General features: G+C 65.5%; 54 protein-coding genes, 1 tRNA gene and 1 pseudogene (1 of these 56 running past the window's edge). 11 read left to right on the top strand and 45 right to left on the bottom strand.

The window, feature by feature from the left end:
* The 3 genes in view from AC1RL8_RS27905 to AC1RL8_RS27895 are tightly spaced (at most 4 nt apart) and all read left to right on the top strand, a layout consistent with a single transcriptional unit that may run on beyond the window.
* Positions 1-261 carry the final stretch of an acyl-CoA dehydrogenase family protein gene (locus AC1RL8_RS27905; protein WP_492686902.1) on the top strand. 933 nt of this gene lie to the left of the window's left edge, so the window shows 261 of its 1,194 coding nt (coding positions 934-1,194); the start codon falls outside the window, past its left edge; it ends in the stop codon at positions 259-261.
* Between the two features lie 4 nt (positions 262-265).
* Positions 266-1,894, top strand: a complete 1,629-nt coding sequence (locus tag AC1RL8_RS27900) for an AMP-binding protein (RefSeq protein ID WP_492686901.1) — start codon at positions 266-268, stop codon at positions 1,892-1,894.
* Complete coding sequence (locus tag AC1RL8_RS27895) at positions 1,891-2,289, top strand: RidA family protein (protein WP_056576966.1); 399 nt, start codon at positions 1,891-1,893, stop codon at positions 2,287-2,289. The genes AC1RL8_RS27900 and AC1RL8_RS27895 overlap by 4 nt, the downstream gene beginning before the upstream one ends.
* Before the next feature lie 204 nt (positions 2,290-2,493).
* On the opposite strand, the gene AC1RL8_RS27890 is transcribed toward AC1RL8_RS27895, so the two are convergent.
* The 18 genes from AC1RL8_RS27890 to rplN all read right to left on the bottom strand — a co-directional run bounded on the left by AC1RL8_RS27890 (position 2,494) and on the right by rplN (position 11,418).
* A tRNA-Met gene (locus tag AC1RL8_RS27890) sits at positions 2,494-2,570 on the bottom strand.
* A gap of 18 nt (positions 2,571-2,588) precedes the next feature.
* On the bottom strand, positions 2,589-2,987 hold the full coding sequence (gene rplQ, locus AC1RL8_RS27885) for a 50S ribosomal protein L17 (RefSeq protein ID WP_056576970.1): 399 nt from the start codon (positions 2,985-2,987) through the stop codon (positions 2,589-2,591).
* 87 nt (positions 2,988-3,074) lie between these two features.
* Positions 3,075-4,064 carry a DNA-directed RNA polymerase subunit alpha gene (locus tag AC1RL8_RS27880; RefSeq protein ID WP_056576973.1) on the bottom strand — a complete coding sequence of 330 codons (990 nt, stop codon included), beginning with the start codon at positions 4,062-4,064 and terminating at the stop codon, positions 3,075-3,077.
* A gap of 142 nt (positions 4,065-4,206) precedes the next feature.
* On the bottom strand, positions 4,207-4,830 hold the full coding sequence (gene rpsD, locus AC1RL8_RS27875; protein ID WP_056576976.1) for a 30S ribosomal protein S4: 624 nt from the start codon (positions 4,828-4,830) through the stop codon (positions 4,207-4,209).
* A 130-nt stretch (positions 4,831-4,960) separates the two neighbouring features.
* The gene (gene rpsK, locus AC1RL8_RS27870) at positions 4,961-5,365 is read right to left on the bottom strand and encodes a 30S ribosomal protein S11 (protein ID WP_009124825.1); all 405 of its coding nucleotides are present in this window, start codon (positions 5,363-5,365) and stop codon (positions 4,961-4,963) included.
* A gap of 12 nt (positions 5,366-5,377) precedes the next feature.
* Positions 5,378-5,743, bottom strand: a complete 366-nt coding sequence (gene rpsM / locus AC1RL8_RS27865; protein ID WP_013544105.1) for a 30S ribosomal protein S13 — start codon at positions 5,741-5,743, stop codon at positions 5,378-5,380.
* A 23-nt stretch (positions 5,744-5,766) separates the two neighbouring features.
* On the bottom strand, positions 5,767-5,880 hold the full coding sequence (gene rpmJ, locus AC1RL8_RS27860; protein ID WP_013544106.1) for a 50S ribosomal protein L36: 114 nt from the start codon (positions 5,878-5,880) through the stop codon (positions 5,767-5,769).
* 66 nt (positions 5,881-5,946) lie between these two features.
* A complete protein-coding gene (secY, locus tag AC1RL8_RS27855) occupies positions 5,947-7,260 on the bottom strand; it encodes a preprotein translocase subunit SecY (protein ID WP_056576979.1) in 1,314 nt (437 codons plus the stop codon).
* 27 nt (positions 7,261-7,287) lie between these two features.
* On the bottom strand, positions 7,288-7,719 hold the full coding sequence (gene rplO / locus AC1RL8_RS27850; RefSeq protein WP_056576982.1) for a 50S ribosomal protein L15: 432 nt from the start codon (positions 7,717-7,719) through the stop codon (positions 7,288-7,290).
* A gap of 11 nt (positions 7,720-7,730) precedes the next feature.
* Entirely contained in the window at positions 7,731-7,913 is a 183-nt protein-coding gene (gene rpmD, locus AC1RL8_RS27845) for a 50S ribosomal protein L30 (RefSeq protein WP_019653974.1), read from the bottom strand.
* Positions 7,914-7,948: 35 nt separating this feature from the next.
* Positions 7,949-8,467 (bottom strand): 30S ribosomal protein S5, encoded by a 519-nt coding sequence (rpsE, locus tag AC1RL8_RS27840; RefSeq protein WP_056576983.1) that lies wholly within the window; start codon positions 8,465-8,467, stop codon positions 7,949-7,951.
* Positions 8,468-8,485: 18 nt separating this feature from the next.
* Complete coding sequence (gene rplR, locus AC1RL8_RS27835; RefSeq protein WP_056577252.1) at positions 8,486-8,851, bottom strand: 50S ribosomal protein L18; 366 nt, start codon at positions 8,849-8,851, stop codon at positions 8,486-8,488.
* 14 nt (positions 8,852-8,865) lie between these two features.
* Entirely contained in the window at positions 8,866-9,399 is a 534-nt protein-coding gene (gene rplF / locus AC1RL8_RS27830) for a 50S ribosomal protein L6 (RefSeq protein ID WP_062474819.1), read from the bottom strand.
* Between the two features lie 24 nt (positions 9,400-9,423).
* Positions 9,424-9,819 (bottom strand): 30S ribosomal protein S8, encoded by a 396-nt coding sequence (gene rpsH / locus AC1RL8_RS27825; protein WP_062474816.1) that lies wholly within the window; start codon positions 9,817-9,819, stop codon positions 9,424-9,426.
* A 20-nt stretch (positions 9,820-9,839) separates the two neighbouring features.
* Positions 9,840-10,145 (bottom strand): 30S ribosomal protein S14, encoded by a 306-nt coding sequence (rpsN, locus tag AC1RL8_RS27820; protein ID WP_056576989.1) that lies wholly within the window; start codon positions 10,143-10,145, stop codon positions 9,840-9,842.
* Positions 10,146-10,153: 8 nt separating this feature from the next.
* Positions 10,154-10,693: a 50S ribosomal protein L5 gene (gene rplE, locus AC1RL8_RS27815; RefSeq protein WP_056576993.1), complete on the bottom strand. Its 540-nt coding sequence runs from the start codon at positions 10,691-10,693 to the stop codon at positions 10,154-10,156.
* Between the two features lie 11 nt (positions 10,694-10,704).
* Complete coding sequence (gene rplX / locus AC1RL8_RS27810) at positions 10,705-11,037, bottom strand: 50S ribosomal protein L24 (RefSeq protein ID WP_062474813.1); 333 nt, start codon at positions 11,035-11,037, stop codon at positions 10,705-10,707.
* 12 nt (positions 11,038-11,049) lie between these two features.
* Entirely contained in the window at positions 11,050-11,418 is a 369-nt protein-coding gene (rplN, locus tag AC1RL8_RS27805) for a 50S ribosomal protein L14 (RefSeq protein WP_009124801.1), read from the bottom strand.
* A 257-nt stretch (positions 11,419-11,675) separates the two neighbouring features.
* Between rplN and AC1RL8_RS27800 the strand changes: the two are divergent.
* Positions 11,676-12,813 (top strand): annotated as a pseudogene (locus AC1RL8_RS27800) (esterase-like activity of phytase family protein).
* Positions 12,810-13,667, top strand: coding sequence for a pyrroline-5-carboxylate reductase (proC, locus tag AC1RL8_RS27795; protein ID WP_492686900.1), 858 nt, complete (start codon positions 12,810-12,812; stop codon positions 13,665-13,667). The pseudogene AC1RL8_RS27800 and the gene proC overlap by 4 nt, the downstream one beginning before the upstream one ends.
* A 15-nt stretch (positions 13,668-13,682) precedes the next feature.
* On the opposite strand, the gene ubiA is transcribed toward proC, so the two are convergent.
* The 21 genes from ubiA to AC1RL8_RS27690 all read right to left on the bottom strand — a co-directional run bounded on the left by ubiA (position 13,683) and on the right by AC1RL8_RS27690 (position 42,102).
* Positions 13,683-14,543 carry a 4-hydroxybenzoate octaprenyltransferase gene (ubiA, locus tag AC1RL8_RS27790; protein ID WP_492686899.1) on the bottom strand — a complete coding sequence of 287 codons (861 nt, stop codon included), beginning with the start codon at positions 14,541-14,543 and terminating at the stop codon, positions 13,683-13,685.
* An 86-nt stretch (positions 14,544-14,629) separates the two neighbouring features.
* Positions 14,630-15,214, bottom strand: coding sequence for a Dps family protein (locus AC1RL8_RS27785; protein ID WP_062474805.1), 585 nt, complete (start codon positions 15,212-15,214; stop codon positions 14,630-14,632).
* Between the two features lie 136 nt (positions 15,215-15,350).
* Complete coding sequence (locus tag AC1RL8_RS27780; RefSeq protein WP_492686898.1) at positions 15,351-16,316, bottom strand: LysR substrate-binding domain-containing protein; 966 nt, start codon at positions 16,314-16,316, stop codon at positions 15,351-15,353.
* A 73-nt stretch (positions 16,317-16,389) separates the two neighbouring features.
* Positions 16,390-17,133: a hypothetical protein gene (locus AC1RL8_RS27775; protein ID WP_492686897.1), complete on the bottom strand. Its 744-nt coding sequence runs from the start codon at positions 17,131-17,133 to the stop codon at positions 16,390-16,392.
* Positions 17,134-17,149: 16 nt separating this feature from the next.
* Positions 17,150-18,028, bottom strand: a complete 879-nt coding sequence (locus AC1RL8_RS27770) for a PoNe immunity protein domain-containing protein (protein ID WP_492686896.1) — start codon at positions 18,026-18,028, stop codon at positions 17,150-17,152.
* A 36-nt stretch (positions 18,029-18,064) separates the two neighbouring features.
* Positions 18,065-19,069, bottom strand: coding sequence for a PoNe immunity protein domain-containing protein (locus tag AC1RL8_RS27765; protein WP_492686895.1), 1,005 nt, complete (start codon positions 19,067-19,069; stop codon positions 18,065-18,067).
* A gap of 3 nt (positions 19,070-19,072) precedes the next feature.
* Positions 19,073-20,650 carry a hypothetical protein gene (locus AC1RL8_RS27760; RefSeq protein ID WP_062474792.1) on the bottom strand — a complete coding sequence of 526 codons (1,578 nt, stop codon included), beginning with the start codon at positions 20,648-20,650 and terminating at the stop codon, positions 19,073-19,075.
* Positions 20,647-23,529 (bottom strand): type VI secretion system Vgr family protein, encoded by a 2,883-nt coding sequence (locus AC1RL8_RS27755; protein WP_492686894.1) that lies wholly within the window; start codon positions 23,527-23,529, stop codon positions 20,647-20,649. Before AC1RL8_RS27755 ends, AC1RL8_RS27760 begins: the two co-directional genes overlap by 4 nt.
* 153 nt (positions 23,530-23,682) lie before the next feature.
* The gene (locus AC1RL8_RS27750; RefSeq protein WP_492686893.1) at positions 23,683-24,279 is read right to left on the bottom strand and encodes a hypothetical protein; all 597 of its coding nucleotides are present in this window, start codon (positions 24,277-24,279) and stop codon (positions 23,683-23,685) included.
* 30 nt (positions 24,280-24,309) lie between these two features.
* Complete coding sequence (locus AC1RL8_RS27745) at positions 24,310-25,227, bottom strand: DUF6708 domain-containing protein (protein ID WP_492686892.1); 918 nt, start codon at positions 25,225-25,227, stop codon at positions 24,310-24,312.
* Positions 25,228-25,233: 6 nt separating this feature from the next.
* On the bottom strand, positions 25,234-28,542 hold the full coding sequence (locus AC1RL8_RS27740) for a T6SS effector BTH_I2691 family protein (protein WP_492686891.1): 3,309 nt from the start codon (positions 28,540-28,542) through the stop codon (positions 25,234-25,236).
* A gap of 4 nt (positions 28,543-28,546) precedes the next feature.
* Positions 28,547-29,491 (bottom strand): DUF4123 domain-containing protein, encoded by a 945-nt coding sequence (locus AC1RL8_RS27735; RefSeq protein WP_492686890.1) that lies wholly within the window; start codon positions 29,489-29,491, stop codon positions 28,547-28,549.
* A gap of 11 nt (positions 29,492-29,502) precedes the next feature.
* Positions 29,503-32,334: a type VI secretion system Vgr family protein gene (locus AC1RL8_RS27730; RefSeq protein ID WP_492686889.1), complete on the bottom strand. Its 2,832-nt coding sequence runs from the start codon at positions 32,332-32,334 to the stop codon at positions 29,503-29,505.
* Between the two features lie 38 nt (positions 32,335-32,372).
* Positions 32,373-35,099 carry a type VI secretion system ATPase TssH gene (gene tssH / locus AC1RL8_RS27725; RefSeq protein WP_492686888.1) on the bottom strand — a complete coding sequence of 909 codons (2,727 nt, stop codon included), beginning with the start codon at positions 35,097-35,099 and terminating at the stop codon, positions 32,373-32,375.
* 41 nt (positions 35,100-35,140) lie between these two features.
* Positions 35,141-36,262, bottom strand: a complete 1,122-nt coding sequence (gene tssG, locus AC1RL8_RS27720) for a type VI secretion system baseplate subunit TssG (RefSeq protein ID WP_159279609.1) — start codon at positions 36,260-36,262, stop codon at positions 35,141-35,143.
* Positions 36,226-38,076: a type VI secretion system baseplate subunit TssF gene (gene tssF / locus AC1RL8_RS27715; RefSeq protein ID WP_095950380.1), complete on the bottom strand. Its 1,851-nt coding sequence runs from the start codon at positions 38,074-38,076 to the stop codon at positions 36,226-36,228. The genes tssG and tssF overlap by 37 nt, the downstream gene beginning before the upstream one ends.
* A 29-nt stretch (positions 38,077-38,105) precedes the next feature.
* The gene (gene tssE / locus AC1RL8_RS27710) at positions 38,106-38,597 is read right to left on the bottom strand and encodes a type VI secretion system baseplate subunit TssE (RefSeq protein WP_062474770.1); all 492 of its coding nucleotides are present in this window, start codon (positions 38,595-38,597) and stop codon (positions 38,106-38,108) included.
* A 109-nt stretch (positions 38,598-38,706) separates the two neighbouring features.
* Positions 38,707-39,219 carry an Hcp family type VI secretion system effector gene (locus AC1RL8_RS27705; RefSeq protein ID WP_062474768.1) on the bottom strand — a complete coding sequence of 171 codons (513 nt, stop codon included), beginning with the start codon at positions 39,217-39,219 and terminating at the stop codon, positions 38,707-38,709.
* Between the two features lie 84 nt (positions 39,220-39,303).
* Positions 39,304-40,794 carry a type VI secretion system contractile sheath large subunit gene (tssC, locus tag AC1RL8_RS27700; RefSeq protein WP_139700650.1) on the bottom strand — a complete coding sequence of 497 codons (1,491 nt, stop codon included), beginning with the start codon at positions 40,792-40,794 and terminating at the stop codon, positions 39,304-39,306.
* Positions 40,795-40,796: 2 nt separating this feature from the next.
* Positions 40,797-41,312, bottom strand: a complete 516-nt coding sequence (gene tssB / locus AC1RL8_RS27695) for a type VI secretion system contractile sheath small subunit (protein WP_062474762.1) — start codon at positions 41,310-41,312, stop codon at positions 40,797-40,799.
* A gap of 121 nt (positions 41,313-41,433) precedes the next feature.
* Positions 41,434-42,102 carry a tetratricopeptide repeat protein gene (locus AC1RL8_RS27690; protein ID WP_307695158.1) on the bottom strand — a complete coding sequence of 223 codons (669 nt, stop codon included), beginning with the start codon at positions 42,100-42,102 and terminating at the stop codon, positions 41,434-41,436.
* Positions 42,103-42,319: 217 nt separating this feature from the next.
* Here AC1RL8_RS27690 and tssJ point away from each other — a divergent pair, with 217 nt between their 5' ends.
* The 4 genes from tssJ to tssA all read left to right on the top strand — a co-directional run bounded on the left by tssJ (position 42,320) and on the right by tssA (position 46,337).
* Positions 42,320-42,940, top strand: a complete 621-nt coding sequence (gene tssJ, locus AC1RL8_RS27685; protein WP_062481131.1) for a type VI secretion system lipoprotein TssJ — start codon at positions 42,320-42,322, stop codon at positions 42,938-42,940.
* Positions 42,941-43,019: 79 nt separating this feature from the next.
* Positions 43,020-44,366, top strand: a complete 1,347-nt coding sequence (gene tssK / locus AC1RL8_RS27680; protein WP_062481129.1) for a type VI secretion system baseplate subunit TssK — start codon at positions 43,020-43,022, stop codon at positions 44,364-44,366.
* A gap of 16 nt (positions 44,367-44,382) precedes the next feature.
* Entirely contained in the window at positions 44,383-45,180 is a 798-nt protein-coding gene (icmH, locus tag AC1RL8_RS27675; protein ID WP_062481127.1) for a type IVB secretion system protein IcmH/DotU, read from the top strand.
* Positions 45,177-46,337 (top strand): type VI secretion system protein TssA, encoded by a 1,161-nt coding sequence (gene tssA, locus AC1RL8_RS27670; RefSeq protein WP_492686887.1) that lies wholly within the window; start codon positions 45,177-45,179, stop codon positions 46,335-46,337. The genes icmH and tssA overlap by 4 nt, the downstream gene beginning before the upstream one ends.
* A 44-nt stretch (positions 46,338-46,381) precedes the next feature.
* Here tssA and AC1RL8_RS27665 read toward each other — a convergent pair whose 3' ends face one another.
* From AC1RL8_RS27665 to AC1RL8_RS27640, 6 genes are all read right to left on the bottom strand, one after another.
* Positions 46,382-47,224 (bottom strand): OmpA family protein, encoded by an 843-nt coding sequence (locus AC1RL8_RS27665; RefSeq protein WP_492686886.1) that lies wholly within the window; start codon positions 47,222-47,224, stop codon positions 46,382-46,384.
* A 7-nt stretch (positions 47,225-47,231) separates the two neighbouring features.
* On the bottom strand, positions 47,232-48,215 hold the full coding sequence (gene tagF / locus AC1RL8_RS27660; RefSeq protein ID WP_492686885.1) for a type VI secretion system-associated protein TagF: 984 nt from the start codon (positions 48,213-48,215) through the stop codon (positions 47,232-47,234).
* Positions 48,212-52,078, bottom strand: coding sequence for a type VI secretion system membrane subunit TssM (gene tssM, locus AC1RL8_RS27655; protein ID WP_492686884.1), 3,867 nt, complete (start codon positions 52,076-52,078; stop codon positions 48,212-48,214). Before tssM ends, tagF begins: the two co-directional genes overlap by 4 nt.
* A gap of 24 nt (positions 52,079-52,102) precedes the next feature.
* Positions 52,103-53,575, bottom strand: a complete 1,473-nt coding sequence (locus AC1RL8_RS27650; RefSeq protein ID WP_492686883.1) for a hypothetical protein — start codon at positions 53,573-53,575, stop codon at positions 52,103-52,105.
* 102 nt (positions 53,576-53,677) lie between these two features.
* Positions 53,678-53,971: a PAAR domain-containing protein gene (locus tag AC1RL8_RS27645; protein WP_062481115.1), complete on the bottom strand. Its 294-nt coding sequence runs from the start codon at positions 53,969-53,971 to the stop codon at positions 53,678-53,680.
* 60 nt (positions 53,972-54,031) lie between these two features.
* Complete coding sequence (locus AC1RL8_RS27640) at positions 54,032-54,874, bottom strand: M15 family metallopeptidase (RefSeq protein ID WP_370681903.1); 843 nt, start codon at positions 54,872-54,874, stop codon at positions 54,032-54,034.
* Positions 54,875-55,034: 160 nt separating this feature from the next.
* On the opposite strand from AC1RL8_RS27640, the gene AC1RL8_RS27635 reads away from it, so the two are divergent.
* Entirely contained in the window at positions 55,035-55,865 is an 831-nt protein-coding gene (locus AC1RL8_RS27635; RefSeq protein WP_492686882.1) for a hypothetical protein, read from the top strand.
* Between the two features lie 25 nt (positions 55,866-55,890).
* The coding region (locus AC1RL8_RS27630) for a contractile injection system protein, VgrG/Pvc8 family (RefSeq protein WP_492686881.1) at positions 55,891-56,396 on the top strand (506 nt) is incomplete at its 3' end.

Below are 56,396 nucleotides of genomic sequence, written 5' to 3'. Positions count from 1 at the left end.
GCCTGGATGCGCGACGACGCGGAGCGCCGCGGCGCGCCGGCGGTCGGCGACGTGTCGGCTGCCGCGGCCATGGCCAAGATGTGCGCCACCGAGAACGCGAGCCGCGTGATCGACATGGCATTGCAGATGCATGGGGGACTCGGCGTGAAGGTCGGCACCAAGATCGAAAGCCTGTACCGGGACATCCGCTCGCTGCGCATCTATGAAGGCGCGACGGAAGTCCAGCAACTGATCATCGGCAAATCCGTTTTGCGGGGGTGAAACCGTGTCTGCCCAAGTCGATCGCTTCGTTCATGACCGCCTGCCGCCTGCCGCGCAGCTGCCGGTCTTTCGCTACGACCTGCCCGAACTGCAGTTCCCCGACCAGCTGAACCTGGTCGAGGAACTGCTGGACAAGGCGGTCGCCAAGGGCTTCGGCGACCGGCCGATGCTGCGCTCGCCCGCCGGCGTGCTCACCTACGCCCAGGCGGGCGTCGAGGTGAACCGCATCGCCCAGGTGCTGGTCGAGGATCTCGGGCTCGTGCCCGGCAACCGCGTGCTGCTGCGCGGCGGCAACTCGGTGTGGATGGCGCTGTCGTGGCTGGCTGTGGTCAAGGCCGGGCTGATCGCGGTGGCGACGATGCCGCTGCTGCGCGCCAAGGAGCTCGGCGAGATCATCGAGAAATCGCAGCCCGTGGCCGCGCTGTGCGAAGGCCGCCTGCTCGAGGAGCTGGTGGCCGCGCAGCAGGCGCACCCCGTGCTCGCGACGGTGATTGCCTTCAATCAGCCGGACGCGCCCGATTCGCTGTCGGCCCGCGCGGCAAGCAAGAGCGGTGTGTTCCCCGCCTGCCCCACGGCGGCCGACGACATCGCGCTGCTGGCCTTCACCTCGGGCACCACGGGCAAGCCCAAGGCGCCCGTCACCACGCACCGCGACGTGGTCGCCATGTGCCAGACCTGGCCGCGCCACGTGCTGCGCGCGCGCAGCGACGACATCGTGGTCGGCACGCCGCCGCTGGCCTTCACCTTCGGGCTCGGCGGCCTGCTGATCTTCCCGATGTGGGCCGGTGCGTCGGTGTACTTTCCCGAGGGGGCCTTCTCGCCCGAAGCGCTCGTGAAGCTCATCAACGAGGTCGGCGCGACCATCTGCTACACCGCGCCCACCTTCTATCGCCAGATGGCGCCCTTCGTCCGGCAGCACGGGGCGCCGAGCCTGCGCATCTGCGTGAGCGCAGGCGAGGCGCTTCCCGACGCCACGCGCCAACTCTGGAAGGAGACCACCGGCATCGAGATGCTCGACGGCATCGGCGGCACCGAGGTGTTCCACATCTACATCTCGGCCGCCGGCGACGAAGTGCGCCGCGGCGCCGTCGGCAAGGCGGTGCCGGGTTTCACGGCCAAGGTGGTCGACGACCAGGGCAACGAAGTGCCGCGCGGCACGGTCGGCAAGCTGGCGCTGCAAGGCCCGGTCGGCTGCCGCTACCTCGACGATCCGCGCCAGGGCGACTACGTGAAGAACGGCTGGAACTACCCCGGTGACTCCTTCGTGCAGGATGACGACGGCTACTTCTTCTATCAGGCGCGTGCGGACGACATGATCATCACGGCCGGCTACAACGTCGGCGGCCCGGAGGTGGAAGACGCGCTGCTCAAGCACCCGGCCGTGGCCGAGTGCGGCGTGATCGGCAAGCCCGACACCGACCGGGGCATGATCGTGAAGGCCTTCTGCGTGCTCAAGCCCGGCCACACCGGCGACGCAGCGATGGTGAAGGCCCTCCAGGACCACGTGAAAGCCACCATCGCCCCCTTCAAGTACCCGCGGGAGATCGAGTTCGTGACGGCGCTGCCGCGCACCGAAACCGGCAAACTCCAGCGCTTCAAATTGAGACAACTCAACAGCAACACACCATCATGACGAACAAACTCATTCAGCCTCCGGGCTGGCTGCCCCCGAAGGGCTATGCAAACGGCATCGCGGCGCGCGGCACCCAGGTGTTCGTCGGCGGCCAGATCGGCTGGAATGCCCAGCAGCAGTTCGAATCCGACGACTTCATCGACCAGTGCGGCCAGGCGCTGCGCAACATCGCCGAGGTGCTGCGCGAAGCCGGTGCCGGCCCCGAGCACATGGTGCGCATGACCTGGTACGTGACGGACCGCGACGAGTACAGCCGTCGCCTGTCCGAGCTCGGTCCGGTCTACCGCGACGCGCTCGGCCGCAACTTCCCGGCGATGACCTGCGTGCAGGTGGCGGCGCTGGTGGAGCACCGCGCGAAGGTGGAGATCGAGGTGACGGCGGTCATTCCGGACTGACCCCGCCCTTGGGCTGCGCGCCAGCGCAGTCTTCAGGCGCCGCTGCGGCGCACGTTCCCGAAACCGGCCTCTTCGCGGGGCGGGTCCGAAAACAGAAAAGCCCTCTTCGCGAGGGCTTTTTTTGTGTCGAATTTCGACCGGAAATTTCCAAAGGAATTCGACCAAAGAAAAAGGCCCTTTGATTTCTCAAAGGGCCTTTTAAATTGGTTGCGCGAGCAAGATTTGAACTTGCGACCTTTGGGTTATGAGCCCAACGAGCTACCAGGCTGCTCCATCGCGCGGCAAGTATAAATTATAGCTTATTCAGCGGCGTTTTGCTCAGCGCCAGCATCTTTAATTTCAGCACGGTCGACCAGTTCGACGAGCGCCATCGGGGCGTTGTCACCCACGCGGAAACCCATCTTCAGGATGCGGGTGTAGCCGCCCGGACGCGCTGCGAAACGCGGGCCGAGTTCGCCGAAGAGCTTGACGACGCTGTCGCGGCTGCGCAGGCGGTCGAAGGCCAGGCGCTTGTTGGCGAGCGTGGGCTTCTTGGCCAGGGTGATCATCGGCTCGATGACGCGGCGCAGTTCCTTGGCCTTGGGGACCGTGGTCTTGATGACTTCGTGCTCGATGAGCGAATTCATCATGTTCTGCAGCATCGCGAGGCGGTGCGAGCTGGTGCGGTTGAGTTTGCGAAGTCCGTGTCCGTGACGCATGGTGCTTTTCCTTTACTTTATTAAACAGGCAGCCGTATCAGGTACTGCCCGGGCACGAGCCCTCATGGGCTCAATTCAAAACAAAAATCAACGCTTATCGAGACCGGCCGGCGGCCAGCTTTCAAGCTTCATACCCAAGGTGAGACCGCGCGAAGCGAGGACTTCCTTGATTTCGTTGAGCGACTTGCGACCCAGGTTCGGGGTCTTGAGCAGCTCGTTCTCGGTGCGCTGGATCAGGTCACCGATGTAGTAGATGTTTTCGGCCTTCAGGCAGTTGGCCGAACGCACCGTCAGTTCGAGTTCGTCGACAGGGCGCAGCAGGATCGGATCGAACTGCTGGGCGCTGCGCGGTGCGGGTGCATCGAATGCAGCGAGTTCGCCGCCTTCGAGCTGCGCAAACACGGCGAGCTGTTCAACTAGGATTTTAGCCGATGCGCGAACGGCATCTTCGGCGCTGATCGCACCGTTGGTCTCGATCTCGACCAGCAGCTTGTCCAGGTCGGTACGCTGTTCGACGCGGGCGCTTTCGACGGTGTAGCTCACGCGCTTGACGGGCGAGAACGACGCGTCGAGGACGATGCGGCCGATCGACTTGGTCGGCTCGTCCGCGTAGCGGCGCATCGTGCCGGGCACATAGCCGCGACCCTTTTCGACCTTGATCTGCATGTCGAGCTTGCCGCCTTGCGACAGGTGCGCGATCACGTGGTCGGGGTTGATGATCTCGACGTCGTGCGGGGTCTGGATGTCCGATGCGAGGACCGGGCCTTCGCCGTCCTTGCGCAGGCTCAGCGTGACTTCGTCGCGGTTGTGGAGCTTGAACACCACGCCCTTGAGATTCAGCAGGATGTTGACGACATCTTCCTGCACGCCGTCGATCGACGAGTACTCATGCAGAACGCCAGCGATCGTGACTTCGGTGGCCGAGTAGCCGACCATGGACGACAGCAGAACGCGACGCAGCGCGTTGCCGAGCGTATGGCCGTAGCCGCGCTCGAAAGGCTCGAGCGTGACCTTGGCCTTGTTGGCGGCAAGTTGCTCGACCTGGATGGTCTTGGGTTTCAGCAGGGTGGTTTGCATGCAGACTTCCTCTCAATACCCCCGGCTCGTTACACCGGTAAGGCTGGTGAAGCGCCTGATCCGCAACAGAGTGCGGAGCAGGAACGTGAACAACAATATCAATCTCCCGCCGGCGCAAGGACGCGCAGGCGGGTAGAGAAAATCAACGCGAATACAGTTCGACGATCAGCGATTCGTTGATGTCGGCTGCGAATTCGTCGCGATCCGGGACCTTCTTGAAGGTGCCTTCGGCCTTGTCGGCGTTCACATCGACCCAGGCCGGCATGCCGACTTGTTGGGCCAGTTGCAGCGCTTCGACAATGCGGTTCTGCTTCTTGGACTTTTCGCGCACGGCGATCACGTCACCGGTCTTGACAAGGTACGACGGGATGTTGACCGACTGGCCGTTCACGGTGATCGCCTTGTGCGACACGAGCTGACGTGCTTCGGCGCGCGTCGAGCCGAAGCCCATGCGGTAGACCACGTTGTCCAGGCGCGACTCGAGGATGAACAGCAGGTTGGCACCGGTGTTGCCACGGCGGCGATCGGCTTCTTCGAAGTAGCGGCGGAACTGCTTCTCGAGCACGCCGTACATGCGCTTGACCTTCTGCTTCTCACGCAGCTGCAGACCGTAGTCGGAGGTGCGCTGACCCGAGGTGCGGCCGTGCTGGCCGGGCTTGGAGTCGAACTTGGCCTTGTCCTGGATCGAACGGCGGGCGCTCTTCAGGAACAGGTCGGTGCCTTCACGGCGGGAAAGTTTGGCCTTGGGGCCGAGGTAACGTGCCACGGTATTTCCTTAGTGTCATCTGCCGCAGTTGCCTGCGGGAGCCGTCGGCGGATGTGCCGATGGCGGTGGGCTTAGTGAAAAAACAAATGCGCAGCCGCTCGAAAGCTGGCTGCGCCTTGCGGACTGACGATCAGATGCGGCGACGCTTCTGGGGACGGCAGCCGTTGTGCGGAACGGGCGTCACGTCGGCAATGGAATTGATCCGGATGCCGAGCGCAGCCAGGGCGCGCACCGACGACTCGCGACCAGGACCGGGGCCCTTGATCTCGACGTCGAGGTTCTTGATACCTTGTTCGACAGCAGCACGGCCGGCCACTTCGGAAGCGACCTGCGCAGCGAACGGGGTCGACTTGCGCGAGCCCTTGAAGCCCTGGCCACCCGACGAAGCCCACGACAGGGCGTTGCCCTGGCGATCGGTGATCGTGATGATGGTGTTGTTGAACGAGGCATGCACGTGGGCGATACCGTCCGCAACGTTCTTGCGAACCTTCTTGCGAACGCGCTGTGCGGCGTTGTTTGCAGGTGCTTTAGCCATGCTTGTCTATCCTTATTTCTTCAGGGACTGCGCAGCCTTGCGCGGACCCTTGCGGGTGCGGGCGTTGGTGCGCGTGCGCTGGCCGCGCATCGGCAGGCCGCGACGGTGACGGAAGCCGCGATAGCAGCCGATGTCCATCAAACGCTTGATGTTCATCGTCGTCTCGCGACGCAGATCGCCTTCGATCGTGAACAGAGCGATCTGGTCGCGGATCTTTTCGAGATCGGCGTCGGTCAGATCCTTGATCTTCTTCGAATATTCGATGCCGCTCGCTTCGCAGATTTGACGGGCGCGGGTGCGACCGATACCGAAAATGGCGGTCAGGCCGATTTCAGCGTGCTTGTGCGGCGGGATGTTGATGCCAGCAATACGTGCCATGTGCGTCCTCTAATACTCTTCAATCAACCCTGGCGCTGCTTGTGGCGCGGGTCGGTGCAAATCACACGCACCACACCTTTACGGCGGATGACCTTGCAATTACGGCAGATGGTTTTGACCGAAGCCGAAACTCTCATTTCATTCTCCTAAAACTGTTTAACGTGGCGGTCTACCGCCCGGACTCAATACTGAAACTCACAGCCCTACGATGTCTTGAAGTTCGCCTTCTTCAGCAGCGATTCGTACTGCTGGGACATCATGTAGTTTTGCACCTGGGCCATGAAGTCCATCGTGACGACCACGATGATCAGCAGGGAGGTACCACCGAAGTAGAACGGCACGTTGTACTTCAGGATCAGGAACTCGGGCAGCAGGCAGACGAAGGTGATGTACACCGCGCCAGCCAACGTCAGGCGAACCAGAATCTTGTCGATATAGCGAGCGGTCTGGTCACCCGGGCGAATGCCAGGAATGAACGCACCACTCTTCTTCAGGTTGTCGGCCGTTTCCTTGCTGTTGAACACGAGTGCCGTGTAGAAGAAGCAGAAGAAAACGATCGCAGCGGCATACAGCAGCACGTAGATCGGCTCGCCCGGACGCAGTGCGCTGGCGATGTCCTTGATCCAGCGGAAGCCACCGTCACCGGCGCTGAACCAGCCCACCACCGTTGCCGGCAGCAGAATGATCGACGACGCGAAGATCGGAGGAATCACACCGGCCATGTTCAGCTTCAGGGGCAGGTGCGACGACTGACCGCCGTAGACCTTGTTGCCAACCTGGCGCCGCGCATAGTTCACGAGGATCTTGCGCTGACCACGTTCCACGAACACCACGAAGTAGGTGACCAGCACCACGACCGCGATGATGAAGAGCGCAACGATGGGGTTCATCGCACCGGTCGTCACCAGCGAAGCCAGGCCGCCGATCGCACCCGGCAGACCGGCCGCGATACCTGCAAAGATCAGGATCGAGATGCCGTTGCCCAGGCCGCGTTCGGTGATCTGCTCGCCGAGCCACATCAGGAACATCGAACCAGCGGTCAGGCTCACCATGGCGGTCAGGCGGAAGCCGAAACCGGGGGCGATCACCAGACCGGCCGACGATTCGAGGGCCACTGCGATGCTGAACGACTGGAACAGGGCCAGGCCGAGCGCGCCATAGCGCGTGTACTGCGTGATCTTGCGGCGACCGGCCTCGCCTTCCTTCTTCAATTGCTCGAAGGTCGGAAGCACGTAGGTCATCAGCTGCATGATGATCGACGCCGAGATGTACGGCATGATCCCCAACGCGAACACGGTGAAACGCGACAGCGCCCCGCCCGAGAACATGTTGAACAGGCTCAGAATGCCGCCCTGCTGGCCCTGGAACAACGCTGCCAGCTGGTCCGGGTTGATACCCGGCACAGGAATGTGCGCGCCAATCCGGTAGACCACGAGCGCGAGCAGCAAAAAGACGAGCCGACGACGGAGGTCGCCGAACTTGCCTGTTTTTGCGATCGTTGCCGCGTTAGTTGCCACGAAGAACTTCTTTCAGTCCGAAGGTGATCAGGCGAGGCTGCCGCCGGCTGCTTCGATCGCAGCCTTGGCACCAGCGGTCGCACCCACGCCCGTCAGCTTGACGGCCTTGGTGAGTTCGCCGGTCTTGATGATCTTGACGACCTTGGCGAGCTGGCCCACGAGGCCGGCTTGCTTCAGTGCCAGGACATCGACTTCGGCCAGGCCGAGCTGCTCGAGAGCAGTCAGCGTGACTTCGGCGTTGTACTTCAGCAGATGCGACTTGAAGCCGCGCTTGGGCAGGCGACGCTGCAGCGGCATTTGACCGCCTTCGAAGCCGACCTTGTGGAAACCGCCTGCGCGCGACTTCTGGCCCTTGTGACCGCGACCTGCGGTCTTGCCGATGCCGGAGCCGATACCGCGGCCGACGCGACGCTTGGCGTGCTTGGCGCCAGCTGCCGGCTTGATGCCATTGAGTTCCATATCAGTCTCTCTTACAGAACTTTGACCAGATAACTGATCTTGTTGATCATGCCGCGCACTGCGGGCGTGTCTTGCAGCTCGCTCACGCTGTTGAGCTTGCGCAGGCCGAGGCCACGCACGGTCGCGCGATGCGATTCCTTGGTGCCGATCGGGCTCTTCACCAGCTGCACCTTGAGGGTTTGTTGTTGCGTCATTTGAATGCTTCCTTCAGCCTTGCGAGAGCTTGCGCTCAGGCGAAGATTTCTTCGACGGTGAGACCGCGCTTGGCAGCCACTTGGCCGGCCGTCGTCGAGTTCTTCAACCCGTCGAGCGTGGCGCGAACCATGTTGTAGGGGTTCGACGAACCATGGCTCTTGGCCACGATGTCGGTGATGCCCATGACTTCGAACACGGCGCGCATCGGGCCGCCGGCGATGATGCCGGTACCCTTGGGAGCCGGGTACATCACGACGGTGGCAGCACCGTGGTGACCTTGCACCTGGTGGTGCAGCGTACCGTTCTTGATCGGAGCCTTGAACAGGTTGCGACGGGCTTCTTCCATTGCCTTCTGCACGGCAGCAGGCACTTCCTTGGACTTGCCCTTGCCCATGCCGACGCGGCCATCGCCGTCACCGACCACGGTCAGCGCTGCGAAACCGAGGATACGACCACCCTTCACCACCTTGGTGACGCGGTTGATCGCGATCATCTTCTCGCGCAGACCGTCCTCAGGACCTTCGTTCTGCGTTCTTGCTTGAATCTTTGCCATTTTGAATCTCGTGTCCGATTAGAACTGCAGACCGGCTTCGCGGGCTGCCTCGGCCAGCGCCTTGACGCGGCCGTGGTAGGCGAAACCTGCGCGATCGAAAGCGACCTTCTCGACGCCGGCAGCCTTCGCCTTTTCAGCGATGCGCTTGCCGATGGCGGTGGCAGCGGCGGCATTGCCACCCTTGCCCGAGGCGCCGAGTGCTGCGCGCACTTCGGCTTCGGCGGTCGATGCGGTTGCGATCACCTTGGTGCCGTCGTCGGAGATGACGGTGGCATAGATGTGCAGGTTGGTGCGGTTCACCGTGAGGCGAGCCACGCCCTGCGTCGCAATGCGGATGCGGGTCTGGCGCGAGCGGCGAAGACGCTGTGCTTTTTTGGTCAACATCATTTTGCTGCCCCTTACTTCTTCTTGGTCTCTTTGATCACGATCTTCTCGTCCGCATAGCGGATGCCCTTGCCCTTGTAGGGCTCTGGCGGACGAACAGCGCGGATCTCAGCGGCGATCTGGCCGACGCGTTGACGGTCAGCGCCCTTGATCACCACTTCGGTCGGGGTCGCGGTGGTCACCGTGATGCCTTGCGGCATGTCGATGTTGACCGGGTGCGAGTAACCGACTTGCAGGTTCAGCTTGGCGCCGGACGCTGCAGCCTTGTAGCCGACGCCGACCAGGTTGAGCTTCTTCTCGAAGCCCTTGGTCACGCCAACCACCATGTTGTTCACCAGCTGGCGAATCGTGCCGCTCATCGCATTCGCTTCACGCGAATCGTTGGCGGGCTCGAAGCTCAGCTTGCCGTCCTTGTTGACGACATTCACCAGCGCGTTGCGAGCCAGGCTGAGCGTACCGCCCGTGCCCTTGACGCTGATCTGGTCTTCTTTGATCGACACATCCACGCCTGCGGGGATGGCGACCGGCATTTTTCCTACTCGGGACATTTCAGTAACTCCTCGATGTCTCGGTTAGGCGACGTAGCACAGAACTTCGCCGCCGACACCGGTGGCGCGCGCCTTGCGGTCGGTCATCACGCCCTTGGGGGTCGTGACGATCGCAACGCCGAGGCCGTTCTGGACTTGCGGAATGGAAGTGCTGGCCTTGTAGACGCGCAGGCCGGGGCGGCTCACGCGCTCAATGCGCTCGATGACCGGACGGCCAGCGTAGTACTTCAGCGAGATTTCAAGTTCGCTCTTGCCGGCTTCGGTCTTGACCTGGAAGCCGTCGATGTAGCCCTCGTCCTTCAGGACTTGTGCGATCGCGATCTTCACCTTGGAAGACGGGACCGACACGGTGGGCTTCGCCACCATCTGCGCGTTACGGATACGCGTCAGCAGGTCGGCAATGGGATCACTCATGCTCATGTTGTTTGCTCCTGCCTGGCTTACCAGCTGGCCTTGGTGACACCGGGGATGTCGCCGTTGAAAGCCAGTTCGCGGATCTTGGCGCGGGCCAGACCGAATTGACGGAAGGTGCCACGGGGGCGACCGGTGATTTCGCAACGGTTGCGCTGGCGCGTGGGGTTCGCGTTGCGCGGGAGCTTCTGCAGGGCCAGGCGGGCCGCTGCGCGCTCTTCGTCGCTCTTCTTCGCGTCGTTGGAAGTTGCCTTCAGTTCTGCGTGCTTCGCAGCGAACTTGGCAACCAGCTTGTCGCGCTTGAGTTCGCGCTGGATCAAAGATGCTTTAGCCACAGATCACCTCAGTTCTTGAACGGGAAACGGAAGCCAGCGAGAAGCGCCTTGGCTTCTTCGTCGGTCTTGGCCGTCGTCGTGATGCTGATATTGAGACCGCGCAGGGCGTCGACCTTGTCGTACTCGATCTCAGGGAAAATGATCTGCTCTTTGACGCCGATGTTGTAGTTGCCACGGCCGTCGAATGCGCGACCCGAGATACCGCGAAAGTCACGCACGCGGGGCAGGGCCACGGTGACGAAACGGTCCAGAAACTCGTACATGTGCACGCCACGCAGCGTGACCATGCAGCCGATCGGCTGGTTTTCGCGGATCTTGAAGCCGGCGATGGCCTTCTTCGACTTGGTAACCACAGGCTTCTGGCCAGCGATCTTGGTCAGGTCGGCGACGGCGTTGTCGAGGACCTTCTTGTCGGCGACTGCTTCACCCACACCCATGTTCAGGGTGATCTTGGTGAGACGCGGAACTTGCATCGGCGACTTGTAGCCGAACTTTTCCGTCAGGTCTTTCGCGATCTTTTCGCGATAGTGTTGTTGGAGACGTGCCATGTGAGTACCTCTTAGGCGAACTTGATTTCGTCGCCGCTCGACTTGAAGACGCGAACAGCCACGCGCTTGCCGTCGGCACCTTGGGTGACCTTGATGCCCACGCGATCGGCCTTGCCGGTCGCAGCATTGAAGATCGCCACGTTGGATTGGTGAATCGGCATGGTCTTCTCGACGATGCCACCGGTCGTACCCTTGAGGGGGTTCGGCTTGGTGTGCTTCTTGACGAGGTTGATGCCGTCGACGATCACATGCGAGTCGTCTGCGCGCAGCGACACGACGCCGCGCTTGCCCTTGTCACGACCGGCCAACACGATGACCTGGTCGCCTTTGCGAATCTTGTTCATGGCGTTGTGTCCTTAGAGAACTTCGGGTGCCAGCGACACGATCTTCATGAACTTCTCGGTGCGCAGTTCGCGCGTGACCGGTCCGAAGATGCGGGTGCCGATGGGCTCCAGCTTGGCGTTGAGCAGCACGGCGGCATTGCCGTCGAACTTGACGAGCGAACCGTCAGCACGACGGATGCCCTTGGCGGTGCGGACCACCACTGCGCTGTAGATCTCGCCCTTCTTGACGCGACCACGCGGAGCGGCTTCCTTGATGCTGACCTTGATGACGTCGCCCACGCTGGCGTAACGCCGCTTGGAGCCACCGAGCACCTTGATACACAGGACGGATTTCGCGCCCGTGTTGTCGGCCACTTCGAGCCGGGATTCAGTTTGGATCATTTCTTGATATTCCCAACTTGTACCGATGAGCCTCCAGGAGGGAGACACCGCGGTCAGTCTTGGGCCCGTCGTCCACGCCTCGAACCACTCGAGACGCTTCCGCTTTGGGCTGAAAGCTTCGCCTTTTGAAAGCGAAGCCCGCGATTGTGGCACCCATACCGGGCGATGTCAACTGCCTCATCACGCGAACTTCGACAGCCGCTAGACTTTGTGGCGTGCGCGCCCCCATCCACCCCCTCGTTTCGCCGCCTTCCGTGCTGCGCCGACGCCTGCTGACGGGCGGCGCGGGCCTGCTGGGCCTGGGATCGCTGGGGCTTGCGGGTTGCCGCAGCGCAACACCGGCGCCGGACACCGGCCGGCTGCAGCGCCTGGGGGAAGCCCGCTGGGCGCACCGACGCTCTATAGAGAACACCACGGCGGGCGGCCTCTCAGGCATCGACTACGACCCCGCCAAAGGTGAGTACCTGCTTCTCAGCGATGACCGGTCAGACCTGGCTCCCGTGCGCTGCTACACCACGCGCTGGCCCCAGCCGGCCGACGCCGCTCCCGAGCCCACCAGCGTTGTCCAGCTGCAACGCCCCGGCGGCGGCCCCTGGCCCGGCCGGCGCCACGCGGTCGACGGCCTGCCCGTTCCCGACCCCGAGGCCCTGCGCCTGCGCCCCTCGGCCGGCACCCTGCTCTGGACCAGCGAAGGCGACATCGCCCGCGGCTTCGGCCCCGCCCTGTATGAATCGGCGCGCGATGGCCGCTTCCTGCGCGAATTCACCCTGCCGGCGATGTTTGCCCCGGACCCGGCCCAGCGCCGCGGCCCGCGCGACAACCAGACACTCGAGGGCCTGGCCCTCACGCCCGACGACCGGTCGGCCTGGCTCGCGATGGAAAACGCCCTGGTCCAGGACGGCCCCGTCCCGACCACCACCCCCCCCCGGCGGCCCCTGCCGCTTCACCCAGGTCGACCTCGCGACCGGCCGCGCCGTGCGCCAGATCGCCTACGTGCCCGACACCATCCCGCTGCGCCCGCTGGTGCCGGGCACCTACGCCGACAACGGCGTGAGCGAGGTGCTGATGCTCGACGCCCACCGCATGCTGGTGCTGGAACGCGCCTACGCCACGGGCGTCGGCAATTCGCTGCGCCTGTATGAAATAGACACCCGGGCCGCCGACGACGTGCTCGCCATCGACGCCCTCGCCCCCGGCAACCACCGGCCGGCCGCCAAGACGCTCGTGGCCGACTTCGCCACCCTCGGCCTCTCGCGCCTCGACAACACCGAGGGCATGTGCTGGGGCCCATCGCTGCCCGACGGCCGCCGCCTGCTGGTGGTCGTGAGCGACGACAATTTCAACCCGCTGCAAGTGACGCAGTTCGCCGCCTTCGCCTACACCGACCGACCATGACCATCGCCGTGACCTTCCTGCCCCGCACCGCGCCGGGCCCCCTGCCCCCCATCGCCTTCATCGGCGGCGGCAACATGGCCAGCGCCATCATCGGCGGCCTGATCCAGCAAGGCGTCGCGGCCGACAACTTCGAAGTGGTCGAGCCTTTCGAGGAAGCCCGCACCAGGCTGGCCCAGACCTACGGCATCGTCGCCAGGGCCGAGGCCAGCGAGGCCCTCTCGCGCTGCGCCGTGGTGGTGTGGGCAGTCAAGCCCCAGACCTTTGCCGAAGCCGCCCGTCCGGTGCGCGCCTTTGCGGCCGACGCCCTGCACCTGAGCGTGGCGGCGGGCATTCCGTCCGACAGCATCGCCCGCTGGCTCGGCACCGAGCGCGTGGTGCGCGCCATGCCCAACACCCCCGCGCTGGTCGGCAAGGGCATGACCGGCCTCTTCGCGCGGCCGGGCGTCGAAAGCGCCGACCGCGCACGCGTCGGCCAGCTGCTGGCGCCGACCGGCGAGCTGATCTGGGTCGACGCCGAACCCGCGCTCGACGCGGTGACCGCCCTGTCGGGCTCCGGCCCGGCCTACGTGTTCTATTTCATCGAGGCGATGACCGAGGCCGGCGTCGAGATGGGCCTCACGCCCGACCAGGCCCAGCGGCTGGCCATCGGCACCTTCACCGGCGCCTCGGCGCTGGCGCACAGTGCGACCGAGCCGCCGTCGGTGCTGCGCGAACGCGTGACCTCCAAGGGCGGCACGACCTACGCGGCCCTGAGCGCGCTCGAAGCCTCGGATGTGAAGGGCCAGTTCAAGACCGCCATCCGCGCGGCGCAGAAGCGCGCGGCCGAGCTGGGCGAGGAATTCGGGCGCGGCTGACCCGCCCGGCGGGGGCTATCGGAGGGCGTAGCCCGCCACGATGCCCACGAACACCGCGAAGCCCAGCCAGTGGTTTTCGCGGAAGGCCTTGAAGCAGCCCTCGCGCGTGCGGTCATGGATCAGGCGCCAGTGCCAAAGCGCCTGCGCCACCGCCGCGGCGACGCCCAGATAGAACAGCACCCCCAGCGACCGGCTGGCACCCGCCCAGATCCAGACCGCCAGGAAGATCGCATAGCTCGCCATCACCGCCGCCACGTCGAAGCGGCCGAAGGTGATCGCCGAGGTCTTCATGCCGATCTTCAGGTCGTCATCGCGGTCCACCATCGCGTACTCGGTGTCGTAGGCCAGCACCCAGAACAGGTTGCCCGCCAGCAGCCACCAGGCAAAGGCCGGCACCGTCGACTGCACCGCGGCAAAGGCCATCGGGATGCCGAAGCTGAAGGCGATGCCCAGCACCGCCTGCGGGATCGACACGAAGCGCTTGGCGAACGGATAGATCAGCGTGATCGCCAGCGCCGCGAACGACCACAGCACCGTCGTGCGGTTGGTGGTGAGCACCAGCCCGAAGGACAGCAGCGCCAGCACCGCGCCCAGCCCCAACGCCTCCTTGACAGACATCGCGCCGCTCGTCACGGGCCGCTGGGCCGTGCGCTTCACATGCCGGTCGAAGTCGCGGTCGGCCACGTCGTTGACGCAGCAGCCTGCACTGCGCATCAGGAAGGTGCCGAGCGTGAACACCGCGAGCAGGTGCCAGCCGGGCCAGCCGTCGGCCGCGAACCAGAGTGCGCCCAGCGTGGGCCACAGCAACAACAGCCAGCCGGCCGGCCGGTTCCAGCGGATCAGATCGAGGTAGAGCGCAAAACGGCGGGCAAGCATGCGGCGGACGGGCAGACGAAAAAAGAGCGGCCATTGTGCCGCTCTTGCAGGGACTCCCGGCGCACCGGGAGATCAGGAGGCCGCCGTCAGTCCTCGAGCAGCGAGCGCAGCATCCAGGCCGTCTGGTCGTGCACTGTGCAGCGCGCGGTCAGCATGTCGGCGGTCGGGTCGTCGCCGGCCTCTTCGGCCACCGGGATGAACTCGCGCGCGATGCGCGACACCGTTTCGTGGCCCTTCACGAGGATGCGCACCATCTCCATCGCCTTGGGCGGGTTCTGCGGCACGTCGGGCACGGTGGCGATCTTGCTGAACTCGGCGTACGAGCCCGGCGCGTAGTGGCCCAGCGCGCGGATGCGCTCGGCGAGCACGTCCGTCGAGCCCCACAGCTCGGTGTACTGCGTCATGAACATCGCATGCAGCGAGTTGAAGTGCGGCCCCGTCACGTTCCAGTGGAAGTTGTGCGTCGTGAGGTACAGCGTGTAAGTGTCGGCCAGCACGCGGCTCAGGCCTTCGGCGATGGCCGCGCGGTCCTGGCGCTCGATGCCGATGTTGATGATCGGCGCATTGCGGCTGCCCGACTCCTGCGCGACGACGGCACCGCCCTTCTTGGGCACCTTGCCGGCGGAAGCTGCGGGCGACGGGGACTTGGTTTTCTTCGAGGGTTTGGCCATGGCGGAGGGGTCTTTCTTGAAGTTGGGTGACAACACCGAAATTCTGAAAGCCGGCAGGCGGCTTCGCAACAGCTTCACTCTATCCCAGCGATCAGCGATCCCAAACAGCCCGCGCGTAGGCGGAGGCCCCGAATCGCTAGGAGAGTCGTTTGACACCCGGCAGCTCGCACGCGTAGATCGCGTTGCGCAGCGCCGCAATGGCCTCGTAGCGCGTGAAGGTGCGGCGCCAGGCCAGCACCACGCGGCGCATCGGCGAGTCGCGGTCCTGCGCGTCGCGCACGGGCAGGTAGCGCACCATCTGCTCCGGCTCCTTGCGCCCCTTGACCTTCGGCTTGAGCGCCTCGGCCGGCACCGACAGGCGCGGCACCAGCGTCACGCCCATGCCCGAGGCCACCATGTGCTTGATGGTCTCCAGCGACGAGCCCTCGAAGCTCTTGCGGATGCCCTCGGCGTTGCTCGAGAAGCGCGCGAACTCGGGGCACACCTCGAGCACGTGGTCGCGAAAGCAGTGGCCCGTACCCAGCAGCAGCATCGTCTCGCTCTGCAACTCTTCCGAGGTGATCGACTCACGGTCGGCCAGCTTGTGCTTCACGGGCAGCGCCGCCATGAAGGGCTCGTCGTACAGCGGCGCCATCGCCAGGCCCGTGTCGGGAAAGGGTTCGGCCATGATCGCGCAGTCGATCTCGCCGGCGCGCAGCATCTCGAGCAGCTTGACCGTGAAGTTCTCCTGCAGCACCAGCGGCATCTGCGGCGTGCGCGCGATCACCTGGCGCACCAGGTCGGGCAGCAGGTACGGGCCGATCGTGTAGATCACGCCCAGGTTCAGCGGGCCGGCCAGCGGATCTTTTCCGCGCTTGGCGATCTCCTTGATGCTCGCGGCCTGGTCGAGCACGCTTTGGGCCTGCTGGACGATCTGCTCGCCGAGCGGCGTCACGGTGACTTCACCGGCGCTGCGCTCGAAGAGCTTGACCTCGAGTTCGTCCTCGAGTTTCTTGATGGCCACCGAAAGCGTCGGCTGGGACACATAACAGGCCTCGGCCGCCTTGCCGAAGTGCCGCTCGCGGGCGACTGCGACGATGTATTTGAGTTCGGTGAGAGTCATAGCTTGCGTCAATTATGCGCAAGGGTCTGTGACCCGGCTGGGGCGGGGTTAAAAGCCGCGGGCTGCGCTGCGCTCAGCCGGTGCGGCTCCAGACCCATTGCACCGGCCGCCCGCCGTTCGAGGGCATCGGCTCGCCCTGCGTGACGGCCACGCTCACGCGCAGGTCGGTCAGGCAGGCCCAGATGCCCGAGCGGGGGCAGGTCTGGCCCGTGTCCGCAAACAGCAGCTCATCGCGGCGCATGCGGTGCCCCTGGACCTGCGCCGAGCCATCGTCCTGCACGGAGAAAGCGACGCGGCCGGACGCGGCACGCTCTTCGAAAATCTCGATGGCGCCTTGCAAGGCGATGAAGAAATCCCAGTCGGACAGATCCTGCTCCGCCGCCGCGGCGGTGAAGTCGGCCTGGTACAGGCGCTGGTAGCGCTCGGCGTTGTAGTCCAGCTCGAAGACGACCTGGCCTGTCGCAACTTCGATCAACCGGAACTGGCTGAAGCCCTGCCGCAAACGCCCATCGCCATACCGCGAAGGCGCGATCTCGCTCCGCAAGACGGGCGGGAGCATGACCACGGAGCCGTCGTCGCGCTTCTGGCAGATATCGAGCACGGCACCGTCGTCGGCGCGAAAGACGAACTTCTCGTCGGACGTCCAGTAGCTGTAGTAGCGCTTGTCGTTCTCGATCGTGTAGCCGCCTTTGACGGGGAGGTCGGCGAGTACCGACGCGCCTGGGGGTTTCTCGGCGTCGTCGACTGGGCGCCAGCGGCCGGTTGTGGGGTCCAGGTCGATGAGGTCGGAGGCGGTGTGATGCAGGTAGAGCCACATGGGACAGGTTGAACCATCAACCCTGTTTCGGGCAAACCTCTCCACTTCGAGTGGAGGCGGGAGGGCCGTCTTGTGCCGCAAGGGTCGCGTTCATGTCAGGCGATGCGACCGCGCCGTGCGTGCGCGCATAGTCAACGAGGTCCTTGGGATAGAACGGCAGGTCTCGGTAGCTGCTGTCGTCGATGTCCCAGAGGTAAGTCACCAGCCCGGCCTCGAAGGCCCAGTAGCCATCGAAGCTTTGCGGGATCTTGTCGTGCAACCCGTGCCACGCAGTTCCCTTCATCGCCGAGTACCACTTCTCGAGGAATTCAGCCACGAACAAGGGGCGCTTTCTCGGCTCGGCCTCAATGGCCTTCAACAACAGTGGGTGGGCTTTGAGAAAGCGCAGCATGCCCTTCGCAGGCACCGTCGGTAGCCCCAGCTTTCCGAGAAGCGCCTCGTAGAGCGCGTCTTTGCCGCGGTTGTCGGTATAGGCAACATCGAACAAGGCAACAACGCGTGGAACCAAGTCGTCACGACACAGCAGCTTGGCCAAGGACAGGAACGTCATGGCGTAGTAGTAGCCGTCGAGTTCCTCGAGGGAGAACGGCTCGGTTTCGTGCAATGGATGAGGGAGGCTTGATGGCTCTTGCGCAGCAAGCACGCCGGGAAAGTCCGCAGCGAGGTGCTCCATCGGGCTGCCGTCCGAATAGGAGTGAACCAAGAGACGTCTCTTGGCGCTGGCGATGGCCCAATTCCAAGCAAACCAGCCATCTTCGCGAAAGCCCTCTTTTCCGAGACTTGTGTCGAGCAGCAGCTGAGCATCGGCAATGTCTTCGTGCAGACCCAGCCGGCGGACCGAACTGGGCTCTTCATTCAGAAATTTTTCGCGACGCTTCGAGGAGAAACTACTCATGGCTCACCAGTCCAAACCGCGCATTTGACTTGAGTCTCAGAGCTTGGGCGCCGTTTGATCCGCACTCCATTGCCAGAAGGTTGCGCCGTAGCTGCTGCCCTCGATGACGGGCATGACCTCGTCCGCCTTGAAGTAGCGTCGGCTGCCCGCCTTGGCTGGCGTGAACCACCAGCCGGCCAGTGGGCAAGGCTCTCCACCTCGTGTGGAGACCGGAGGGCCGTCTTGTGCTGAAAGGGAAGCGCTGGTGTCAGGCGATGCGACCGCGCCATGCGTGCGCGCATAGTCAACCAGGTCCTTGGGATAGAACGGCAGGTCTCGGTAGCTGCTGTCGTCGATATCCCAGAGGTAGGTCACCAGCCCGGCCTCGAAGGCCCAGTAGCCAAAGAAGCTCTGCGGTACCTTATCGTGCAGGCCATGCCAGTAGGTTCCCTTCATTGCGGAGTACCACTTCCTTAGGAACTCCGCGATGAATAGAGGGCGTTTTTGGGGGGGCGCCTCAATGGCCTTCAACAGAAGTGGATGGGCTTTGAGAAAACGCAACATGCCCTTCGCAGGAACTGTCGGCAAGCCGAGCTTTCCAAGCAGCGTTTCGTACAAAGCATCCTTTCCTCTATTTTCGGACCGGGCCACATCGAACAGTGCGGCCACGCGTGGAACGAGGTCGTCGTGGCGCAGCAGCTTGGCCAACGACAGCAAGGTCATGGCGTAGTGGTAGCCGTCGAGTTCCTCGAGATAGAGCGGTTCAGTCTGATAGGTCGAATTCGGAAGACACTGAGCTTCGATGGTTCGGAGCATGGGAGGGTACGCCGTTGCGACCTCCGTGACGGGGCGTCCGGCCGAGTACTGACCAATGAGCAACGAAAACTTGGCGCCTGCCATGAAGCTATGCCAACGGGACCATGCATTCTCATCCGCGGAGGCCAGATCATTTTTTAGATAGCCCTCAAGCTCGGCGACGTTTTCTCGGGTTGCGTTCACAAGGAGTAGATAAGGCTCCTCGTTTAAGAAGCGCTCGCGCCGATTCGAATAGAAGTCAGCCATTTTCTAGACGTTCCATTTCATTTTGTCGATGTCGTACCCACGCAATGCATAAGGCGGAAAAAATGCCAATCCCTGCATCCGCCTTCCGCCGCGCGCTCTCGCCTTCTTGCTGTTTTTGGCATTGGCGGGTTGGCATCCATAAAGCCAGCGAAGGTAGCCAATTTTCTGGATATCGCTGAGCTTTTGCGGCACTCTCCCAGTGGTCGGATCCGGCGGAAAAACGGTAGTTCGCAGACGTTGATCGATCCACGTTCGACTCATCTGCTTCACCCCCGTCGTCGTCGTCCCCAGCTTGTTCTTCCATTCAATGTCCTGAAGCTTGTTGCCCGACTTGACGTGATAGCCGAACTTGGCCTCCATCACCACAAAGCGCGGGAACGTGGCAGGCTTGCCCGTCACCGGGTTGAAGTCTGAATCGATATCGCCGAAGGGCTTGATGCTGCGGCTGACGGCCGCCTTCGCAATCTGCTCCCCAGGTATCTCCACATCGAGTTCGTCCAATATCCAGCCCAGGCTGTTGGGGATGCCGTTGTAGTGCGGTGGCAGCAAGGTTCCACCGGTCACCACACTGGGCTCTTTTTCGAAGAGGCCATCGATACCCTGGTCCGAGCCGAAGAACGCGCTGGTGTCGCGCTTGGATGTGTTTGGCGCTGGGAAAAGACGCGAGTAGCCCATGAAGTTGATGAAGTAATTGTCCACGCAGCTCTCGCACAAGTTGCCGTTGATCTGCGCGTACATCCAGTCGAGCAATTTGTCCGGAATCTTGTCCAGCACCTTGGGGTTCGTGATGTTGGTCGCGGCGTTGTAGACCACATGCTGGAGCTTGGCAACGGCTGCAGCCACCCAGATCTGGACCTGCTTGAGAGCGCTCGTCACCCAACCACTGATCTTGGCGTACCACTCGCTGATCACCTTGGACATCTTGGGCAGATAGCGCCCCACCGCAGCCCCGATCTTGTCGAATATCTGGCGCAGCAGCGAATTGATCTTGCCCGCGTAGGACGGAAAGTTCAGTCCCTTGAGGTATCCCAGGGTGTCGCCGGTACCCAGGAACCGCAGCATCGCCGCGCCTTCACCCGTCTCCAGCGCGGCAACCGCAAAACGCATGTTGGCGAACTTCGGCAGCATCCGGTAGATCACCTTGCCGGCCCGTCCCACGTAGGGGATGCACAAGGCGGCAGCGGCCATGCCCAGCTCCACCAGGGCACCCTTGGTTTCCTCTGCCGTGTCGTCCTTGGAGTCGACCAGCAACGCCAAGGCGCGCAACACGTCGCGGAAGTCCTCCAGAATCCAGATGGCGATCTGCTTGCCGATGGTCAGCGGATTGATCAGTTCGACAAGGCTGAGTATTTCAGCGAACAGGTCGGAGACCCAGTTGCCTTGCTCGCGCAGGTAGCTTTTCAATGCGTCGGAGCCATTGAAGTTCAGCTTGTCGAGTTCGATCGTCCAGTCGTCCACGGTGTCCGCAGCGCTGCGCGCGCCCTTGGCCGCCAGGTCCCGCACCCAATCGAACGCGTCGCTCAGGTAGGTGTGCGCATGCGCGTCTTCGAGACTGACCAACTCACCTCTGTCGCCGCTCATTTTTTGACTCCCTGTTCAACTTGATCCGCGAACGCCGCCGTGAGCGCGCTGCGCCATGCCGAGACGTCCGCTTGTGCCTTGTCTTTGGAATGCACGGAGGGGTCGATCGTCTTCACCTCCTCGTATTTCACCTTGACCGGACCCGGTGGCACGTTCTCCATTCGAGCATGCCCCTGTGCGTCCAAGTTGCCGCTGCGAACAGAACCATCGGAAAAGGTCGCGGTGTACTTGGCGCCTGCGACGGGGTCCAGATCGGCATAGTGATAAGTGAGTGCGATCCAGTTCTTGAGGTCCATCGCGTCGGACGGTAGTTGCGGCAACTCCACCGAACCCCGCCCCGGCCCCACAAAGCTCTTGCTCGTCCCCTTCACATCTAGCAGCCCCGGCATCTTCAAGGTGATGTTCACCCCATCCAGCTCGATGCTCGTCTGCCCCCCCTTGAGCGTGACCTTCTGCTGCGCCAGCACGTGGATCTCGTCATTGCTGCTGGTGACCGTGAAGCCTTCCTTGGCCTGCCATTCGAGTTCGTCGGTGTGCGCCTGCACGCTCACCGGTCCGTCTTGTGCGATGACCTGGATGCCGCCTTCGTCGCTGTACAGCCCCACGGACTTGGCGGCCGCAAAGCTCACGGTCTTGCCCGCTGCGATGTGGGCCTGCGCCTGCGCAGTCCAGTGGATCGCCTCGCCCGCGTACACGGTCGCGCTGGCAGGCGTGGCCATGTTCAGGCTCATGGCTGCATCGAGCACCATGAGCGGCCGGGCGAAGGCGGGCACGGGGTCTTGCCCTTCGCGTGCGCCTGCGCCCTCTCCACCCTTGGGCTCGCGCGCGTCCTGTCCGTTGACGCTGCCGGGATAGTGCCCGTTCTTCTGCGGATCGATGTCGTCGATGAGCGGCTGCAGCAGCACCGTGGCGCTCAGCGCCAGCGCCTTCGCACCGCCGGCCGCATCAGACAGCTTCTGCGCCTCGCGCAGCGCGCCCGCAAGCTGGCCGCGCACGCTGGTGGTGTCCTGCACGCTGCCCGCCGCACGCTCCTGGGCCAGCGTGGAGATCAGCAAGCCCTCGCCGGCGCGCGTGGCGACCCAGGCGTCGGAGCGCAGCTCGGCGCCGCTGCCGCGCCAGGCGCCGCGACTGCTCTCGTCGGGTGACTGGGCGTTGAGGTGGCCCAGGTTCAGCTGGCTCGCGGCGTGCGAGCTGGCCAGGCGGGTGCGCACCTGGCCGGGTGCGTCGTCGGCGATCCACTGGTTGTAGCCGCTGCCGTCGAGCGCGCGGCTGTGCCAGCCCGAGAGCACGCCGGCGTGGTTGGCCGATGAATCGGTGCCGGCGGACCAGGGCGGCAGGTCCTGTCCGTTGTAGAGCTGCTGGGCGACTACCGGTCGGTCGATGTCGCCTTCGATGAAGGACACAAGCACTTCGGAACCCACGCGCGGCAGGTGATGTGCGCCCCAGTTCGGGCCCGCAACGGGTGCAGCCACGCGCAGCCAGACGGACTGGCGGTTGCTGGCGTGACGACCGGCGGCGACCAGGCTGCCTTGTCCGCTGCCCGTCGATTGCTGCTGGCCCGCACGCTGGGCCTGCCAATGGAAGCGCACCTGCACACGATGGTCGCGCTGCGTGTGGACGGCGGTCGGCGCCTCGTCGTCATCGCCGCCGACCACGAGCGCGACCATGGCCTCGGGGGCCGTGGGCTTGGGGCGCCACAGCGGCACGACCTGTGCCTCGGCCGGCTGGGCCTCGAAGCTGTTGCGGTAGCTGCCCTTCTCGAGTTCGCCGGCCTCGAGCACCTGCGCCGCCTGTGCGCCGAGGTTGTTGGCCGCTTCGTGGCGCACGCGCAGTGCGAGGAATTTGCGGCCTTCGTAGCGGTCGTGCTGCGTGAGCGTGAAGCGCTCGCCGGCACCGAGCTGTCGCACGCTGCCTGCGGCGCCGTAGCGCTTGATGCGCGACTCGAAGGCCTCCAGCTGTTGCTCGGCGCGGCGGGCGGCGGTGGCGCTGTCGGCATAGCGCTGCGCGCCGGCGCCGTCGTAGTGCTCCAGCACGGGCACGTCGCCCATGGCCAGCGCACTCTGCACTGCGCCAGTGGGGGCCTGCAGCACGCTGGCGTCCCAGGCGTTGCGCATGACGGCGTTGGTGGTGACCTGGCGCCGGCTGCTCCAGGCGGTGATGGCGTCGGTCGCTTCGGTGGCATCGACGCGGTGGAAGCGGATCTGCGACAAGGCGCAGTCAGGCGGGGTCGCCGCGCGGTCGAAGATCACTAGGCGGTGGTGCGAGGGCGTGGTGTTGTTCCCAGTGCCGCCCCTGCCACCCGTCGACTGTTGCTGCTCATGCTCGAAGCGAAAGCTCAGGCCTTCTTCCGCCAGCAGGCGCAGCACGAAGGCCAGGTCCGACTCGCGGTACTGCACGCAGGTGAGCCGCACGGGCATCTCCTGCGTGACTTCGAAACTGAAGCTCGCGGTCGTGTGGTCGGCGAACACTTCACTGACGATGTCCTGCACGTGCTTGGCGGCATACACGAAACTGTCGCGGCGCAGGCCCAGCGCAGCGAGCCAGGGTTGCAGGTGCAGCCGGTAGCGCGCCAGGCCGCCGTCACCGCCCAGCGCATCGACGGCCGTGAGGTAACCGTGCCAAGTGCGAAAGCCGCCGTTGGCCAACAGCAGGCGCAGGCTCAACTCTTCGCCGATCAGCGCGAACGGGTCGAACTCGCTCGAGGTGGCGAGGGTGTCGATGGTGAACTCGAAGAGTTCGTTGAGGCCTTCAGTGCCGGTGAAGCGCTCGACGACAACGACGTTCTGCGGCGCCGACGCGGGCAGCTGCAGCTTGATGAGCCGCGCCTGCTCCGACAGCCGCGCGACGTTCAGGCCTTCGAGCTTCCATGGCGTCGGCATGAAGCTGCTTGATGTGTCTGATGACATGGATATCCACCTCCCTGGTGTCAGTGCCGGTCGTGCCGGTCTTCGTTCGATGCATGGCCGCGCGCGATCTTCCCGCCCTGTCGGTTCAGGGGCTGGCCGATCGGCATCGCGTGGACCGGAAAAATCCTAGTTCGCCAACGTTGCATGTGCGTTTGCTGTGCCACAGCTGAATGTCATGACCGCGGGCGGCGGAAACACGGTGTTCGATCCGAACAGCCAGTAGCGCCTTGCATTGATCGTGACGGTCTGAGTGAACGAGCCTGTCAGCCCCAGGCTGGACGCGGTCGGGTTCGTCTCGTCGAAGCTCAGGCTTTGCGCAGAAAGGAACGGATCTTTGGGAATATTGAGGACCACATGGATGGCGGCTGTCGGAATGGTTTCATTTCCAAGACGGATTCCGAACCAGCTGCGCGTCACGAACGTGGAGGACTTTTCCAGCCACGCGTCATGGACCGAGCAATCGCCAAAGGACGGTGCATCGAAATGAAGCTTCGCCAACAGTCTTCCCTGGGCCCGGCTCTCGTCGCTCGATACCGCGGTGGATGTATCGGAGGTGCTCACGCTCATCCTATAGCCGCGATAGGCCACCGCCGATGCAACAAGGAGTGCCACGGCACCCGCAGCAAGCAGCGCAAATCTCTTCACAGGTCGCGGGCGCCGCATGGCGCGGGAATACGGTCGGCGGATGTCATGGCGGTCGTTGCCTCCACTGATCTGGGACATGAAAGAACTGTCTCGCATGGCAGGCGTCCGTCATTCGCGAATGCCTGCCGAACGACGCACCTCTTCTTCGCTCAAGGCCAACCCGCCAGCGGCGGCGATGACCTCTGGCGGGAATTGCGGCAACTTGCCCGTCCCCGAGCGCCGCAGGCTCTCGCCCGCCTGGATCGGCGGGCCGCCTTCTTCCATGTAGCGTCGAATGTGCTCATACAGGCGCCAGAGCAATTCATCCTCCCACCAGCCCTTGTAGCCAATGGTCACGATCTCCTTGCATTGCCTGGGTTGCCTGGGGTCACCCCACAGCAGCGCCAGCAAATAGGAAGAACGCGCCGCTTCGCCCGTGATCTCGGTGAGTTGGTAGCTGCGCGCATAGGCGTCGTCCCAGCGACAGGTCTTGACCTCGCCAACGCCTGCGCGCTGCCAGACCTTCCAGAACTTCATCGGAACGACGGTGAAGAATGAAACCTCCCTGGTCTTGCGATTGAAGAGAACCGGCAGATCGCGGGGCGTAAGGAATCCGACTCTGAAGAAAAAGATGGCCGCGACCAGAAAGAAGAGCGCGGCCATCGTCGAAACCATGGACATCAACAAGTTCAGAACGTAGTCCGACCTGCTTGAATCCAGATCCATGATGGATTCGAACGCGCCCCATCCGAACATGCAGGCAGCGAATCCGATGAGGGCTGCGTACAGCCCCATCATGAATGTGATTTCGGTCGTTCCCGCCGGTGCGCCCACAACGATGGCGTTCGGATGAATGCCCAACAAGGAATCGCACGAACTCGCCTTCCCATGCACGGGCTCGCGCTTTTCACGCGAGGCGATGCGCCAGGGAGACTTTTCTCCCAGCAGGCTCTTCTTCTGGACTTTCTCGACGAACTCAAACTGCGGGTCGGGCGCATTCCATTGCGGCAGCCGAATGTCGTAGTCCGGATTGTTTTCACGGCTCATGATCTGTCACTTGGCGAGTGACTCATCGACAATGAGCTCGCCTCCTTCAGGTGCATCCCAGATCCTCACATTGCCCTTGATGCCGCTCATCGCGTCGCGGCTCATTTCCACCCGTCGAGTGATCGATTCATCGTTGATTTCCAGCGGAAATATCTTGGTCTTCGGCCCTTCGACGATCTTGTCCTGCGCGTTCAATTTCCACTGCTTGCGCTGATCCGGCGTGCCAGTCACTTCAAACCCGAGTTCGTATTTCACCAGCTCACGCAACTGAACCGGGATGAACAGGCGCGTCCATGCTTCGTATGTGTCCGTGGGAACGTTCACCAGGATCGGGGCCATGCCAACCGAGCGTCCTTGCAAAGTCGTCTTGATTCCCGCATAGAAATCGACGCGAACACCCAGCAAGACCTTGTTGAGTTCATTCTGTTCCCTCTGCAGATTTCCCCACTTGTCACTGGCTTCGCCCCAGATGCTTCGCTTCACCCATTCGACAGTGGGCGCATCGTTCAGCAACATGGCGATGAAACCCGCAATCAAGCCCAGCCCGAGAAGCAGCAATCCCCACCCCGTCCAGGACAAGCCCCAACCGGCCGCCACGGTTCCCGTGATCCAGCCTGCAGTTCCGGCCACGTACATTCCACCGGCGATGGCTGCACCGACAAAGAACAGGCTTTGGGCAAGGTACAGGGCCGATGCATCGGAATCTCCTTTTTCTTTTTCATTTCTGTGCCGCAAGAAGGCACTCACAGCGTCGAATAGAAGCGATATCGCCGACGCGCTCCCCGCCACCAATTTCAATCCCAGCGCCGACGCCGTCTTGCCGAGTTGCTTCGCGTACGCCTCGCTGATTTCCAGCAGCGCGCCGGTCACGCCCAGCCCCGTCGTCAGCAAGGTGATGCTGGCGTAGGTGCGCTCTTCCTGCGTACCCGTCTCGAGCGTGTGCCAGGTCTTGCTGATGGACAACACCTGCAGCAGCGCGCCGGCCGCGGAAAACGTCGCACTGCCCTGCTTGAATACGGCCATGCTCTCGCGCATGACGTCCGAGCCCGTCTTGCCGACCCGGCGAGCGAAGTCGGCCACGGCGTCGGCCGACGCACCGGCCGCTGCCCGCGCGTCCGAGCCGGCCTTGGCCCCGGCCGCAGTGGCCGCATCCACCGCCCCCGGCGCGGCGGCGGCACCCTGGCGCACGGCGACGTAGACGTCGATCAGCGCGTTGGCCGTGCCCGGCCTGCCGCCGACGTTGAACCACATGGCGCCGCCCAGGACCAGGCTCTTGACCTGCTTGCTGTCTGCCGCATCGGCAGCGCGCTGCGCCAGGCCCCGCACCAGCCCCATCTGCTGGCGCCAGTAGGCGGCCGCCTTGTCCAGCGAGATGCTGAATTTGTGCACGGTCACGCCCGCGGCCTTGCCCAGCGTGTTGGTGATCGATTCGGTCAGTGCCTGCAACTTGTCGCGCAGGGGCGCCGGCAGCTGCTGGAGCTTGTCCAGCGCCATCGAGGTGGCGCCCACGACGGTCAGGGTCAGATGGCCATAGGTGGACGCCAGGTTCTTCAGCAGCGGCAATTGCTGGGCGAGCCAGCGTATCTCGGGCACGGCACGCAGCAACGCCTTGTCGCCGGCCGGCAAGGGCGTGCCGGCGGCGACCGCTTTCTCGATTTCCTCGATCAGCTTGAAGAGGTTCTTGATTTCCTTGTGGACCTTGGTGGGTTTGAAGGCCTCCTGGAAACTCTCGAAAGCCGACTTCTGGTTGCCCAGCAACGACCGCACCAGCAATGCTTCCTTGTCGTTGGGGTCCTTGAGCAGGAAGTCCTTGAACCACTCGGTGCCCTTGTCGGTGATCGGCCCGCCATGGGTGCACATGCCCACCGCGGCGGCGTAGAAGATGCCGTCACTGGGTGTCGCCTCGTCGAAGTCGAAGCCGGTGATCAGCTTGCGTTGCTCGGACTGCAGCCAGACCTGGTAGTCCAGCTCCAGACGTTCGAGGCGTTGGCGGTCTTCCTTGATCTTGGTCTGGTAGCTGCCCAGGAAGGTGCGGTGGGCGGGTTTGCGCTTGCCCCCCGTGACCCCGTCCAGAATGTCTTCTTTCAGGCTGGTGGCCTGCCGGTCGATCTGCGAGGCGCTGGGGAAGCTGATGATGCCGCGCCCATACACGCGGGTGCGGCCATCGCCATTGATGTCGTAGGGGTTGTATTCGTACTTGGGCTCCAGGGTGGCTTCGGGCGGGAGCTTTCCTGCCGCCTTCATGTCCTTGAACTCTTTTTCGCCGACCTCCTTGCCATTCAGGCCGGCGTACTGCGGATCGGTCAATGGCGCCTTGCGCGCCTGCGCCTGCTCGTCGGCCCGCTTGAGAAGCCCTTCGATGGTCAGCGCCGTTTGCAGCTTCTGGTAGCCGGACGTCTGCGTGATGACCCATTCGGCGGCATCGTTGCACAGGGTGATGCGGCGCTGGGCGGTTTCCGCGGTCGCGCCGATCGGGTCGATCAGGCCGACGATCATGACGTCGTTGGGCGAGTAGGGCTTTTTCTTGCTGGCTTGGTTGCCGGCGGCCAGGATTCGCTGGGCCTCCGTATGCAGGGTGCCGGCCGTTTCCGGGCGCGTGTGGGCCACGCCCGGCTTTCCGGAACCGGGCAGCGGTGCAAACGGGTTGCCGCGAAGCGCCGATGCAGGGCGGCCGGGATCGTAGTCGGCCACCGCGGTCTGCACCAGCTTGTCGGTCAACGGCAGGGATTGGCTGCACGATGCGTCGGGCGCATCGATCTTGGTCATTCGCTTGCGACGCAGCGTCTTGTCGTTCCCGTACAGATGCCGAACCTCCGGGCTCCAGAGATGGTCGCTGTAGGCCACCCAGACCTTGCCGGCGTTCTTGGCGTCCTGGATCACGAACAGCATCGCGCTGGCGTACGCGGCGGTGCGACTGCAGGAAAAGGCCTCTTCGTCCTTGCCCGAGGCCGAGCCTTCGAGAGGGTGCGGGGTGAGGTAGCCACCTTCATGCACCTTGAAGGCTTCCCAGCCGCGTTGGCTCTTCAGGGTCGGGGTGTGCGACTTCTCGTAGTAGGCAATGACATAACCGGGGCGCAGCGTTCTGGCGACATGCCCCGACGTTGGCAATTGCGGCGCCGGGATCTTGGAATCCATCAGCACCCGGGTCGTTCCGCTGCGCGCCGCGTTCTCGGCATACGCCTTGTCGGCCACACCAGGACGCACCAGAAGCACCGGGAGGCCGGCTTTCTCGCAGGCCGGGCAACCTCCTGTCGCGCAGGCGGGCGTGTTGGCGGCCGCCTTGTTCGCCGCCGCCGAGTAGGAATTGAGGGCCATGGTGCTAGCCAAGGTGTTCTCCCTGTGCAGTCTGTTGGATGGAGGCCCGTGCGAACGCCGGGTCGAGCTCGGCCCGGATGGCGTCCCAGCCTTGAGGGTCGGGAATGTCATCGAGCGCCTCGGCGAGCGATGCATCGCCTCCGATGGCACGAGCGATGGCCGTGCGCACGGTCGGGTGTGTCGTCAGCTCGGGGTGGATCTGCAGGACGTAGGCGCCCAGCAGGACCCGGTCCTGTCGATTGACCACGCCTGCGGCAATGACCGCATCTGCGGCCCGCGACGCCTGCTGCAGGTGGTCGGCCGGCAGCACGCCGGCAAAGCGCTGCCAGCCCCGCAGGAGGTCGTGCACCGTTTCGCTCTTGAGCGCATGGTTCCATTGCGCCGTGCTGAACCGGGCCGACGCCGGGTCTGGACTGGCATCGGACTGGAAAAGCACCAACTGCGTGCACCTGTCGAGGCTGTACCAGCGTTGCACTGGGCCGAGAAGGCTCGCCTGCTGTGCCGGCGTGAGTACAGGCCACATCCACTGCATGACCCTGCGATCGGCCCAGCGGATGAGCTGCGAACTGCGTTGCCCCCAGAACCCACCTTGCATGACGCGTGCAAGGTGGCGAACCAGCGCGTCCACTGGCGCGGCAGTCAACAGCCATCCGCCGAGCGCGAACCCCTGCGTGCGCTCGGAGTCTGGATCGGCCTGTTCATCTGCTGCCTGTGCCAAGCTGGCTTCGAGCAGCCGCGTGTCATGCGGATGCAGGTGGATCAGGCGGGGGAGTTGCCTGTCCTTGAGCAGCGGATGGTGAACGGGGACGGGCCATGTCTGGCGCGACTCCGCTTCCAGCCACTCGGCGGGAAAGGGCTCGCGCAGCATCGGGTCGATCAGCACGTAGGCCGAGAGCGTCTCGTCCTCCTGCAATGATTCACCCAGTTGCCTGGCAAGGCGTTCAAACATGGGTGGCTGCCTCACAAGGCGACGGCGCCGCTGGCCGCGGCGTCGTCTTGTTTGGGGCAGGGTTGCAGGTCACTGCCGGAGAGCGAGTTGCTGCTGCTGTCCCCTTGCGGCCCCACGAAGTTATGCATCCCCCTGAACGTCACCTTCCCCGGCGCATGGATCTTGATGCTCGATCCCTCCAGCCTGATGTACGCCCCCGCACTCGTCAGCAGCACGTGCTTGGGGGCTTCCACGGCCACGTCCTTCGCCGTGCTGGCGATCGTCACCTTCTTGTCCGCCGCGATCTTCGTGGCGCCCGCCTGGCTCTGCAGGCTCACCTTGCCGCTGGCCGCATGCAGCGCGATGCCGCGCTCCTGGTTCGGCTCGCCGCCTTCTCCGGCCTTCGCGCCCACCGTGTACAGGCTCACCCCCTTGGCCACGCTCACCGCGATCTGCCCTTGCGCGGGCAGGTCAACATCCTGGCTCGCGACGATGGCGGTGTGCTGCCCGCTCACGGCGATCACTTCCTTCGGCGTGACGAAGCCGATGCCCATGGGCGCGCTGAACTGCAGATGCGGCTCGCTGTACGCGGTGACGCTGCCGTGGCCGCCTTCGGTGGCCTTGATGTCGCCGCCGCTTGACCCCCCGTTGCTGCCCGATGCCGCAGCACTGCCCTCCTGCTTCGCCTCCAGCACCTCGGCCACATGCTTCAGCGCCGCGATGGCCGGCAGTTCGCCCGGAGTGCCTTCGCCCTTGATCTGCGCCTTCTGCGTCTGCGCACTCTGGGCGAGCGAGGTAGCGAGTTCTTCCGCCTGTTTCGTCTGCTGCTGCGCTTCGCGGCTGGCCATGAACGCGCCCTTGGCGTTCGGCTGGGCATAGGCGCTCACGAGCAGGCCCGCGCCGGCGCGGATGGCGCCTTGTGCGGTGGTGGCCAGCTCGGCACCGTGGCCGCGGCCCTTGCCGCGGGCGTTGTCGTCCTGCTGCTTGTGGTGGCCCAGGTGCAGGCGGCTGCTGGCCTGGGTGGTGGCCAGGCTGGTGCTGCCCTGGCCGGGGGTGTCGTCGAAGACGAGCTGGTTGTAGCCCCCGTCGCCGCTCTGGCTGGCGCTCAGTTCCTGGGTCTTGATGCCGCTGAAGACGGCGTTGTGCGCATGCTCCTTCGCGCCCTTGCCTTCGCCGGCGAACCACGCGGGCGCATTGCCGGTGGACTGGGCAGCGCCCGCGGGTTTCTGGTTGTGCTGGGCGTCGACCTGGCCGGCGCCGTTGTACAGCGCGGCGACGACCACGGGGCGGTCGATGTCGCCGTGGTGGAACTCGACCAGCACTTCCTGGCCCACGCGCGGCAAGCTCATCTGGCCCCAGTTGTCGCCGGCGGCGCTGGCGGCCACGCGCACCCAGGCGCCCAGGCGGTCCGCGGCGGGCGCGTTGTCCTGGCCGTCGGTGCGCGACTGGCGCGCGCTGGACGCACTGCCGCGCTGCCAGTGGAACTGCACCTTGATGCGGTGGTCGCGGTCGGTGTGCACCGGGGCATCGCCGCCGCCCACGCCGATGACGATGGCGCTCTGGCTGCCGTGCACGCTGGGCTTGGGGTGGATGCGCTGGCCGTGGCCGTCCAGGCTCAGCGGCCGGTAGGGGATGGCCGCGCGCACGGTGGTGAACTCGTTGCGGTAGTGGGTGACGGCGTCTGCGGTCGTATCGGCGTTGCCGCTGTCGAACACGGTGGCGATGTCGGGCAGGCCCAGCCGCTCACCGATGCCGGTCTTCAGGTCTTCGTCGAAGTTGTTGCGCGCGATGTGGCGCACGGCCAGCACGGCGAAGCGGCGGTCCTGCTCGCTGTCCTTGTCGTGCTGCTCGTGCCCGCTCAGGGTGAAGGTGGTGGCGGGCGCCAGGGTGCGCACGGCGCTGCGGCCTTCGAAGCGCTTGTTGCGCAGCTCCAGCGCCTGCAGGGCGTTGGCGAGCAGGCGCTCGCCCTGCGCGGAGGTCTCCCAGCCGTAGGCGCCGGGGTCGTCGCTCCAGTGCAGGGTGCGCTGGCCCGCGGCGCGGCTTTGCTGTTGCACGGGGCGTGCGTTCACGCTCTTGTAGTCCCAGCTTTGCTGCGCGAGGCTGTTGGTCTGCAGCTGGCGATGGCCGCGCCACTGCTGGATGGTGTCTTCGCGCTCGCTGGCATCGGCGCGGTGGAAGCGGATGGTGGCTTGCGCGTTGGCGCGGAAGGCGCCGTTGTGGTCGGCGATGACGAGGGTGTGGCTGCCCAGTGCACCGTCCTTGCCCGTGGTGTTTTCGAACCAGTAGCACAGGCCCTCTTCCGCCAGCAGCCGCGCGACGAAGTCGAAGTCGCTTTCCTGGTACTGGGTGGTGATGCCGCGCACGGGGTAGATGTCGCGCTGGGCGATCTCCCAGCGCCACTGGGGCACGAGCTGGCCCTGGCTCTGGTAGCGCCCGAACACGGCGTCGACGATGTCGAACACGTTCTGGTGCTGGAACAGGCAGCTGTCCTGGCGGTAACGCAGGAAGGCCATCCAGGGCTCGATGACGAGCCGGTAGCGCGCCATGCCGCCGTTGCTCGACACGCACTCGGCCTCGCTCACATGGCCGTGGAAGGGGCGCAGCTCGGTGCGGCTTTGCGCAGTCTGCAGATCGAGCCTCACGCCCTGGCCGATGAGGGTCTTGAGTTCGATGTGCGCGTCGTCGCTCAGCGCGGTGAGCTCGAAGCGAAAACCGCCGCCGTCGATGCACTCCACGCCGTCCAGGCGCTCGGCCAGCAGCTTGTTCTCGCCCAGCGGCGTGTGCAGCACCAGCAGGCGATCGCGCTGCGTGGTGCCCGCGCGCATGAGGCCGCCAAGCGAGGCCGATGTGAAGGTCGTCGTCATTGTTTTTGTTCTCCCGTGGGCACGCGCGACTGCTGCGCCTAGGTGATCCGGTAGCGGAACTCGCCGCCCTTGCCGCAGCTGGCCTTGATCTTGGCCAGCGGCGTCTCGTCGGCCATGCGTGTGAGCACGGCCTCGGCAATCTCGGGCAGCAAGGTGCCGTTGAGGATGTGATCGACGTTGCGCGCGCCCGAGTCGACCTCGGTGCAGCGTGCGAGCACGGCCTCGACCAGCGCGTCGTCCCACTCGAACACGGCCTTGTGATTCGTCGCGATGCGGTCGCGGATGCGGCCGAGCTTGAGCGCGATGATCTGCTCGAGCACCGCATCGGTGATCGGATAGAACGGCGCCACCTTCATGCGGCCCAGGAAGGCCGGTTTGAAGGCCTTCATGAGCACGGGGCGCAGCGCGTCGGCCAGTGCGTCGGGCGCGGGGCGCTCCTCGTCGGCCTTGTTGAGGCACGCCTGCATGATCTGCGACGAACCGATGTTCGAGGTGAGGATGATCAGCGTGTTGCGGAAGTCGATCTCGCGGCCCTCGGCGTCGTCCATCATGCCCTTGTCGAACACCTGGAAGAACATCTCGAGCACGTCGGGGTGGGCCTTCTCGACCTCGTCGAGCAGCACCACGCTGTAGGGCTGGCGGCGCACGGCCTCGGTGAGCACGCCGCCTTCGCCATAGCCCACGTAGCCGGGCGGCGAGCCCTTCAGGCCCGAGACGCTGTGCGCCTCCTGGTACTCGCTCATGTTGATGGTGATGAGCTTCTTCTCGCCACCGTACAGGATGTCGGCCAGCGCCAGCGCGGTCTCGGTCTTGCCGACGCCCGAGGGGCCGACGAACATGAACACGCCGCGCGGCTTGTTGGGGTCTTCCAGGCGCGCGCTCGCGGTGCGCACGCGCTGGGCCACGGCAGCAAGCGCGTGGTCCTGGCCGATCACGCGCTCGGCCAGCAGCGTATCGAGGGCACGCACGGTCTTGATCTCGTCCTTGACCATGCGACCGAGCGGCACGCCGGTCCAGGCCGAGACGATCTCGGCGACGACGTGGCCGTCGACCTGCAGCGGCACCATCGGCGTGGTGCCTTGCAGTGCGCGCAGTTCGGCGAGCAGAGCATCGAGTTCATCGCGCGCGGGGTCGGCGGTGGCAGCCGTTTTCTTGCGGCTGGTGGCGCGGGCCGGTGCCTTCTCCGCCACGGCGGGTACGGCCTCGGGCTGCTGAGCGGTCGACTCGTCGCGTTGCGCACGCAGTGCACGGATGCGTTCGACCAGCGCGTTCTCTTCGGCCAGGCGTTGCTGGCTCGCGGCCAGCTCGGCCTGCAGCGCGCTTTTCTTTTCCGCCAGTTCAGCCAGGCGCGCTTCGTGGCGTCCGCCGGCCGCGGTGTCGCGCACCAGCGCGGCGCTCTCGGCCTCGATGCGTTCGAGGCCGCGGTTCGCCTCTTCGATCAACGCCGGCGTCGCGCTCTGGCCGAGCGCCACTTTCGCGCAGGCCGTGTCGAGCACGCTCACCGCCTTGTCGGGCAGCTGGCGTCCGCTGATGTAGCGGTGCGACAGGCGCACGGCCTCGGTGATGGCTTCGTCGAGCACGCGGATGTTGAAGTGCTTCTCCATCAGCGGCACCATGCCGCGCAGCATGGCGGCGGCCAGCGTCTCGCTGGGCTCCTCGACCTTCACGACCTGGAAGCGCCGCGCGAGCGCCGCGTCCTTCTCGAAGTACTTCTTGTACTCGCCCCAGGTGGTGGCGGCGATGGTGCGCAGCTCGCCGCGCGCGAGCGCGGGCTTGAGCAGGTTGGCCGCATCGCTCTGCCCGGCCTGGCCACCCGCGCCGATCATGGTATGGGCCTCGTCGATGAAGAGCACGATGGGATGCGGGCTCTTCTTCACTTCGGCGATCACGTTCTTCAGGCGATTCTCGAACTCGCCCTTCACGCTCGCGCCGGCCTGCAAGAGGCCCATGTCCAGCGTGTGCAGCGCCACGGCGCGCAGCGACTCGGGCACGTCCTGCGCGGCGATGCGCAGTGCCAGCCCTTCGACCACGGCCGTCTTGCCGACGCCGGCCTCGCCCGTGAGGATGGGGTTGTTCTGGCGACGGCGCATCAGGATGTCGATGACCTGGCGGATCTCGGTGTCGCGGCCGATGACCGGGTCGAGCGCGCCGTCCTTCGCGCGCTGCGTGAGGTTGGTGGTGAACTGGTCGAGCGCGGGCGTCTTGCCCGGCACGCCCGCGGCCAACGGGTCGGCCGGCGCTTGCTGCGCGTCGCCTTCGGCGGCCGCGCCCGAGGCGCCGGCTTCCGCCGCTTCGCTCGACCCGTCGGTGAGCTTGTCGAAGTCGTGCTTCAGGTCTTCGAGGCGGATCTTCGCGAACAGCGGCGAGCCGCGCTGCGCCAGCTGCGCGAGGTCGGGCTGGGTCAGCAGCGCGAGCAGCAGGTGGCCCGAGCGGATCTGCGCCGCGTGCGCGTCGAGCGAGGCCAAGAGCCATGCCTGCTGGAACAGCTGCTGCAGGTGCTGCGAGAACACGGGCGTGCGCGTGTTGCCGTTCTTGAAGGTCTGGATCTCTCGCTCCAGGTCCGACTGGATCGCGGTGGCGCTGATGCGGTTGGCGTGCAGCACGCGCGCGAGGTCGTTGTCGGTCTGCTCCAGCAGCGCCAGGAACAGGTGCTCCAGGTCGACCTCGTAGTGGCCGTGGGCCAGGCACAGGTTGGCGGCGCGCTGCGTGGCCATGCGTGCGCTGGCGTTGAGCTTGGTGATCAGTGTCTTCAGCGAAGTGCTCATGAGCGGTGGTGTTCTTCTGTCGGTCGTGTTCGTTGAAAGGGTCACTGCAGGGGCTGAAGCTCGTACTGCGTGTCGCTGCGGTCGCCCTCGGCCTCGCGGGTGGTGATGAAGCTGTCCCAGCCGAGGTGGCTGCCGCCGCTGTCGCTGAGCTGCACGGCGGCCACTTCCTCGCGCGCCAGGATCAGGCGCACTTCGTATTCGCAGGTCACGCCGGCCAGCAGCGCCAGCATCTTTTCGAGCGCCTTCGCATGCGCGCGGCCCGGAAAGAACTCGCGCAACGCACTGCGCTTGAGCGGGCCGATCCACAGGCGGATGCGCAGGTCGCGCTGCCAGATGCGTTCGCCCGCCATCGCGTTCTGGCCCAGGCTCACGTTGCCCTCGCCCAGCCTGGAGCGCTGCTGCACGGGCATGTCGTACCACTTGCCCAGGAACTGCTCGATGCGGATGTGGCTGCGGAAGTAGTCGGACAGCACGCGCTGCAGGTACGCCGCCGACATCGGCCGGTGGCGCACCGCGGCGGCGTAGCCGGCCACGGTCTCGTCGAACACGGTGCCCGTGCCGTCGGTCAGCGGGTCGCGCTGGGCCGTGTGCTCCAGCCCGGCCATCGACAGCAGCACCGGCAGGTAGGCGCGGCTGCGCTCGTGCTCGTAGTGCAGCGGCAGGCGGTACTTGCGCCAGGCCGCATAGAAGAGCGCGGCGGCGCGGTTGCTGAACACATCCAGAAAGGCGCGCGCCGAGCTGTCGCGCAGATGCTGCTCGCGGCGCATCAACATCTCGGTGTAGACGATGGGCAAGGCGCCCGACACGCCCAGCATGCCGAAAGACGCGGGCGTGAGTTCGATGCGGCTCAGGCCGTGCTCGTCCTCATGCGGCAGTGGCGGCTCGCACAGCTGCGCGCCCGACATCAGCTCGCCCACGGCGTCGCGCACCGCCAGCGCCTCGATCTCGCTGGGCGGGAAGTTCAGGCTGGTGGAGCTGCGAAAGCGCACCCAGCGCGGCACCATGCGTTCGCCGGGCACCAGGCGCTGGTGCACGTCGCGCTCCTGCCGCTTGAGCAGCATGAGCTCGATCAGCCGCACCGCCTGGAAGAACTCGAAGCGGTAGGGTTCGCGCAGCAGCCTTTCGGCTACAGGAGGATCGATTCGCCGCTGCGGGGCTTGCATCGCACCAGCTCCTCCTTGTCGCGCGCCGAAACGATCACCAGCTGGGTGAAGCTGTTCAGGTGCACATAGAGACCGAAGAAATGGTCCATCACGCGGGCAAAGGCCTGCAGGCTGCTGCCCACGAAGCCGGTCTCGTCGACCGTGAGCCTGAGCTCGATGCCGCGCACGAAGGTCGCGAAGGGCTTGCCGGGCAACCACTGGGTGGTGGCCTGCTGCTCGATCGCGGTGATGGCCTCGATCTGCCGCGCCGACACGGCCGAGCGGCCCAGGTCGTACAGCCGCAGCATTTCCTTCAACGCCGGCAGCCCGCTGGTGGCCAGCGACAGGTGGTTGAGCGACAGGTGCGACACCAGCCGCCACTGCACGCCCTTGCCGCGCGGCATGCGCAGCGTCTGCGTCGGGCGGCGCAGCATGCGGATCGAACGCGCCACCGAATTGCCCTCGATGAACAGGTCGCCGCCGGGCAGGCCGAAGGCCAGCGAGTGCGGCAGGTCGCGGTTGGTGCAGGTGAGGTCGATGCTCAGCGTTTCGGTCTGCGGCAGCGAGGGCTGGAAGTCGATGTCGACGATCGAGAGCTCGGTCTCGTAGCCCGGGCTGCGCTGCGCCACGAGTTCGTTGCGCCGCGCGAACCAGTAGTGCTCGGCCTCCTTCGGATGCTCGCCGTGGTGCAGCGAGTAGAAGGGCCGGAACTCGATGTAGGCGTCGCCCTCGGCGGTCTGCTTCACGAGCTTGACCGAGTCGATGCTGTAGACCTCGAAGCCGAAAGCGCGGCGCGCATCGGCCACCACGGGATACGCGGCGGCGGCGTGCGTGACGCGGATCGGGTCGCTGCGCTGCTTGAAGAGGTTGATGACGGGCGTGCAGCCCAGGCGCAGGTTGCGGCTGGACACGCCCTCGAGCAGCCGCGCCGTGGGTGAATCGGCGCGCACGCCGGTCATCACCAGGTGCAGCGTGATCGAGCGGCACGAGCCGATGTGGCGCAGCGCGTTCGCCAGGTCGATGTCGACGAAGTTGAACTTCTCGGGGAACGCGAAGTACTCGCTGAGCAGGCGATAGGCCGGGTGCGAGCGCGCCGGCAGCTCGATGAGCGCATCGGCCTCCTCGAAGCCGACCGGGTGCAGCGCCTCGCCCTGCACCAGCGTCCACTTGCCGCTGCGCTCGGGCTCCACGAAGACGGCGGCCGTCTTCAAAAAGATGGCGTCGGCCAGCGCCGTGGCCAGCGAGGGCTCGGCATCGATGAAGGTGCGCAGGCGCGCCAACGTGAGCGCCAGGGTGCCGAGCGACTTCTGCTCGCCGGTGGCCTCGAGCGTGACCGAGAGGCAGCCCGTGGCGTTGCGCGGCAGCGAAGCCTGCGCGGGCGCATTCACCACCGAGTGATAAACCACGTTCGACACCTGCACCGCCGCCAGCGTGACGTCGTACACGCTGCGAAAGCGGCAGGCGCCGCCGCGCACCGGCTGCGAGGTGAGCTCGGTGCCGCGCGCGATGGTGACGGGCTTGCTGAGTTTGGCGAGCGCCGCGCCGCCGGCGTCGAACTGCGCGATGGAGCACGACGGAAAGGGCCGCAGGTAGTGCGGGTACATCACCTCGAGCAGCGCTTCGGTGAGCTCGGGGTAGTCGTCGTCGAGCTTCTTGCTGATGCGGGCCGTGAGCAGCGCGAACGACTGGATCATGCGTTCGACGTGCGGGTCTTCGCTGGCGTCGGCCGAGATGGCCAGGCGTGCGGCGATCTTCGGGTAGCCCTTGGCGAACTCCTGCGAGTAGCCGCGCAGGAAGGCCAGCTCACGTTCGTAGAAGGGCAGCAACTCGTCCATGGTGTGCGTCGTGTGCGCGGATCGTGGCGCTAGGCGTACCGGCTCTTGCCGGTGCCGCGGGTGATGGAGTACTGCAGCGTCGTGGGCTGCAGCATGGCGTCGAAGTTCACCGGCTCGGCCAGTTCGGGCAGCACGAGCAGGGCGGTGATTCCGAAATAGAGCATGTGGGTGCTGGCCTGGCCGTCGACCTCGAGCGACACCGAGACATCGCGCAGGCGCGACTCGTGGCGCGCGATGGCCTGCTCCAGCGAGCGGCAGATGAACGAACGGTCGTAGTGGCTGGCCAGGCTCAGGCCCGAGAAATCGCTCAGGCCGTAGGTCATGACGGAACGCCGGCACTCGGGGTAGGCCTGGAGCTTGGCGTCGTCGAAGACCATGCGCGTGTTGAGCAGGGATTCGAGGTCGCGTGCGACCACGTTCTTGACCTCGTCAAGCGACAAATGCCGCAGCACCGGCGAAGCCGGCCCGCGCCAGTCGTCATCGAACAGCTTGTCGAGCAGGCCCGGTTCGAATCCTGTCATGGGTCACTCCCTGTCTCTCGCGTCGGACAACGGGCACGGCGCCGCGCGAGGGGCGCGGCGCCAAAAAGAAACCGCGGCCTGCGCCGCGGTCGTCATTGCCCGACTGGCGTCAGACCGAGTAGGTCTTGTCGTTCTTCGTGAGGCTCCAGGCGCCTTGCGAGTTGCCGCCCTGGTTGCCGCCGATCTTCTGCTGCGTGTACTTCCACTGCACGGCGGCGTACTTCAGCGAGAAGGTCTCGCTCGGCACGCTGGCCACGTCGGTGCTCACGACCTTCGGGTTCACGCTGGCGATCAGCACGTACTTGAGCTTGATCTCCATGTACTGCACGCGCTTGCCTTCGCCGTCGGCACGGTAGAACTGCACCGTGACTTCGTCGAAGGTGGTGCCGCCCGACGCGTGCTGGTACAGCAGCGGGCTGACGACGTCCATGTCCTTCGTGAAGATCATCTCGCCGTGCTCGCAGCGCTCGGCGGTGTGGCCGCCGGCGGTCGACGCGGTGGCCGAGCGCGGTTGCACGATGCTGTGCTGCCACGAGCTGACTTCGATCCAGTCCTTGTGGTCCTTGTCCTGCGACTCGCCGTTGATGGCCGGGCTGCCGAACTTGACGTAGATATCTTTCATGTTTCTTCCCCTTCTTGATTGATTGATTACTGACAGTTAACGTGTTGCAGCACGGCCCCTCGGCCGCGCACCCGATCTGCCTCCTTACTTATTCACTGACTTCGGCAGATCGGCGACCAAGCGCAGTGAAATAGACAGTTCATCCAGCTGGAAGTGCGGGCGCAGGAACGCGACCGCGCGGTACACGCCGGGCCGCCCGGGCACTTCGCCGACCTGGATGGCGGCTTCGCGCAGCGGGAACTGGGCTTTCTGTTCCTGCGTCGCGTTGTCGTCGAGCAGCACGTACTGCGCGATCCAGCGGTTCAGGAACTGTTCGACGTTGTGCGCCGAGGCAAAGCTGCCGATCTTGTCGCGCATCATGGCCTTGAGGTAGTGCGCGATGCGGGACACCGAGAAGATGTACTGCAGCTGCGCCGAGAGCACCGCGTTGGCGTTGGCGCTGTCGGTGTTGTACTTCTTGGCCTTCTGCAGCGACTGCGCGCCGAAGAACGCCGCGTAGTCGGAGTTCTTACAGTGCACGAGCGGAATGAAGCCCAGGTCGCTGAGCTCTTTTTCGCGCCGGTCGGTGATGGCGATCTCGGTCGGGCACTTCAGGGCGATCTCGCCTTCGTCGGTCTTGAAGGTGTGCGTGGGCAGGTCTTCTACCAGGCCGCCGCCTTCGACACCGCGGATGGCCGCGCACCAGCCGAAGTCGTCGAACGCGGCCGTCAGGCGCGTGGCGAAGGCCCAGGCCGCGTTGCACCAGAGGTACTTGGCGTGGTCGGTGCCGTCGACGTCTTCGACGAAGTTGAAGCTGTCGACCACCGTGCCTTCGCGCGGGTGGTAGGGCAGGCGCCCGAGGAAGCGCGGCAGCGTGAGGCCCACGTAGCGCGAGTCTTCCGAATCGCGGAACGACTTCCACTTGGCGTATTCGACGGTGTCGAACACCTTGGCCATGTCGCGCGGCTTGCCCAGGTCGGCAAAGCTTTCCAGGCCCAGCAGCTCGGGCGAGGCCGCGCCGATGAAGGGCGCGTGCGCGGCAGCGGCCACGTGCGCCATCTGGTCCAGGAAGTACATGTCTTCGGGCTGGCGCGTGACGTCGAAGTCGCCCACCAGCGCACCGAACGGCGCACCGCCGAAGGTGCCGAACTCTTCTTCGTAGACCTTCTTGAACATCGCGCTCTGGTCGAACTCGACGGCGGCCTTGAAGTCGCGGATCAGGTCGCGCTTGGTGGCGTTGATGACCTTGATCTTGAGCATGGTGCCGGTCGGCGTTTCCTTGACCAGGTACTCCAGGCCGCGCCAGGTGCTCTCCAGCTTCTGGAACTCGGGCGCGTGCATCACGGCGCTGAGTTGCGCGGAGATGAGCGCGTCCAGGTCGGCCACGCGCGCGTCGATCATGGCCGACACGTTGTCGGAGACGATCACCGAGCCTTCGAGGACCTGGCTGACGAGTTCGCCGATGAGGTCCTTGGTGCGCGTGTGTTCCACGTCGGACTTGGCGACCTTGCTCTTCTCGACGATCTGGTCGAGCAGGTCGACCGAAACTTCAGACGAGGCGACACCACTCGATGCCGAAAGTGCTTGCGCGGTCATGTTCAGCTTTCGTCCTTCTTGCCAACGCCTTGTCCCAGGCGCTGGAGTTGCTCGGTGTTGTTCAGCACGTCGGCCAGCAGGTCTTCGAGCTTGCTGTTGCCGGCCATCTTGTTGCGCAGGTCGGCCAGCTTGGTGCGCGCGTCGAGCAGGCGCTTGAGCGGCTCGATCTGCTCGACGACGGCTTCGGGCGAGAAGGCGTCCATCGAGTTGAAGGTGAGGTCGACACCGAAGCTGCCGCCGCGCCCGTCCAGCTTGTTCGGCACCTGGAAGGCGGCACGCGGGGCCACGCCCTTCATGACGTCGTCCATGTTGTCGCGGTCGATGTTGACGAACTTGCGGTCCTTGAGCTTGGGCTGCTCGACCTCGGACTGGCCCGCCAGGTCGGCGATCACGCCGACGACGAAAGGCAATTCCTTTTTCTCGATGGCGTCACCGAGTTCCACGTCGTACGTGAGTTGCACGCGCGGCGGGCGCACTTTTTGGAGACGCTTCTGCACGCTCTGTCTTTTGGTCGCCATAAGCTTCAATACCTTCGCAATAGGACTGAGAAACGAATTAAAAAGTTGTACGACCCATTTCCAGATCGCACGCCCATTCGTTAATACATTGGTTTAAAAAACCAATTCAAAAACCGGACAATTACTTGAGCGCGTCAAATGGATTGCCGCCACCCGCGCGCGGGGCGGGCGCGGCAGGTGCCGGGCGCGGCGCGGCGACCGGGGCGGGCCGTGCGGCGGCGACCGGGGTCGGCGCGGCAGCCGATGACGACGAGGGCGCGGGTGCCGGGCTGGGGGCCGCGGCGCGGCGCGTGGGTGCCGGCCGGGCTTCGGGGCCGGCGGGCACCAGGACCGACAGGCCCAGGGTTTCGCGCAGCAGGGCGGCCAGGCGGTAGGCGTCGGCGTTGGCGTCGCCGCTCAGGCTGCTGTCCTTGCCCAGGTCCTCGATGGAGCGGGCCGCCAGGCGCAGGCCGCCCACGGCGGTGATGCTCTTGGCCTGCCGGCTGGAGGGGTCGCGGCGCAGCGACTCCTCGGCGGCCGAGATGGCCAGGCTGTAGCGGCCTTCGTTGAAGTAGATCTGCGCGATGCGCGACCACGGCTCACCGCGGGTCGGGTTGTCGGTGGCGAGCTGCTGGTACTGGCGGATGACGGGCGCCTTGTCGCCGGTGGCGGCTGCCGCGGCGGCATCGACCTCGGCCAGGCTCTTGTTGTAGGCCGCGGTGGCCTGGGCAACGGCCGCGTCCGGCGTGGTGGTACAGGCCGACAAAAAGACGGTGCTCGCAATGGCACCGGCAATCATCGTGCGCGACATGATTTTTCGAATCGACACATTCCCCCCTGATCTGACTTTTTAGCAGGCCGCAATCATTCATTAAATTGCGACCGTTGACAATAACAATACACGATACTACAGCCGCGTGGATGGCAAATGACGGGGGCGGATTAATGCTAATTTCCTAATCGAAAGTCATTTTCGAAATCGGTTAATCCTATTTGGTCCATCGAAATATTGTTACGACTCGCTTTTAATGAAAATATTAATTACATCTGGCGCGCTGCTGGCCGCGTTGATGCTCGGCGGGTGCAGCTCGCCGGCGCTCACGATCGCCAACATCGCGCTCGAGGCGAGCGGACTGAAGAAGCCCGAGCTGCCCGAGTCGCAAAAGCCCCCGCGCAAGGTGACGATGTCGATCGCCGCGGGCAAGAACCTCAACGCCGACGGCCGCAACCGCCCGCTGTCCGTGGTGATGCGCATCTACAAGCTGAAGGAAACGACGGGCTTCTACCAGTCGTCCTTCGACGCCTTCGTCACGCCGGGACGCGACAAGACGCAGCTGGGCGACGACCTCGTCGAGAGCCGCGAGATCACGCTCATTCCCGACCAGCAATACACCTGGACCGAGATGGTTCCGCGCAGCGCCAACGCGGTGGCCGTGGTGGTGCTGTTCCACTCGCCCGATGCACAGCGCTGGCGCTTCGCCTTCAACGCCGCGGACGCCGAGAAGACCGGCATCGTGATGGGCGCGCATGCCTGCGCGCTCACCGTCACGACAGGCGCGGTGGTGGGCCAGCAGAACGCACAAGGCGCGGCCCCCACGGGCGCGCTCAACCTGTTGGGGCCGGTGACTTGCCGGCCCTCGCCCGCCTGATCTGCACCGACGGCGGGCCTGTCCGAGTCGACACGACGATGCGATACATTCAAAAAAAATTGAGGGGAGTTGATCCGACGTGAGCTATGCAGCCAAGGTCCTCTGGGGAGAGGGCTTGTTTCTACGCCCCCAGCATTTCCAGCGCCAAGACGCGTACCACGAGGCGCGGCTGCGCGCCACGGCGCAGACGCTGCATCCGTACTTCTGGGGCGTGCGCTCCATCAGCTTCGACCTCGATGCGCTGGCCAGCGGCATGCTGCGCGCCTCGCAGCTGTCGCTGGTGTTCCCCGACGGCGAACCGTACGCGGCGCCGCAGGCCGATGCGCTGCCCCCGCCCATCTCGCTGGACACGCTGAGCCCGGGCCAGAACGAGATCACCTTCTATCTGGTGCTGCACCCGGTGAAGGAGCTCGGCAAGAACTACACCGACCCCAACGAGGAAGGCTTTGCCGCGCGCTACACCAGCGACGCGACGCAGTCGCTCGACCTGTACACCAACGCCGTGAGCGCCGAGGTGGTGTTCCTGCGCAAGAGCGTGAAGCTGTTGGCCGACACCGAGCCGCGCGAGCAGTTCGTGTCGATCCCCGTGATCCGCATCCGCCGCACCGCCGCGGGCGGCTTCGAGATCGACCGCAGCTTCGTGCCGCCGTGCACCAGCATCGACGCCTCGCCCACCGTGTTCCAGCAGCTGCGCCGGCTGCTCGACGTGCTGCAGGCCAAGGTCAATTCGCTGTACGGCATCCACCGTGAGCCGAGCAAGAACATCATCGAGTTCCGCTCGGGCGACATCGCCTCGTTCTGGCTGCTGCACACGGCCAACTCGGCGTTCGCCTCGCTCTCGCACCTATTCCATCACCCGTCGCTGCACCCGGAGCGCCTGTTCCAGGAACTGCTGAGCCTGGCCGGCGCGCTGATGACCTTCGCCAAGACCTACTCGCTGAACGACCTGCCGGTGTACGACCACGAGAAGCCCGGCCCGGCCTTCGCCGAGCTCGACCGCATCGTGCGCGACCTGCTCGACACCGTGATCTCCACGCGCTACTTCGCCATTGCGCTCACCGAGACGCGCAACGCCTTCTACCTGGGGCGTCTCGATTCCGGAAAGATCGACGAGAAGACCGTGTTCTACATGTCGGTCACCGCCAGCATGCCGGCCGCGGAGCTGGCCGAGGTGGTGCCGCAGCGCTTCAAGATCGGCGCGCCCGAAGACGTCGACAAGCTGGTGCTCTCGGCCATGCCGGGCGTGCGCATCGTCTACGCGCCGCAGGTGCCGCCGGCCATTCCGATCCGCGCGGGCGCCTGCTACTTTTCCATCGACAGCAAGAGCCAGCTGTACGACCGCATGCTGCAGGCGCAGAGCGTCACCATCTACGCGCCGGCCGGCATCCCCGACATGCAACTCGAACTGATCGCCGTGACCGGCTGATCACCCGCCCGATCGTATGAACACCACCACCCTCAACAAGGCCCCTTCCCTGCTGGGCGCCGACGCGCCGCCGGCCTCGTTCACGCCGGCCGGCGTGGCACCCGATGCCGACTCCAGCCTGCTCGACCTGCTGTACGACGGCTTCGTGATGCTGTTCCTTCTGAAGAAGAAGCAGCAGCCGGCCACCACCGAGCAGTTCCTCACGGGCATCCGCAACTACCTGGGCGAGTTCGAGCGCAACGCGCGCAAGCTCGACGCCACGGCCGAGCAGATCCACGCGGCCAAGTACGCCTTCTGCGCCACGGTCGACGAGTTCGTGCTCTCGGCGCCCGAGTTCGCCATCCGCTCCGAATGGGAGCGCCGGCCGCTGCAGCTCACGCTGTTCGGCGACCAGCTGGCGGGCGAGAACTTCTTCAACATGCTCGAGGTCGAGCGGGCCCACGGCGCCGCGCGCATCCAGACGCTCGAGGTGTTCTACATGTGCCTGCTGCTGGGCTTCCAGGGCAAGTACGCCATCGACGGCACCGAGAAGCTGGCCTACCTCACGGCCCGCGTGGGCGACGAGATCGCCAACGCGCGCGGCAAGCGCACGCCCTTCGCGCCGCACTGGCCGCTGCCCGACCTCATCTCGCACTCGCTCAAGCGCGAGGCGCCGCAGTGGGTGGTGGCCGCGCTGTTCGCGCTCATCGGGCTGCTGGGCTTCATCGGCCTGTCGGCGCACCTGGGCAGCACCACGCAGGGCGCGCTCGCGAGCTACCAGGACATCGTGAAGCTCGGCCCGCGCCAGGCCAACCTGACGATCTCGCTGCCATGACCACGGCCGCGACGAACCGCCTCGACCTCGCGGCCCTGCTGGCCCCGATCTCGGAGGCCAAGCCCTGCGGCGAGGACATGCTGTTCTCGCGCGAGTTCGACGCGATTCAAGAAGCGCGCAAGCACGACGACCCCTCGCTCGAACAGGGCGAATGGGTCATCGAGCTGAAAGAGGCCAACTGGCCCTTCGTGATTTCGGAGTGCGAGAAGCTGCTGCGCGCGTCCACCAAAGATTTGCGACTGGGCGTGTGGCTCACCGATGCGCTGGCCAGCCAGCGCGGCTTCGAGGGGCTCGCCGACGGCTACCGCCTGCTCAGCGGCCTGTGCCGCCAGTACTGGGACGAGCTGCATCCGCAGCCCGAGGGCGGCGACATCGAGATGCGCATCGGCACCGTCACCTGGCTGATCTCGCGCTCGGTCGAACTACTGCAGCGCGCGCCCATCGTGAGCGACGGCCACACCGGCCACAGCGCGCTGGTCTGGGAGACCGCGCTGGCGCTCGACCAGGCCATCCGCCGCACGCCGGCGCAGGCCGACGAGCTGCAGCGCAACAAGGTGACGCTCGAGCAGTTCGACCGCCTGCGCCGCGCCACGCCCGCGAAGTTCTTGCAGAAGACGCACCGCGACGTGCAGGCCTGCGAGCAGGCGCTGGCCGAGTTCGAGGCCGTGTTCGACGAACGCACCGCCTCGAACGGCCCGAGCTTTCGCGCCGCGAAGGACGCGGCCGCGGCCATCCGCCAGGCCGTCGAGCGCTTCGCGCGCGAGGCCGGCGTGCCGATCGACAACGGCGCGGCGCCGCAAGCCACCGCCGCTGCACCGGCCGCCAGCGCACCCGCTGCCCCGACCCGCATCGAACCCGTCTTCGACGCCGCCATGCCCCATTCATCTCCCACCTACCACGCGGCGGTGCATGTGCCCGCCGCGCTGCCACCCGGCATCCACAGCCGCGCGCAGGCCATCGCGCAGCTCAAGGAAGTGGCGGCGTATTTCGAGCAGACCGAGCCCTCGAGCCCGGCCGCCTACATGGCGAACAAGGCCGCGCGCTGGGCCGACATGCCGCTGCATGCGTGGCTGCGCAACGTGATCAAGAACGAGCAGGAGCTGGCGCAGCTGGTGGACCTGCTCGATTTGCCCAAGGGCGACGACGAGTCGCGCTGACTTTGCGCTGAAAGAAAAAAGGCCCGCGTTGCGGGCCTTTTTCTTCAGCGTCCCACCCGGAACTCGATGCGCCGGTTGCGCGAACGCCCCTCGTCGGTCGCGTTGCTCGCCACCGGCTGGTCCGGACCCACGCCCGAGGTCGTGAGCGTCATCGGGTCGATGCCCTTGCCCACCAGGTAGCCCTTGACCGATTCGGCACGCGACTGGCTCAGCGCCAGGTTCGACGTGCGGTTGCCGGCGTTGTCGGTGTGGCCCACCACCGCCACCGACTTGTTCGTGAGCTTCTGCAGGATGGGCGCCATCTCGTCGAGGATGGCGCGGCCCTTGCCCGTGAGCGTGGCGCTGCCCAGCTCGAACTCGATGGTGCGGTTGCCCAGCACCTGGTCGACCGCGATCTGCTCCGACACGGGCACGCGCAGGCTGTTCTTGATGGTGTAGGTCGGGTTGAGCGAGTTCGCCATGTCGCTCACGATCTTCTGGCGCAGCGCCTCGTTGCCGACCTCGCCGCTGAGCGCCATCTGCGTGCCCTCGATCTGGAGCTGGCCGCGGTGGATGTCCTTGAGCGAGGGCGTGATCAGCCGCTGCACGTTGGCACTCCAGTTGGCCGGCATGCTGACGGTGTTCACCACCTCGATCTTGTCGATCACGCCGCTGGGCCCGTAGACGCGGCGCAGCGCCTCGATGACGGCGATGCGCGTGGCTTCGTCGGGCACCTGCCCGCCGGCCACGACCGGCTCGCCCTTGCCGACGGCCGCGGGCGTGGTCTCGACGCGGGCGGCGGTGGCGCCCGCCGCGGGTGGTTGTTGGGGTTGCTGGGCCTGCACGGCCGGCACGAGCGCGAGCCCGCAGGCCATGGACAGCACGAGAACGCGCAAAGAACAATTCATGACCGTGTCATTCCCCGATGAAGACTTCGCGAAAGGCGGTGAGCACGATGTCCAGCGGCAGCTGCGGCTGGTCGAGGTAGCTCACCAGCTTGAACATCGCGTAGTTGCTGTGGATGGTGTCCTCGACCCACTCCGGGTTGTCGATGTCGATGTTGTGCTCGGTGTAGACCTGCGGATGCAGCACGCTTTGCAGGCTGCGCGGCGACAGGCCGTTGAAGCCGATCACCAGCCGCGAGCGGCCGTCGATCTCGGTGACCAGCAGTACCAGCTCGAAGTCGGCCTTGGCCAGGAACTGCGACACCATCTCGAGCCAGAAGGTGGCGATCAGCGAGCGGTCGACCGGGTCGTGCGGCAGCGGCAGCGTGAGCCCCTTTTCCAGGTGCGACACGGCGCTGGCCATCACCGGCTGCAGCAGCAGGCCCAGCGCCAGGATGGCGCGGCGCAGCGACACCTTGTGACCATCGAAGTTGAGCATCTGCTCGATGCGCAGCAGGCTGGTGTCGCGCGTGAACGCCGCATAGGTGGCGCGCGAGGCCGACTTCCTGAAGCCGGTCTCGATGGCCGGGTCGATGGCCTCGAACTTCTTCAGCTCGTTGTCCAGGTCGGTGCCGGCCGCCAGCGACTGTACCTGCACCGCCATGCGGTCCCAGTAGGGGCCGATGAGCATCGGCGCGCCGCGCATGAAGTCGAGCGCCTCGCCCACGTCCACCGAGGTGGCCGCCAGGAACGGGTAGCGGCGCGACGACTCGTCGCGGCTGGGGCGCACGTGCCCTGCAATCGCCACGCGGCTGCGTGAGCCCAGGCACACGAAGTGCATCGGCGCCGCGTTGTCGTAGATCAGCTTCCAGCGCGGGTCTTCCGACAGCATCTCCATGGTCTGCGACAGCCAGTGGTCGAACACCTTGATGAGCTGCGGGTTGTACAGGCCCTTCACGAAGTCGCCGCGTCCGGGCAACTTGCCGAAGTAGCACAGCTGTTGTGGCGCGCTCATTTGCCTGCTCCCCCTGCCTGCACCGGCGCCTGGGCCGGTGCCTGAACCGCTGCGGGTGCTGCTGCGCGCGGCACACCGATCTCCGCGACCGTCGACGGCAGCACCGTGCCGCGCAGGCCCTTGCCCTGCGGCGAATCGCCGCCCGAACCGGCCGACTGCGTGTTCTGGATCACGCGCAGCTTGACGGTCACGCTCGCGTTGTCGCGCGCCCATGTGAGCTCGAAGCTGCCGTCGGGCAACTTGGTGCGCTGCGCCGTGCTGAGCAGGCGCTCCAGGCCGAAGTTGCCCGGCTCGTTGATCAGCTCGACCGTGCGCCCGTCGAAGGTCACGGCGGTGATCTTCGCGCCCGGCGTGCCCTGGGCGTTGGGCCAGACGAAGTTGGACCACTGCGGCGGCGTGTTGCGGTAGCGCAGCTGCTGGCCGTCGATCTCGACCATGTATTCCGTCAGGCCCGACACGGGCTGCGGCAGGATCTGGAACAGCGTCTGCGGCTGCGCGCTGCCGCCGGCCCCGGCCGCGGCACCGCCCGACAGCGGCGCCACCCACTGCGCGAAGCCGTTCACGAAGTCGGGGCTCAGCGTGAGGCCCTGGTCGCCCCAGGCGCGCGGCGACAGCAGGTCGCCGCGGCGGATCACCAGCGAGCCCAGCGTGGTCGTCACGAACTTGCCGATGGCGCCTTCAGGCCCGAAGAACTGAGCGATTTCCGCCGGCGAGGCTTCGATCTTCGCGCTCGCCGAGAACGGGTACTTGGTGGCCAGCGACTGCTGGAAGGGCTGGTGCACCTGCGCGCTCCAGATCTTGTTGACCTCCACCGCCGTCGGCTGCACCGTCACCGCATAGGCCTGCAGCAGCGGGCGCACCAGCAGCGGGCGCAGCGCCTGGCGCTGCGCGGCGTCCATGCCGGTGAGCATCTGCTCGTCGACGTACTTGAGCGCATCGGCCAGCTCGGAGCCGTTGCCTTCCAGCGTCTGCTGCATGAGCTGGCGCGCGCCCGGTCCGGGGTCGCCCTGGTTCTTGATCTGGTTGAAGCGCCCGCGCAGCTTGGACAGCGTGCCCAGGTAGCCGCGCAGCAGCGAGGTGTTGTCGCGCTCGACCACCAGGCGCGCCACGCCCGCGAACTCGCGCCCGATCGGGCCCATCGGGATTTCCGTGGCGCCGCCGTTGAGGTCGACGTTCACGTTGACCTGCGACGGCGTGGCGCGGCTGAAGAGCCGCTTGAACCAGTTGAAGGCCCCGGTGCGCGCCTGCTGCAGGCCGGCGTTGACCAGCGAGGGGTTGTCCCACGAGGTCTGGTCGTACACCGTGTCGAAGACCTTGCGGATCGGCGAGTTCTGCGGATCGCCCAGCTGGTTCATCGCCACCACGGCCTGCTCGAAGCTGCCCATGTCCTTCACCGCGATGCCCTGCAGGAAGCGCTGCCACTCCTTGGCGTACTCCAGCTTGTACATGGTGGCCAGCGTCTTGCGGATCTGCTCCGGGCTGCCTTCGAGCGTCAGGTCGTCGTTGCCGGCGACGTTGAGCACCCAGTCCTTGCTGGAGGTTTCCTTGTTCGCGGCGTCGCGGATCGCGTCGTCCACGTACTGCTGCCAGGCCTCGCGCGTGAACGCGCCCGAGATGGCGACGCTGCCGGCGAGGGTGCCTTCGGCTTCGGCGCTGCTGGCCGTGGCCCCGAGGATGCGCGCCACGGTCATCGGCGCGAAGCGCGTGGAGGCGCGCGCCTTGATCTCGGCGTACACGCGTTCGCGCGCCGGCATGCCGCGCACCACGCGGCGCAGGTTGTCGCGCGTCTGCTCGACCAGCGCCAGGTTGGTGTCGGCCAGCGCGGGCCAGTTGTCGTCGCCCACGCGGCGCAGGTAGAAGGTGATCATGCGCTCGGCATCGCGGATGACCGCCGCGCGCGGCATGTCGCCGCGGTTGCTCTCCAGCCAGCCGCGCCAGAAGCGCGAGATCTGGTCGGTGAGGTGCGCCGTTTCCACCTGCCGCTTGTCGGACAGCATGAGGTAGGTCTTGAGCGCGTTGTAGGCGTCCTGCACATCGGCCGGCGAGGAGCCGGCATACAGGCCGCCGCCTTCCGGCACTGCGGCGGGTGCCGTGGTGGTCGTGGCACCGGCGACCGGCAGCGGCGCGGGCGCCGCGCCACCCGTCAGCGCGGCCACGGCGTCGGCGCGCTTCAGGCGGTCGGGGTGCGCGTTGACCTCGCGCAGGAAGGCCTGCAGGTTGTCGGACACCGGCGCGAGCATGAGCTGCTTCACGCCGCCGTAGTACTCGGCCACCAGCTTGTCTTCGAGCTGGTTGCCCTGGTACAGGCCCAGCGACAGCGACAGCGGCCGGTCGTTGCGGAATTTCTCGAGCTGCTCGATGCGGTCCTGCAGGATGCCCAGTGCCTCGAAGCGCGTGCGCAGCCCGTTGTCGCTGGCCTGCAGCTTGACCACCTTGTCCAGGTCGGCCTGCACGTTCTCCACCAGCTGCCGGTTGCCGAGGTACGACCAGGTCCAGCCGCCCAGCAGCAGGCCCAGCACGGCGACGAAGGCGAAGAAGCTCACGTAGCGCACGCGCGCCTTCACGGGGCTGGAGAACTGCCGCACCGTCTTCTTGTCGGCAAAGATCACCTTGGAGAACAGGTCGCGCAGGAAGAACCCGTTCTGCGAATAGATTTCCTTCGACTTGGTGGCCGCGTTGCTCAGCGTGAGCCCGAAGCGCTTGGCGATGCGCTCGGTCGACAGGCTGCGCATCGTGCCCTCTTGCAAGGCGCTGGTGAAGTAGAAGCCGCGGAACACCGGCTTGTGCTGGAAGGGGTTGCTCTCGAACAGCGTGGCCAGGAAGGCGCGCAGCGCGGGCTTGATGGCCGCGAACTCGAGCGGGAAGATCAAGAGCTCGGGCGACGGGTCGCTGCTGCGGTGGTTCGCGAAGTGCGAGACGCTGATTTCCTTCAGGCCCATGTAGAGCTCGTCGAAGCGCTTGTCGAACAGCGCCACGGCGTCCTGCTTCTCGTCGCCGTCGTAGGGCAGCGAGGCGCCCCACACGCGGTCGCGCTCCATCTTGTCGCTGTCGCCGAAGAATTCCGCGAAGCCGGTGATCAGGTCGGCCTTGGTGAACATCACGTACACCGGCGCGAACACCTCCAGCCGCTCGGTGAGTTCCTGCATGCGCTGGCGCAGGTTCTTCGCAAGCTGGATCGCGAAGTCGGGCCGGCTGCCGATCAGCTCGGGAATGCTGGCCGTGATGATGATGCCGTTGATGGGCGCCTTCGGCCGGTACTTCTTGAGCAGGTCGAGGAAGCCGAACCACTCCTTGCGGTCTTCCTGGTGAATGGAATAGCGGCCCGCGGTGTCGAGCACGATGCCTTCGGTGGTGAAGAACCAGTCGCAGTTGCGCGTGCCGCCGATGCCCTGGATCACCGCGTTGCCCTTGTCGGCGAACGGGAACTGCAGGCCCGAGTTCAGGATGGCGCTGCTCTTGCCCGCCGCCGGGTTGCCGATGACCATGTACCAGGGCAGCTCGTACAGCGCCTCGCTGCCCGACATCTGCCCGATCTTCGAGGTCTTGATGGTCTTCACCGCCTCGACCATGCGCCCGCGCAGTTCGTCGATCTCGGCCTTGCGCTCGGGGTCGCTGTCGCGCACGGCGGCGTCGGCCTGGTCCTCGAGCATGTCGCCGAGCTTGCGGTTGGCCGCGCGCGTGCGCATGCGCCGCACGAACCACACCAGAAGCCACAACAGCAGCAGCACCACGAAGATGCCGACGGCCCAGATCGCGCCGACTTCGAGCGTCTGCGCCCCGAGCAGCAGGAACGCGCCGAGCGCGATGGCGCCGATCACCGACAAGGTGCGCGGATCGGCCAGGAAACTGAAGAATCGCCGCATAGAAGTTTCTGGAATCGGTCCTGTTTAAGTAGCGGGTGACGCGGGGCCCGCCGGGCCGGCCAGGAGGGCCGTCCGCGCGAGCGCGTCCTGCACGGAAATGGCGAGCACGTGCCGTGCATCGCGCGCGGCCAGATGGCATGCGAGCACGACGGCGCTCATGTCAGCCGCGGCCCCCAGATGACCCAGGGTGGCGCAGACAGAGAGGTTGTTTTCGAAGGGCACATGCGGCAGCCGCTCCTGCACGAGCCTGGCCACTTCGGTGACGCGGCTGGTGCGGTGGTCGGCGTCGCTCACGACCCAGTCGACCTGGGCGGTCTCGAGAGCCGACGTAGCCATCAGATGTTGGGCAAAGCGATCGAGCAGGCTCGCATCGGGCGTGCGTGCTGTGTCGGCCGATGCTTCGCGCTGGCCGCTTGCGCTGCGCGACAGCCGCACGGCCTCGGCCGGTGCCAGCAGTGCATCGCCGGCGCGCACGAGCAGCAGGCCCGCGGCGGCTTCGCCGGGCACACGGCCCTTGCGGCGCGTGGCGGTGTACAGCAGGCTTTCGGCCTCCCAACGCGCAATGCTCGCCTCGGACACCGAGGAGTCGGCCGCCAGCGCGATCCACAGCGCCGGCCTTTGCTCGCGATGCAGCGACAGGCTGATGCGGTCGAGCAGGGCCATGCCGGACACGCCGTCTTCGCTCTTGAAGCAGTCGACAAGCCAGCGCTGCGAGGCATCGCCTTCGCGCACGCGCTGCTGCACCCACTGCGTGGCGATCGCGCGTTCGCTCTCGCTCCATGCGCCCGGCAACAGCAGCGAGAGGTTCAGCTGCGGCGCCGCGGCCGGCCCCGGGATGACGCCGCCGCTGGACACGAAGCGCCCGGGCGCGCGCACCGCGAGCGCATCGCCCGCGTTCGCGATGGCTTCGGCCGCGGACGCCAGCAGCTCCTGCAGCACGTCGGACATCAGGTGGATGGCGCGCAGCCGGTCGTCAGGCAGCGCATCGATATCGAAAGATTCGCCAGCGGGTTGCAGGCTTTCGCGCAGGTGCTCGCGCAACTCGTTCTCGTCGATGCCGTCGACGCGGCCCGCGATGACGGGGAAGCCTTCGCCGTCACGCAGCTCCGGGACCAGCTCGGGCGTCTGCGCCTGGCCGATCGCAGTGGCCACCGTGTCGGCATCGCTGCCGCGCGGCGTGCGAAGGGCGAAGGCCAGCACGGCCATCTGCAGGCGCTCCTGCGAAGCCTCGGTTGCTACGGCATTCGATGAGGCGGCGGCGCCTGCGGCCACTGTTGTCCCAGCTGCGGGCAGCGCAGCAGCGGGGGCAGCCGTGAAGATGCGGCGCAGCACCACATAGAAGAGCATCAGCGCGAGCGGCAACACCACGAGGTAGAGCGCGATGTCGCTCGTGCTCGGCATGCGCGCCGTGTACTGCCAGTAGACGATCACGAGCACCCACACCGTGATGAACACGGCGCAGGCCAAAAGAACGGGCTTGATCAGTCGCGACAGCATCCGGAGTTTTCGAACACCTGGGTCACGCGCGGACGGTGGCAGCGGCCCACGCGGTCGCGTGACCGCATGCCATGCCTGCAGCCGGAGAAGGGTGCACCGCCGTCATTCGGACGCGGAAGCGATCTGGCTCGACAACAGCCTGCAACCGCAGGCCGCGCGGTCGCCGTGGCGCGCCACGCGCCGGCCATCGATCGACACGCAGTCGCTGCCCGTCACGATGGGGTTGATGCCATGGCCGGGCCGTGGGCACGACACCATGTCGCCGATGCGCGCCACGCGCCGTTCATCGATGTGCGTGTTTTCGGATGCGGTGATCACGAAGCCACCGTGGTCGGTCTTGTCATGCAGAACGATCCACGGGCGGTCGTTGTCCGCCTCGGGTTGATCCTCACCCATTTGAACTCTCCCCCTTGATTGCCTCGTGGTGTGCCGGTGCGACAGATGTCGTCTCGGCATTCAGTTGCGTGACAATTTAAATCCCGGCTTGCGGTACTCCACGTGACCGTAATCCCTGAAGGACCATCGACCACCCCACACCAAGCCCACGGACTCGGCCGCTTCACCATAGAGGCGATAGCCTTCCATGGCCCATGGATCTTTTTCAGAGATCACCAGCTTGCCATTGCGATAGAACGCGTTGTCTGCCGCAAGTCCATACTGATGATAGCTTTGATTGGCCTTCGCCATGGTCACTGTATTGCCCAATGCAGCGAGTTTGGCTTGTCGTTCGGGGCTGCGATAACCCTCGAGCAATGCGAGGTCGTAGCCGTGCTTTTCTTTCATGATCTTGTAGACGAGCAGCAAACGATTACGAAAGTCCACATCGAGAACAGCCCAGTCCCGACTGCCTTCTTTCGTGAGCGGACGAATCTGCTCGACCTCTGCGGTGGCAAACACCTCGGGCGGCAACGGCTGCGGCGGCACCAGCTGCTCGCCCTTGAGCAAGGCCTCGATCTTCGGATCGCTTGTGGCGGCCCAGTCATCGAAGAACAGAACCCGGCCACTTCCGAAAGTCACACTTAACAACACCGGAACGATAAGCAGACCCATGCCCGACAGCAACAAGTAGCGATGCCTTACGGCAAAAGTACGCACTCCCGAGCCGCTGTCGCGCATCAACTGAAAACTTGCTTCGGACACAAAACCAAGACGGCGTCCTATTCCAATAAAAAAGAATGCAATAGCAGTAGAAATGGAGACCGTCGCTCGCAACACACGGTCACGAAAAGAAGGGAACAAGAAGATGGCAAGTGCTGCCACCATCAAGGCAAAATAACAAAAGAGAGTGAAGAAGATCAACGGTGTTCAATGAGAGCCACTCAATTGTATGAGTCGCTTAAAAATTTGAACCCATCGCACGCAGCACCTTGTTGCATCCCAATTGCGATATCGCGTTGATCACGCCACATAAAGCCGAGGGGAGAAATCACATGCCCGCAGCCAGCCGGACCACCCATCCATGATGGGCGCGTCAGACGCCCACAAGGACCGACCGAGCCTGCTCGGTTCGAGCGCACCCACCGCGGCCACATCGACCGCCGCACCCGGCGGCGAATCCACGCGTGTGCTCGCACAGTTCGGTGGCCGCGAGAGCGGCGCGCGCTCCTTCTTCGCACGGCCCGGCGTGTGGGCTTCGCTCGCAGTGCTGCTCGGTGCGGCGGGTGCCACGACCTACCACCTGCAATCGAAGCGCGCGGATGCGGCAACCACGACCGTGGCGGCAGCAACGCCTGCGCCGGTTGCAGCGCCTGTCGCCAAGGAACCACCAAAGCCCGAAGCGCCTGCTGCCGCCGCTGCACCGGAGCCCACGCCCGCACGCATCATCGAAGGCGACAGCACGCCGCCGCCGACACCACAGCAGCAACAGCAACAACCACAGGCCTCCACGCCGTTCGCAGCCATCGGTGCGCTGCCCATGGCCGTGCCGCCGGCCGCGAAGCCTGCGCGCGTTTCGGCGGCAACATCCCCTGCGAAGAAGGCAGGCGCCGACAGCAAGGCCAGCGCCGTTGCTGCAAAGAAACCGGAGCGCATCGCGTCGGGCTCGAAGAAGCCCGTGCGCACGGCCGCGAACGGCAAGCCGGTCAAGACCGCTGCCAACACCAGCAAGGCAGCAAAGCCCGCCGCGCGCACCGACCTCGCGCAGACGGCGGCACGGCCGAAGGGGCCCGATCCTGACACCGACCTGCTGACCGCGCTGCTCAAGCGCAGCAAGACCTCCGACCCCGCACCGTCAGCGCAGGCCACTGCCGCGACGGCAGACTGCAAGCCGGGCGCACCTTGCAAGCCTTGAGCATCCGAACCTGAGCGAATTCCCGATGCCTTCCGCTGACCGCAGCGCCCTGTGGGCCGAGCTGAGCCAGACGGCGCGGCTGTATCGCCTCGAAGCGCCGAGTGCTTCGTCGTCCTCCAACAGTGCCGCCCGCGAGAGCATCGATGCCTTGCGCGTGGAAGGCTGGGTGCAGCGCGAGGCGGTGTCGCAGCTGTTCGAGCTGCGCATCGTGTGCCTGAGCTTGCGCGCGGACCTGGCGCTTTCATCGCTGATTGATCAACCGCTGACGCTGGTCACCGTGCTGGCCAATGGGTCGCTCGCACGTCGCACCGGCCTGATCCGCGCCGTCGAATCGCTGGGTGCCGACGGCGGCCTGGCGCGCTACCGCCTCACGCTCGTGCCCTGGCTCTGGCTGGCCACCCAGCAGGGACGCAGCCAGGTCTTCCAGCAGCGCAGCGTGGCAGACATCATCGAACGCGTGCTCGCCCCGTACGCCGAAGCCGGCAACTGGGCCTTCTCTTCCGAAGTGAACAGCTTCCTGGCCGACGCCCC

Source organism: Variovorax sp. GW822-FHT04E09 (assembly GCF_058800845.1).
Note: the sequence above shows the minus strand (reverse complement) of the source record. Positions and strands in the feature narration are given on the sequence as shown.

Bases quoted from the DNA above. Each gene is read 5' to 3' on its own strand.
- rplQ (WP_056576970.1), bottom strand. From the start codon at position 2,987: ATGCGTCACGGACACGGACTTCGCAAACTCAACCGCACCAGCTCGCAC.
- tssE (WP_062474770.1), bottom strand. From the start codon at position 38,597: ATGACAGGATTCGAACCGGGCCTGCTCGACAAGCTGTTCGATGACGAC.
- AC1RL8_RS27705 (WP_062474768.1), bottom strand. From the start codon at position 39,219: ATGAAAGATATCTACGTCAAGTTCGGCAGCCCGGCCATCAACGGCGAG.
- rplR (WP_056577252.1), bottom strand. From the start codon at position 8,851: ATGTTGACCAAAAAAGCACAGCGTCTTCGCCGCTCGCGCCAGACCCGC.
- rpmD (WP_019653974.1), bottom strand. From the start codon at position 7,913: ATGACGCAACAACAAACCCTCAAGGTGCAGCTGGTGAAGAGCCCGATC.
- tssM (WP_492686884.1), bottom strand. From the start codon at position 52,078: ATGCGGCGATTCTTCAGTTTCCTGGCCGATCCGCGCACCTTGTCGGTG.
- rpsE (WP_056576983.1), bottom strand. From the start codon at position 8,467: ATGGCAAAGATTCAAGCAAGAACGCAGAACGAAGGTCCTGAGGACGGT.
- proC (WP_492686900.1), top strand. From the start codon at position 12,810: ATGACCATCGCCGTGACCTTCCTGCCCCGCACCGCGCCGGGCCCCCTG.
- rplF (WP_062474819.1), bottom strand. From the start codon at position 9,399: ATGTCCCGAGTAGGAAAAATGCCGGTCGCCATCCCCGCAGGCGTGGAT.
- AC1RL8_RS27785 (WP_062474805.1), bottom strand. From the start codon at position 15,214: ATGGCCAAACCCTCGAAGAAAACCAAGTCCCCGTCGCCCGCAGCTTCC.
- AC1RL8_RS27750 (WP_492686893.1), bottom strand. From the start codon at position 24,279: ATGTCCCAGATCAGTGGAGGCAACGACCGCCATGACATCCGCCGACCG.
- ubiA (WP_492686899.1), bottom strand. From the start codon at position 14,543: ATGCTTGCCCGCCGTTTTGCGCTCTACCTCGATCTGATCCGCTGGAAC.
- AC1RL8_RS27755 (WP_492686894.1), bottom strand. From the start codon at position 23,529: ATGCCGACGCCATGGAAGCTCGAAGGCCTGAACGTCGCGCGGCTGTCG.
- AC1RL8_RS27635 (WP_492686882.1), top strand. From the start codon at position 55,035: ATGATGGGCGCGTCAGACGCCCACAAGGACCGACCGAGCCTGCTCGGT.
- AC1RL8_RS27650 (WP_492686883.1), bottom strand. From the start codon at position 53,575: ATGCTGTCGCGACTGATCAAGCCCGTTCTTTTGGCCTGCGCCGTGTTC.
- AC1RL8_RS27895 (WP_056576966.1), top strand. From the start codon at position 1,891: ATGACGAACAAACTCATTCAGCCTCCGGGCTGGCTGCCCCCGAAGGGC.
- tssB (WP_062474762.1), bottom strand. From the start codon at position 41,312: ATGGCGACCAAAAGACAGAGCGTGCAGAAGCGTCTCCAAAAAGTGCGC.
- rplE (WP_056576993.1), bottom strand. From the start codon at position 10,693: ATGGCACGTCTCCAACAACACTATCGCGAAAAGATCGCGAAAGACCTG.
- rpsH (WP_062474816.1), bottom strand. From the start codon at position 9,819: ATGAGCATGAGTGATCCCATTGCCGACCTGCTGACGCGTATCCGTAAC.
- tssJ (WP_062481131.1), top strand. From the start codon at position 42,320: ATGAAAATATTAATTACATCTGGCGCGCTGCTGGCCGCGTTGATGCTC.
- rplO (WP_056576982.1), bottom strand. From the start codon at position 7,719: ATGGAACTCAATGGCATCAAGCCGGCAGCTGGCGCCAAGCACGCCAAG.
- rpsK (WP_009124825.1), bottom strand. From the start codon at position 5,365: ATGGCTAAAGCACCTGCAAACAACGCCGCACAGCGCGTTCGCAAGAAG.
- rplX (WP_062474813.1), bottom strand. From the start codon at position 11,037: ATGAACAAGATTCGCAAAGGCGACCAGGTCATCGTGTTGGCCGGTCGT.
- tssC (WP_139700650.1), bottom strand. From the start codon at position 40,794: ATGACCGCGCAAGCACTTTCGGCATCGAGTGGTGTCGCCTCGTCTGAA.
- rplN (WP_009124801.1), bottom strand. From the start codon at position 11,418: ATGATCCAAACTGAATCCCGGCTCGAAGTGGCCGACAACACGGGCGCG.
- rpsM (WP_013544105.1), bottom strand. From the start codon at position 5,743: ATGGCACGTATTGCTGGCATCAACATCCCGCCGCACAAGCACGCTGAA.
- AC1RL8_RS27765 (WP_492686895.1), bottom strand. From the start codon at position 19,069: ATGGCTGACTTCTATTCGAATCGGCGCGAGCGCTTCTTAAACGAGGAG.
- AC1RL8_RS27740 (WP_492686891.1), bottom strand. From the start codon at position 28,542: ATGGCCCTCAATTCCTACTCGGCGGCGGCGAACAAGGCGGCCGCCAAC.
- AC1RL8_RS27735 (WP_492686890.1), bottom strand. From the start codon at position 29,491: ATGTTTGAACGCCTTGCCAGGCAACTGGGTGAATCATTGCAGGAGGAC.
- icmH (WP_062481127.1), top strand. From the start codon at position 44,383: ATGAACACCACCACCCTCAACAAGGCCCCTTCCCTGCTGGGCGCCGAC.
- AC1RL8_RS27665 (WP_492686886.1), bottom strand. From the start codon at position 47,224: ATGAATTGTTCTTTGCGCGTTCTCGTGCTGTCCATGGCCTGCGGGCTC.
- AC1RL8_RS27690 (WP_307695158.1), bottom strand. From the start codon at position 42,102: ATGTCGCGCACGATGATTGCCGGTGCCATTGCGAGCACCGTCTTTTTG.
- AC1RL8_RS27880 (WP_056576973.1), bottom strand. From the start codon at position 4,064: ATGCAAACCACCCTGCTGAAACCCAAGACCATCCAGGTCGAGCAACTT.
- AC1RL8_RS27770 (WP_492686896.1), bottom strand. From the start codon at position 18,028: ATGAGTAGTTTCTCCTCGAAGCGTCGCGAAAAATTTCTGAATGAAGAG.
- AC1RL8_RS27780 (WP_492686898.1), bottom strand. From the start codon at position 16,316: ATGACTCTCACCGAACTCAAATACATCGTCGCAGTCGCCCGCGAGCGG.
- AC1RL8_RS27730 (WP_492686889.1), bottom strand. From the start codon at position 32,334: ATGACGACGACCTTCACATCGGCCTCGCTTGGCGGCCTCATGCGCGCG.
- rpmJ (WP_013544106.1), bottom strand. From the start codon at position 5,880: ATGAGAGTTTCGGCTTCGGTCAAAACCATCTGCCGTAATTGCAAGGTC.
- tssG (WP_159279609.1), bottom strand. From the start codon at position 36,262: ATGCAAGCCCCGCAGCGGCGAATCGATCCTCCTGTAGCCGAAAGGCTG.
- AC1RL8_RS27645 (WP_062481115.1), bottom strand. From the start codon at position 53,971: ATGGGTGAGGATCAACCCGAGGCGGACAACGACCGCCCGTGGATCGTT.
- AC1RL8_RS27745 (WP_492686892.1), bottom strand. From the start codon at position 25,227: ATGAGCCGTGAAAACAATCCGGACTACGACATTCGGCTGCCGCAATGG.
- tssA (WP_492686887.1), top strand. From the start codon at position 45,177: ATGACCACGGCCGCGACGAACCGCCTCGACCTCGCGGCCCTGCTGGCC.
- AC1RL8_RS27760 (WP_062474792.1), bottom strand. From the start codon at position 20,650: ATGAGCGGCGACAGAGGTGAGTTGGTCAGTCTCGAAGACGCGCATGCG.
- tssF (WP_095950380.1), bottom strand. From the start codon at position 38,076: ATGGACGAGTTGCTGCCCTTCTACGAACGTGAGCTGGCCTTCCTGCGC.
- tagF (WP_492686885.1), bottom strand. From the start codon at position 48,215: ATGAGCGCGCCACAACAGCTGTGCTACTTCGGCAAGTTGCCCGGACGC.
- tssH (WP_492686888.1), bottom strand. From the start codon at position 35,099: ATGAGCACTTCGCTGAAGACACTGATCACCAAGCTCAACGCCAGCGCA.
- AC1RL8_RS27775 (WP_492686897.1), bottom strand. From the start codon at position 17,133: ATGTGGCTCTACCTGCATCACACCGCCTCCGACCTCATCGACCTGGAC.